The organism is Fictibacillus arsenicus, from assembly GCF_001999465.1.
Taxonomy (GTDB): Bacteria; Bacillota; Bacilli; order Bacillales; family Fictibacillaceae; genus Fictibacillus; species Fictibacillus arsenicus.
Genome location: NZ_MQMF01000001.1, coordinates 461,370 through 519,040, shown reverse-complemented (window position 1 = coordinate 519,040; position 57,671 = coordinate 461,370). Strand labels below are relative to the sequence as shown.

General features: G+C 36.1%; 49 protein-coding genes and 1 pseudogene (1 of these 50 only partly in view). 33 read left to right on the top strand and 17 right to left on the bottom strand.

Annotated elements, in window-relative coordinates:
* The 3 genes from UN64_RS02515 to yugI all read left to right on the top strand — a co-directional run.
* Positions 1 to 747: the 3' portion of a class II fumarate hydratase gene (locus tag UN64_RS02515; RefSeq protein WP_077359521.1), read on the top strand. Its footprint begins 636 nt before the window's first position; 747 of the gene's 1,383 nt are visible here — the last part of the coding sequence; its start codon lies off the left edge, out of view; the stop codon is at positions 745 to 747.
* A gap of 222 nt (positions 748 to 969) precedes the next feature.
* Positions 970 to 2,886: an asparagine synthase (glutamine-hydrolyzing) gene (gene asnB, locus UN64_RS02510; RefSeq protein ID WP_077359520.1), complete on the top strand. Its 1,917-nt coding sequence runs from the start codon at positions 970 to 972 to the stop codon at positions 2,884 to 2,886.
* A 78-nt stretch (positions 2,887 to 2,964) separates the two neighbouring features.
* The gene (gene yugI, locus UN64_RS02505) at positions 2,965 to 3,381 is read left to right on the top strand and encodes a S1 domain-containing post-transcriptional regulator GSP13 (protein WP_077359519.1); all 417 of its coding nucleotides are present in this window, start codon (positions 2,965 to 2,967) and stop codon (positions 3,379 to 3,381) included.
* 49 nt (positions 3,382 to 3,430) lie between these two features.
* Here yugI and UN64_RS02500 read toward each other — a convergent pair whose 3' ends face one another.
* Positions 3,431 to 3,667, bottom strand: coding sequence for a DUF378 domain-containing protein (locus UN64_RS02500; RefSeq protein ID WP_077359518.1), 237 nt, complete (start codon positions 3,665 to 3,667; stop codon positions 3,431 to 3,433).
* 196 nt (positions 3,668 to 3,863) lie between these two features.
* Between UN64_RS02500 and UN64_RS02495 the strand changes: the two genes are divergently transcribed.
* The 3 genes and pseudogenes from UN64_RS02495 to UN64_RS02485 all read left to right on the top strand — a co-directional run bounded on the left by UN64_RS02495 (position 3,864) and on the right by UN64_RS02485 (position 7,056).
* Positions 3,864 to 5,027, top strand: a complete 1,164-nt coding sequence (locus UN64_RS02495; RefSeq protein ID WP_077359517.1) for an iron-containing alcohol dehydrogenase — start codon at positions 3,864 to 3,866, stop codon at positions 5,025 to 5,027.
* Positions 5,028 to 5,174: 147 nt separating this feature from the next.
* Positions 5,175 to 6,525, top strand: a pseudogene (locus UN64_RS02490) (glucose-6-phosphate isomerase).
* Between the two features lie 126 nt (positions 6,526 to 6,651).
* On the top strand, positions 6,652 to 7,056 hold the full coding sequence (locus tag UN64_RS02485) for a YugN-like family protein (RefSeq protein ID WP_077359516.1): 405 nt from the start codon (positions 6,652 to 6,654) through the stop codon (positions 7,054 to 7,056).
* A gap of 26 nt (positions 7,057 to 7,082) precedes the next feature.
* Here UN64_RS02485 and UN64_RS02480 read toward each other — a convergent pair whose 3' ends face one another.
* From UN64_RS02480 to UN64_RS02470, 3 genes are all read right to left on the bottom strand, one after another.
* Entirely contained in the window at positions 7,083 to 7,856 is a 774-nt protein-coding gene (locus UN64_RS02480) for a potassium channel family protein (protein ID WP_077359515.1), read from the bottom strand.
* A gap of 105 nt (positions 7,857 to 7,961) precedes the next feature.
* Positions 7,962 to 9,482: an anti-sigma factor domain-containing protein gene (locus UN64_RS02475; RefSeq protein WP_077359514.1), complete on the bottom strand. Its 1,521-nt coding sequence runs from the start codon at positions 9,480 to 9,482 to the stop codon at positions 7,962 to 7,964.
* Complete coding sequence (locus UN64_RS02470; RefSeq protein WP_077359513.1) at positions 9,482 to 9,910, bottom strand: hypothetical protein; 429 nt, start codon at positions 9,908 to 9,910, stop codon at positions 9,482 to 9,484. The genes UN64_RS02475 and UN64_RS02470 overlap by 1 nt, the downstream gene beginning before the upstream one ends.
* 139 nt (positions 9,911 to 10,049) lie before the next feature.
* Between UN64_RS02470 and UN64_RS02465 the strand changes: the two genes are divergently transcribed.
* Complete coding sequence (locus UN64_RS02465) at positions 10,050 to 10,361, top strand: hypothetical protein (protein ID WP_245801942.1); 312 nt, start codon at positions 10,050 to 10,052, stop codon at positions 10,359 to 10,361.
* 150 nt (positions 10,362 to 10,511) lie between these two features.
* Here the strand turns inward: UN64_RS02465 and UN64_RS02460 are convergent, their stop codons facing one another.
* On the bottom strand, positions 10,512 to 10,862 hold the full coding sequence (locus tag UN64_RS02460) for a hypothetical protein (protein ID WP_077359511.1): 351 nt from the start codon (positions 10,860 to 10,862) through the stop codon (positions 10,512 to 10,514).
* A gap of 222 nt (positions 10,863 to 11,084) precedes the next feature.
* Between UN64_RS02460 and UN64_RS02455 the strand changes: the two genes are divergently transcribed.
* The 4 genes from UN64_RS02455 to UN64_RS02440 all read left to right on the top strand — a co-directional run bounded on the left by UN64_RS02455 (position 11,085) and on the right by UN64_RS02440 (position 15,412).
* The gene (locus UN64_RS02455) at positions 11,085 to 12,917 is read left to right on the top strand and encodes a PAS domain S-box protein (RefSeq protein ID WP_077359510.1); all 1,833 of its coding nucleotides are present in this window, start codon (positions 11,085 to 11,087) and stop codon (positions 12,915 to 12,917) included.
* Positions 12,918 to 13,138: 221 nt separating this feature from the next.
* Positions 13,139 to 13,924, top strand: a complete 786-nt coding sequence (locus UN64_RS02450; protein ID WP_077359509.1) for a transporter substrate-binding domain-containing protein — start codon at positions 13,139 to 13,141, stop codon at positions 13,922 to 13,924.
* Positions 13,925 to 14,006: 82 nt separating this feature from the next.
* Complete coding sequence (locus UN64_RS02445; RefSeq protein WP_066292088.1) at positions 14,007 to 14,666, top strand: amino acid ABC transporter permease; 660 nt, start codon at positions 14,007 to 14,009, stop codon at positions 14,664 to 14,666.
* A gap of 11 nt (positions 14,667 to 14,677) precedes the next feature.
* The gene (locus UN64_RS02440; protein ID WP_077359508.1) at positions 14,678 to 15,412 is read left to right on the top strand and encodes an amino acid ABC transporter ATP-binding protein; all 735 of its coding nucleotides are present in this window, start codon (positions 14,678 to 14,680) and stop codon (positions 15,410 to 15,412) included.
* Positions 15,413 to 15,616: 204 nt separating this feature from the next.
* Here UN64_RS02440 and UN64_RS02435 read toward each other — a convergent pair whose 3' ends face one another.
* The 3 genes from UN64_RS02435 to UN64_RS02420 all read right to left on the bottom strand — a co-directional run bounded on the left by UN64_RS02435 (position 15,617) and on the right by UN64_RS02420 (position 18,277).
* Positions 15,617 to 16,522: a DMT family transporter gene (locus tag UN64_RS02435; protein ID WP_077359507.1), complete on the bottom strand. Its 906-nt coding sequence runs from the start codon at positions 16,520 to 16,522 to the stop codon at positions 15,617 to 15,619.
* 99 nt (positions 16,523 to 16,621) lie between these two features.
* Positions 16,622 to 17,506, bottom strand: coding sequence for a formate/nitrite transporter family protein (locus tag UN64_RS02430; protein WP_077359506.1), 885 nt, complete (start codon positions 17,504 to 17,506; stop codon positions 16,622 to 16,624).
* A gap of 411 nt (positions 17,507 to 17,917) precedes the next feature.
* Complete coding sequence (locus tag UN64_RS02420; RefSeq protein ID WP_077359504.1) at positions 17,918 to 18,277, bottom strand: DUF4383 domain-containing protein; 360 nt, start codon at positions 18,275 to 18,277, stop codon at positions 17,918 to 17,920.
* A gap of 230 nt (positions 18,278 to 18,507) precedes the next feature.
* On the opposite strand from UN64_RS02420, the gene UN64_RS02415 reads away from it, so the two are divergent.
* The 5 genes from UN64_RS02415 to UN64_RS02395 all read left to right on the top strand — a co-directional run bounded on the left by UN64_RS02415 (position 18,508) and on the right by UN64_RS02395 (position 24,573).
* Positions 18,508 to 19,551 carry a CapA family protein gene (locus UN64_RS02415; RefSeq protein WP_077359503.1) on the top strand — a complete coding sequence of 348 codons (1,044 nt, stop codon included), beginning with the start codon at positions 18,508 to 18,510 and terminating at the stop codon, positions 19,549 to 19,551.
* A 426-nt stretch (positions 19,552 to 19,977) separates the two neighbouring features.
* The gene (locus UN64_RS02410) at positions 19,978 to 21,168 is read left to right on the top strand and encodes a M14 family zinc carboxypeptidase (RefSeq protein ID WP_077359502.1); all 1,191 of its coding nucleotides are present in this window, start codon (positions 19,978 to 19,980) and stop codon (positions 21,166 to 21,168) included.
* 418 nt (positions 21,169 to 21,586) lie between these two features.
* Positions 21,587 to 21,877, top strand: coding sequence for a hypothetical protein (locus UN64_RS02405; protein WP_077359501.1), 291 nt, complete (start codon positions 21,587 to 21,589; stop codon positions 21,875 to 21,877).
* Between the two features lie 15 nt (positions 21,878 to 21,892).
* Positions 21,893 to 22,228: a spore coat protein gene (locus tag UN64_RS02400; protein ID WP_077359500.1), complete on the top strand. Its 336-nt coding sequence runs from the start codon at positions 21,893 to 21,895 to the stop codon at positions 22,226 to 22,228.
* Positions 22,229 to 22,452: 224 nt separating this feature from the next.
* Complete coding sequence (locus UN64_RS02395; RefSeq protein WP_077359499.1) at positions 22,453 to 24,573, top strand: YhgE/Pip domain-containing protein; 2,121 nt, start codon at positions 22,453 to 22,455, stop codon at positions 24,571 to 24,573.
* 60 nt (positions 24,574 to 24,633) lie between these two features.
* Here UN64_RS02395 and UN64_RS02390 read toward each other — a convergent pair whose 3' ends face one another.
* Both UN64_RS02390 and UN64_RS02385 read right to left on the bottom strand, forming a co-directional pair.
* Positions 24,634 to 25,905, bottom strand: coding sequence for an MFS transporter (locus tag UN64_RS02390; RefSeq protein ID WP_077359498.1), 1,272 nt, complete (start codon positions 25,903 to 25,905; stop codon positions 24,634 to 24,636).
* Between the two features lie 49 nt (positions 25,906 to 25,954).
* Positions 25,955 to 27,265 (bottom strand): alkaline phosphatase family protein, encoded by a 1,311-nt coding sequence (locus UN64_RS02385; protein ID WP_077359497.1) that lies wholly within the window; start codon positions 27,263 to 27,265, stop codon positions 25,955 to 25,957.
* 164 nt (positions 27,266 to 27,429) lie between these two features.
* On the opposite strand from UN64_RS02385, the gene UN64_RS02380 reads away from it, so the two are divergent.
* The gene (locus UN64_RS02380; protein ID WP_077359496.1) at positions 27,430 to 27,846 is read left to right on the top strand and encodes a hypothetical protein; all 417 of its coding nucleotides are present in this window, start codon (positions 27,430 to 27,432) and stop codon (positions 27,844 to 27,846) included.
* A 32-nt stretch (positions 27,847 to 27,878) separates the two neighbouring features.
* On the opposite strand, the gene UN64_RS02375 is transcribed toward UN64_RS02380, so the two are convergent.
* Positions 27,879 to 28,592, bottom strand: coding sequence for a hypothetical protein (locus UN64_RS02375; protein ID WP_077359495.1), 714 nt, complete (start codon positions 28,590 to 28,592; stop codon positions 27,879 to 27,881).
* A 270-nt stretch (positions 28,593 to 28,862) separates the two neighbouring features.
* Here UN64_RS02375 and UN64_RS21460 point away from each other — a divergent pair, with 270 nt between their 5' ends.
* The 9 genes from UN64_RS21460 (at position 28,863) to UN64_RS02335 (ending at position 40,622) form a co-directional block, all read left to right on the top strand.
* On the top strand, positions 28,863 to 28,982 hold the full coding sequence (locus UN64_RS21460; RefSeq protein ID WP_347400180.1) for a symporter small accessory protein: 120 nt from the start codon (positions 28,863 to 28,865) through the stop codon (positions 28,980 to 28,982).
* The gene (locus UN64_RS02370; RefSeq protein ID WP_077359494.1) at positions 28,979 to 30,577 is read left to right on the top strand and encodes a sodium:solute symporter family protein; all 1,599 of its coding nucleotides are present in this window, start codon (positions 28,979 to 28,981) and stop codon (positions 30,575 to 30,577) included. The genes UN64_RS21460 and UN64_RS02370 overlap by 4 nt, the downstream gene beginning before the upstream one ends.
* A gap of 86 nt (positions 30,578 to 30,663) precedes the next feature.
* The gene (locus UN64_RS02365) at positions 30,664 to 31,113 is read left to right on the top strand and encodes a YndM family protein (RefSeq protein WP_077359493.1); all 450 of its coding nucleotides are present in this window, start codon (positions 30,664 to 30,666) and stop codon (positions 31,111 to 31,113) included.
* Positions 31,114 to 31,822: 709 nt separating this feature from the next.
* A complete protein-coding gene (locus UN64_RS02360) occupies positions 31,823 to 33,043 on the top strand; it encodes an ROK family transcriptional regulator (protein WP_077359492.1) in 1,221 nt (406 codons plus the stop codon).
* A gap of 12 nt (positions 33,044 to 33,055) precedes the next feature.
* Positions 33,056 to 33,940: a carbohydrate ABC transporter permease gene (locus tag UN64_RS02355; protein WP_077359491.1), complete on the top strand. Its 885-nt coding sequence runs from the start codon at positions 33,056 to 33,058 to the stop codon at positions 33,938 to 33,940.
* On the top strand, positions 33,930 to 34,811 hold the full coding sequence (locus UN64_RS02350) for a carbohydrate ABC transporter permease (protein ID WP_077359490.1): 882 nt from the start codon (positions 33,930 to 33,932) through the stop codon (positions 34,809 to 34,811). Before UN64_RS02355 ends, UN64_RS02350 begins: the two co-directional genes overlap by 11 nt.
* A gap of 22 nt (positions 34,812 to 34,833) precedes the next feature.
* Positions 34,834 to 36,102 (top strand): ABC transporter substrate-binding protein, encoded by a 1,269-nt coding sequence (locus tag UN64_RS02345; protein WP_077359489.1) that lies wholly within the window; start codon positions 34,834 to 34,836, stop codon positions 36,100 to 36,102.
* Positions 36,103 to 36,160: 58 nt separating this feature from the next.
* Positions 36,161 to 39,622, top strand: a complete 3,462-nt coding sequence (locus UN64_RS02340) for a glycoside hydrolase family 31 protein (protein ID WP_077359488.1) — start codon at positions 36,161 to 36,163, stop codon at positions 39,620 to 39,622.
* 19 nt (positions 39,623 to 39,641) lie between these two features.
* Entirely contained in the window at positions 39,642 to 40,622 is a 981-nt protein-coding gene (locus UN64_RS02335) for a LacI family DNA-binding transcriptional regulator (RefSeq protein WP_077359487.1), read from the top strand.
* A 193-nt stretch (positions 40,623 to 40,815) separates the two neighbouring features.
* Here the strand turns inward: UN64_RS02335 and UN64_RS02330 are convergent, their stop codons facing one another.
* From UN64_RS02330 to UN64_RS02315, 4 genes are read right to left on the bottom strand one after another with little or no spacing between them, the layout of a single operon-like run.
* Positions 40,816 to 41,823, bottom strand: coding sequence for an ABC transporter permease (locus UN64_RS02330; protein ID WP_077359486.1), 1,008 nt, complete (start codon positions 41,821 to 41,823; stop codon positions 40,816 to 40,818).
* A 1-nt stretch (position 41,824) separates the two neighbouring features.
* Entirely contained in the window at positions 41,825 to 42,694 is an 870-nt protein-coding gene (locus UN64_RS02325) for an ABC transporter permease subunit (protein WP_077359485.1), read from the bottom strand.
* 2 nt (positions 42,695 to 42,696) lie between these two features.
* Positions 42,697 to 43,314 (bottom strand): hypothetical protein, encoded by a 618-nt coding sequence (locus tag UN64_RS02320; RefSeq protein WP_077359484.1) that lies wholly within the window; start codon positions 43,312 to 43,314, stop codon positions 42,697 to 42,699.
* Entirely contained in the window at positions 43,304 to 43,864 is a 561-nt protein-coding gene (locus UN64_RS02315; protein ID WP_077359483.1) for a sigma-70 family RNA polymerase sigma factor, read from the bottom strand. Before UN64_RS02315 ends, UN64_RS02320 begins: the two co-directional genes overlap by 11 nt.
* A gap of 592 nt (positions 43,865 to 44,456) precedes the next feature.
* Here UN64_RS02315 and UN64_RS02310 point away from each other — a divergent pair.
* Together UN64_RS02310 and UN64_RS02305 are read left to right on the top strand one after the other, a co-directional pair.
* Complete coding sequence (locus tag UN64_RS02310; RefSeq protein WP_077359482.1) at positions 44,457 to 45,152, top strand: ABC transporter ATP-binding protein; 696 nt, start codon at positions 44,457 to 44,459, stop codon at positions 45,150 to 45,152.
* A complete protein-coding gene (locus UN64_RS02305; protein ID WP_171978775.1) occupies positions 45,145 to 48,372 on the top strand; it encodes an ABC transporter permease in 3,228 nt (1,075 codons plus the stop codon). Before UN64_RS02310 ends, UN64_RS02305 begins: the two co-directional genes overlap by 8 nt.
* 638 nt (positions 48,373 to 49,010) lie before the next feature.
* Here the strand turns inward: UN64_RS02305 and UN64_RS02300 are convergent.
* Complete coding sequence (locus tag UN64_RS02300) at positions 49,011 to 49,358, bottom strand: hypothetical protein (RefSeq protein ID WP_077359480.1); 348 nt, start codon at positions 49,356 to 49,358, stop codon at positions 49,011 to 49,013.
* Between the two features lie 860 nt (positions 49,359 to 50,218).
* Between UN64_RS02300 and UN64_RS02295 the strand changes: the two genes are divergently transcribed.
* The 3 genes from UN64_RS02295 to UN64_RS02285 all read left to right on the top strand — a co-directional run bounded on the left by UN64_RS02295 (position 50,219) and on the right by UN64_RS02285 (position 53,597).
* Positions 50,219 to 52,843 carry a lipase/acyltransferase domain-containing protein gene (locus UN64_RS02295; protein WP_077359479.1) on the top strand — a complete coding sequence of 875 codons (2,625 nt, stop codon included), beginning with the start codon at positions 50,219 to 50,221 and terminating at the stop codon, positions 52,841 to 52,843.
* Positions 52,844 to 52,855: 12 nt separating this feature from the next.
* On the top strand, positions 52,856 to 53,395 hold the full coding sequence (locus UN64_RS02290; RefSeq protein WP_077359478.1) for a hypothetical protein: 540 nt from the start codon (positions 52,856 to 52,858) through the stop codon (positions 53,393 to 53,395).
* Positions 53,396 to 53,486: 91 nt separating this feature from the next.
* Positions 53,487 to 53,597, top strand: a complete 111-nt coding sequence (locus UN64_RS02285; RefSeq protein WP_245801941.1) for an SHOCT domain-containing protein — start codon at positions 53,487 to 53,489, stop codon at positions 53,595 to 53,597.
* Between the two features lie 724 nt (positions 53,598 to 54,321).
* Here the strand turns inward: UN64_RS02285 and UN64_RS02280 are convergent.
* Positions 54,322 to 55,326: a type I restriction enzyme HsdR N-terminal domain-containing protein gene (locus tag UN64_RS02280; RefSeq protein ID WP_171978774.1), complete on the bottom strand. Its 1,005-nt coding sequence runs from the start codon at positions 55,324 to 55,326 to the stop codon at positions 54,322 to 54,324.
* 205 nt (positions 55,327 to 55,531) lie between these two features.
* On the opposite strand from UN64_RS02280, the gene UN64_RS02275 reads away from it, so the two are divergent.
* Positions 55,532 to 55,780: a hypothetical protein gene (locus UN64_RS02275; protein ID WP_077359476.1), complete on the top strand. Its 249-nt coding sequence runs from the start codon at positions 55,532 to 55,534 to the stop codon at positions 55,778 to 55,780.
* 353 nt (positions 55,781 to 56,133) lie between these two features.
* Complete coding sequence (locus tag UN64_RS02270) at positions 56,134 to 57,423, top strand: replication-relaxation family protein (protein ID WP_077359475.1); 1,290 nt, start codon at positions 56,134 to 56,136, stop codon at positions 57,421 to 57,423.
* Positions 57,424 to 57,671 lie beyond the last annotated feature (248 nt).

Here is a 57,671-nt window from a genome sequence, read left to right as displayed (position 1 = left end):
AACGCTTTAAAAGGGGCTGAAAAGTATTTATTTGAACTTGGATTAGGAGGGAATGCAGTAGGAACGGGAATTAATGCCCATGAAGATTATGCAGTTTTAGCAATTAAAGAGATTGCGAAACGGACGAACCTTCCATTCGCACAAAGTGAAAACACGTATATGTTTATGCAAAATACAAATGCTGCGATCCGTATCAGCGGCCACCTGAGAGAACTAGCGATTCATCTTATAAAGATCTCAAGCGACCTGCGGCTGTTGAGCAGCGGACCAAGAACCGGACTAGCAGAAATAACCCTGCCGGCGGTCCAGCCAGGTTCTTCTATCATGCCAGGAAAGATCAATCCGGTTATTCTAGAGAATTTATATATGATTTGTTCACAAGTTGTTGGTAATGATTCCTGTGTGACTACTGCAGCGATTGGAAGCCAGCTTGAAATCAATCCAATGATGCCTGTAATAGGTTATAACGTTTTGCAATCCATTACGATAATAAGCAATGGAATGAATGTATTTACGGATAAATGCTTGAAAGGGATAGGCGCGAATAAAGAGAGAATTAAAGAGTGGCTGGATCAAAGCCTATCTCTTGTAACAGCATTAAATCCTCATATTGGATATGAAAAGGCAGCTGCACTGGCAAAAGAAAGCTTTGAAACAGGGAAAACGTTAAAAGATCTTTTAATTGAAAAAGAATTATTCACACCAGAAGAAGCAGACCGTATTTTAGATCCAAACTCAATGATTTAATAAAATGTTGTAACTTTTTTTTGTTTTTCTCGACAAATATAGTACAGATTCCTTGTTTTTCATTTTTTTAACAAAAATGTAGTGAATAGTTAAAATTAGGCGTTATAATTAAGAGGTATTTCACAAATAAAGGTATTGATTTAATATATCGGAAAACCTTTAAGTGGTGGAATACGTGAAAAACTTGTTATTTGAACTGCTTTTTTTGGGAGGAACTTTAAAATGTGCGGCTTTATTGGATATATGTTAAATACACCTGAAACTGCTGAGCAGCAGGAAACTGAAAAATTAATTGAGATGACAAACATCATTACACACAGAGGTCCGGACGATAGCGGACACTTTGTTGATCAATATGTCCGCTTTGGATTTCGCCGTTTAAGCATCATAGACCTAGAAAGCGGGAAACAGCCTTTATCTTATGAAGACGATCGTTATTGGATCATTTTTAATGGAGAAATCTATAATTATGTTGAAATAAGAAAAGACCTTGAAGAAAAAGGCTTTGAATTCAAAACTCACTCTGATACTGAAGTCATACTCGCTCTTTTTAGTGAAAGACGCGAAGAGGCAATGAAAGAACTTCGAGGGATGTTCGGGTTTTTAATCTGGGATAAAGAAACAAAGGAGCTTTTTGGTGCTCGCGATCCATTTGGAATCAAGCCGTTCTTTTATTTAGAGGATGAAGAGGGCTTGTATTGTGCATCTGAAAAGAAAAGCATCACTCTTGCGAAACAAGAGCAGCAAATTGATGCTGAAGCACTGCATCACTATTTAACTTATCAATTTGTTCCTGAACCGATGACTTTAACTAAGGGAATTAAGAAACTCGAACCAGGGCATTATTTTGTTAAAAAAGCAGGCAGACCTTTAAAGATAAAATCATATTGGAAACCAAATTTCACTCCAAAAGATATGACACTTGAAGAAGCTAAAGATGAAATTCGTTCTGTTATGCGTGACTCCGTAAAAGTGCACATGCGTTCAGATGTGCCTGTAGGAGCTTTCTTATCTGGCGGTATAGATTCCAGTGCAATTGTAGCACTGGCTAGCGAACTTCATCCATCGCTGAAAACTTTTACTGTAGGTTTTGAAAGAGAAGGTTTCAGTGAGATCGATGTGGCAGTGCAAACAGCAGCCGCACTAAACGTCGAAAACATTCATTACTTAGTAAAACCTGATGAGTTTATAAGGGAGCTTCCAAAGATAATCTGGCATATGGATGACCCTGTTGCAGATCCAGCAGCGGTTCCATTGTATTTTGTGGCTCGTGAAGCTGCAAAGCATGTAACAGTCGTATTATCAGGTGAGGGAGCAGATGAGCTTTTTGGGGGATATAACATCTACCATGAACCACACTCTTTACGTCACTTATCTTCCATGCCAAAAGGAATTACAAAGGGTCTTGCTGCTATTGCAAGCGTATTGCCTGAGGGAATTAAAGGCAAAAGCTTCTTGGAGCGGGGAAGCATGACGATTGAAGAGCGCTATATTGGAAACGCCAAGATGTTTTCAGAATATGAAAAGAGTAAACTGCTGAAAGATTATCGGTCAGCCTATAACTATAAAAATGTAACGAAACCTTTATATGATCAAGCTGCAGCGTTTCATGATGTACACAAAATGCAATATATCGACCTTCACACATGGATGAGAGGGGATATACTCGTTAAAGCAGATAAAATGACCATGGCTCATTCCTTGGAGCTGCGAGTACCATTTTTAGATAAAGAAGTATTTAAAATTGCTTCAAGTCTGCATCCTAATCTGACCGTCACAAACGAAACTACTAAATATGCTTTAAGAGAGGCTATGCAAGGTATTGTACCTGAGTCAGTTCTTCACCGCAGAAAGTTAGGATTTCCTGTTCCAATCCGGCACTGGCTAAAAAATGAAATATATGACTGGGCTAAACAACTGATTCTATCGAGCGATACGGATCAATATCTTAATAAAGATGCGGTACTTAATCTTCTTGAAGGACACCGGGCTGCAAGAGGAGATTACAGCAGGAAAATATGGACTGTACTGATGTTTATGCTATGGCATCAGATAAATATCGAGAAAAGATACAATTTCGGAAAGAACGAAATGTACAATCCAAATATAGAGCAGGAATTAACATTGACTGGACGCTAACACTCCATTTATTAATTTTGCTTGTACTGTTTAGTTATGTTATACTTAACAGGTTAAAAAATAGTTAGGAGTGTTTTCATGAATTTTGAAGTAGGTAGCATTGTTGAAGGTAAAGTTACAGGCATTAAGCCTTTTGGTGCGTTTGTTGCATTAAATGATAATGTACAAGGTCTTGTGCATATTTCTGAAGTTTCCCATGGCTTCGTTAAAGATATTAATGACGCTTTAAGTGTTGGCGACGTTGTGTCAGTAAAGATTCTTTCTGTTGACGAAGACAGCAAGAAAATTTCACTTTCCATCCGACAAACACAAGAAGCACCAGCCCCAGCACCGAAAAAAGAGCGCCGTCCTGGTGGTTTCAACAACAAGAAAAGCACAAGCAACAACAATCAAGACGCTAACAAAGGTTTCAACACTCTTGAAGCAAAGCTTAAAGACTGGTTGAAAGAGTCTACAGATCGTCAGGCTCAACTTAATAAGCGCCTTAAAAAATAATAAAAAAACCTCTCATTTCGAGAGGTTTTTTTTAATGAAAATCTGATGATTAAACACGATTATGTTCAGGAGTTCTTTCCCCGCTTAATTCTTCAGATGGCTTAAATAACAATGTTAAACAATACAAACCAGATAGACCAACAAGTCCGTAAACAATGCGAGCTAAAGCAGCGTCCTGTCCACCGAAAATGGCTGCAACAAGGTCAAACTGAAAAAATCCGATTAAGCCCCAATTTATTGCTCCAACAATCACTAATGCTAACGCAAATCTCTGTAATCCACTCATTTAAGATCCTCCAGTTTTATTTATAAAATACTCCTTTATCGTTCCAAATTTTAACTTTATTTATACATACCCGACTTCTGCAGGATGAAACAACAATTACTGACACATCCTAAGTTTCGGTAAGCTTAATTACTTTACTTTTTAGGGATGAGTCCCACATAATACGATTTAAATGATGTAAGGAGGATTAATTGCAATGAATGAATTTATATATTACAACCCTACCCGATTAGTATTCGGTAAAAATCAGATTAAAGCATTGAAAGATGAACTTGGCCGTTACGGTAAAAAAGTACTTGTTGTTTATGGCGGGGGAAGTATTAAACGAAACGGATTATACGATGAAGTTATGAATGAGTTAAACGAGATGGGGATGGAAGTAAGCGAACTTTCTGGAGTAGAGCCTAACCCGCGCCTTTCGACTGTAAAAAGAGGAGTAGAGCTTTGTAAAGAAAAAAAAATTGATTGCTTATTAGCTGTAGGCGGCGGAAGTGTAATTGATTGTACAAAAGCGATTGCAGCAGGAGCAAAATATGATGGAGATGTTTGGGATCTCATCACTCTTAAAGCTCAGCCGCAAGAAGCCCTTCCTTTTGGTACAGTTCTTACATTAGCTGCTACAGGATCAGAAATGAATTCAGGATCAGTTATCACGAACTGGGAAACACAAGAGAAATATGGCTGGGGAAGTCCGTTAGTATTCCCGAAATTCTCAATATTAGATCCAACGTATACGTTTTCTGTTCCAAAAGATCAAACGATTTACGGAATTGTAGATATGATGTCCCACGTATTAGAACAATACTTCCATAATGCAGAGAATACACCTTTGCAAGACCGTTTTGCCGAATCGATTCTATTAACGGTCATGGAAAAGGCACCTAAGCTGCTGGAGGACCTGGAAAATTATGAACTGCGAGAAACCATTCTTTACAATGGAACGATGGCACTTAATGGAACCCTACAAATGGGTCTTCGCGGTGACTGGGGAAGTCATAATATAGAGCATGCTGTTTCTGCTGTATATGACATTCCTCACGCTGGTGGTTTAGCCATCCTTTTCCCAAATTGGATGAGACATAACGTAGATACTAATGTGCAAAGGTTTAAACAGCTGGCTGTCCGAGTATTTAACGTAGAAACAGAAGGAAAATCAGATAAAGAAACAGCTTTGGAAGGTATTGACCGTTTATCAGCATTCTGGACATCGCTGGGTGCTCCAAACGCATTAGCCGATTATGATATCGATAGTTCAAAACTTGATCTAATAGCTGATAAAGCAATGGCCAGAGGTGAGTTTGGCAACTTCAGCAAGCAAAATAAAGAAGACGTATTAAACATCTTAAAAATGTCATTATAAAAGAAGGGGATGTCCCCTTCTTTTTTATGAGATAAGAAAGAATATTTCGTCTATTAGCACGAAACCGTTTACATGGATGAGGTTTCTTGATTTGCTGGGTTCCATTGTATAAAGTGAAAGAATAAATGATTGTTAGGAGGCTTACATATGACAAAGAAGCTGAGTTTTGATTATAGCAAAGCCCTTTCTTTTATTGGGCAGCATGAAGTAGATTATCTTACGGGAGCTGTTAAAACAGCACATGAGGCAATCCACGAAAAAACAGGTGCAGGCAATGATTTTTTAGGCTGGGTCGATCTGCCTGAGAACTATGACCGCGAAGAGTTCAGCCGAATCGTTAAAAGTGCTGAAAAGATTAAAAGTGATTCTGATGTTTTGATTGTTGTGGGAATCGGAGGCTCGTATTTAGGAGCACGAGCAGCAATTGAAATGTTAAATCACTCTTTCTACAACCTATTATCCAAAGTAGACCGTAAGACTCCGCAAGTTTTCTTTGCTGGACAAAACATTTCATCAACATATGTAAAAGAGCTTTTTGATGTATTAAAGGATAAGGATGTTTCTGTTAATGTTATCTCTAAATCTGGTACTACAACAGAACCGGCGATCGCGTTCCGTATCTTTAGAAAGTTTTTAGAAGAAAAATACGGAAAAGAAGAAGCACGCAAGCGTATTTATGCAACAACAGATAAAGCACAAGGTGCATTAAAAACACTAGCTAATGAAGAAGGTTATGAGTCATTCGTTATCCCTGACGATGTTGGCGGACGTTATTCTGTTCTAACAGCAGTGGGACTATTACCGATCGCTGTAAGCGGGGTTAACATTGAGGAAATGATGAGTGGTGCTAAAGATGCATCCGTTGATTTCAACAATCCAAACCTTGCAGAAAACATGGCCTACCAGTATGCTGCTGTTCGAAATGCATTGTATAACAAAGGCAAGACAATTGAGCTTATGGTGAACTATGAGCCGGGTCTCCACTATGTTTCTGAATGGTGGAAACAGCTTTATGGAGAAAGTGAAGGGAAGGACTATAAAGGAATTTATCCTGCATCTGTGGACTTCACAACAGACTTGCACTCAATGGGACAATACGTTCAAGAAGGGCGCCGTGATCTTTTCGAAACAGTTCTTTATGTGGATTCAGCACGTGAAGAGTTAACGATTGAAGAAGATGATAAAAACTTGGACAAACTGAACTTCCTTGCGGGCGAAACAATGGATTTTGTTAATAAGAAAGCTTTCCAAGGCACACTGGCTTGCACATACAGACGGTGGAGTTCCTAACTTAATCGTAAATATTCCAGAAATGTCTCCATACCATTTTGGCTACATGGTTTATTTCTTTGAAAAAGCATGTGCGGTCAGCGGATATCTTTTAGGAGTAAATCCATTTGATCAGCCAGGTGTAGAAGCATATAAGAAGAATATGTTTGCTCTTTTAGGCAAACCTGGATTTGAAAAAGAAAAAGAAGAGCTTGAGAAGCGTTTATAAGAAAAAAAGTCTGGTCAAACGGCCAGGCTTTTTTGTTTGGGCTGAACAAGCTGAATTAACGAAGGATCTAATAATCTATCTATAATTTGGAAAGGATAAACAATAGAAAAAGAAGGAGGGTGAAACATGAAACCGATTAAAAGCAAACTTGAAAACGAATTGATTGCATTGAACGAAGCGGAAGATGTTCTCAAAGGCATGGGTTTTTCATACGGAGGCAACTGGGATTATGACCATGGCTATTTTGATTACAAACTGGATGATGAAGAAGGATATACATTTTTAAGAATTCCATTTAAGGCTGTTGAAGGGGAACTTGATAAAAGAGATACGACTGTTCAAATGGGTGAGCCATTCTTATTGGCACATAAATATCAGATTGGACTTGATGATCATGCAGGAGCGGGAAACTTATCCGGGAGTGTAAATCAATTCTCAGAGCCCCAGGACCCGGATGCCACAATTGATAAAAAGTGGATCGGTATAGCAAAAGAACTCGTACAAAAAGCCGAAGCACAATTATTAAAATAAAAAATAGATGGGCAATGTTTGCCTATCTATTTTTGCATGAGTTTGTTATATAAGCTATTAACCATCTCATTAGCAGCCAGGTTTGAAGTTTGTATAATATAATCCGCTCCAGCGCGTTTTGCATTAGTTGATTGTTCAGAAGTAAGTATTTCAGCGTGAATCAGAACTTGTTCATTAAGCCCTCTAGCAGTTAGTATTGAAATAATAGTATTCATATCAGCATTCGATTCTTTTAAATTGTCATCAGCTGTTATCAGTACAATTTGTGCTTTTTGAATATTCGCTTTAATCCATATTTGATCTTCACTTGCATTTCCTTGAACAAAATGGACGCCTTCTTGATATAATGGATTGGATTTTAGTGAATCATCAATTAGAACAATTTCAGAGGCATCTTTACTGTCCATGATGGCATAGATCGTGTTGCGTGCACGTTCGTTCCATCCAACAACGATAAAATGATTTTTACTATTATACATATTTTTCCCCTCAAAAAAACGATTTTCTTTCTTTATTACAGCACTTGCAAAGTGAACGGTTGAGAAAGCTAAAAAAGACCCGCCTGAAAATACAAGGATAATAGCAAGTACTCTAACCTCAAATGTATACGGAGCATAATCACCATAACCTACAGTCCCAGCAGTCATAACCGCCCAATAAAAGGCTACAAAAATAGTAGGAAAAGTCTCTTTTTCTAAGAAGTGTGCTAAAATAGCGCTCAAATATAAGATAAGCATAAGAATGATGCCTAATCTAATCAGCATAGGCAGTCTTAAATAGGTATGATAAATTCTGAGCATATGCACTCCTCCTATTATCACTATTGCCAATATAGATAGAGGTTTATACGGATAATTGCAAGGGAAACAAAAGAAAACTCCGGATAATCTCCGGAGTTTTAAGCATTATGAAGCTTTTTGTGTGCCGATATCAACATGGTTTTCAGCAGCTGATTCAACATCTTTTTCACAAGAGGTGTTCTTATTAATTGTTTCGTCTTTAACCGATGCACCTTTTAATTCTTCAGTAGAAGCAACCAAAGGGTGGTTTTGGAGTAATAAATGATTTTGATTTATAAGTGCTAATGTTTGTTTCTTTAAATCTTCTTTTAATAGGTTAGAATCACCTTTGATTTTTACTGTAATAATCAAGTTATCAATGATGATTTCAATGTAAATCCATTCTTTTGATTCAGGTTCTTCAGATGGTTCAGGCTCTTGCGGAACAGAATTCCCAGAATCATCAGAAGGGGGGAGATCGACTTTAGGCTTCTCCTCTTTCGGCTTTTCCTCTTTAGGTTTTTCTTCCTTTGGTTTTTCCTCTTTCGGATGTGCAACGGCTGATACATCTTTAGGAGGTAACTGTACGTTTTCCTTTTCAGGTACAACTGCAGTTAAAGGCGGATTTTTTTGTTTTTCCGTCTCTTTTTTTACGGTATCTTTAGCTTTATCTTCCTTTTTAGGTTCTGCGGCAATGACAGTATGAGTATTCTTAGGTTTTGCTGCTTTTTCTTTACGAGCTTTATTTACTTTTTCTTGCACCGGCAAAACGGGTTTTTCTTTTTCTACTTTTTCTTCTTCTCCCTTATCATCCAAGATTGGTAGAGGAGGCTCGTATACTTGGTTTATTTCTTCTGTATTAGTTGAAGCAGAAATTTTTTCATCATTTTCTTCTAAAAGTTCTTTAATCGGTCCGACTTTTTCAGAAATTTCTTCAAGAGTATGACCAGCAACCTCTTTTGGACTGATTTTTATTCCGGATTTTTTTGCAGCTGTATAAATAGCATAATGGCCTGGTGATATCTTCATTTTTTTAGCTTTTTCACGCTCTTTTGAACTCATCACGATTGTTGTCATTTCAACTGATTTCTTTTTTGCAGTTTCGGTCATGACCTCATTGACCTTTTTCTTTATTGCTTTTTCCTTATTCTCCGGGATCTCTTCCGAAAGAGTTGTTGTAATAAGTACTTCCTCTTGGGCTTTTAAATATCCGAGATCTTCACAAGTTTCAAATATTTGATTGGTTACATATCTAATTTCTTTTTCTTTCCATTCTCCCATATGTTCAAGAACAGTATGGCCTTGCTCATTGAAAGATAAAATATCAAGGACCTGCATATCTTCGTTGATTTTTAATTCCAGACTTGGATCCATATCCATCCCAACGTATGCATATGCTCCTTCTCCTGACATTGGAGATAATACTTGAAAGAACAACAGAAAAATGGCCAATGCTACAGCGGTTCCAGTTTTCCAGTTAATAAATACAGAGAATATGGAATTTTTCTTTTCTTTAAGAACAGGAATCGAGATTTCTTGTCCAACCGTATAAGCAGGATTCGTATTCTTAATCTTTTTAAATTCTCCGCCTTCAGCCAGAACGATGAGGTGGCGGCTGTTGACTTCTACAATAATTGCTTTGTTCATTAGTGTTTTCCTCCCGTGCCCGGCACATATTGCATCAACACTTGATAATTTTCAATGAAAATCAATGTCAGTGCGGTTATGTATTCACGCTGCCTTTTCATGGTGAGTTTTTGAACCTGTGATTTTTCATCATGAAGAAGGGGCAAACGTTTCCATGTTAAAAAGTAGTTTCTCATCTCAGGATCAGCCGCGATTTCTTCCGCAACTTGAATCGCTTGAAGTCTATTTTCATGTTCTTTTGGTGTACTTGCTGCTATTTGGCTAAATTCGATTCCGAAATCTTTTAGTCTGCTTTTAAAATGAGATATCTCTCTTACAGGGTCTGGATCTGCAGCTTTCTTACACAGACCTGCCGCTGTTTCTGCGGACTGAGCTTTAAGCCCAGGCTGCAGGGATTTATGCTTTCTGTGAAACCACCGGCGAATCAACTTTACCCCTCCTTCCTTCACATTTCACTTATGTAAAATAATATATTTCAAGATAATATTAACCAAATTATTATAGTATACTTTTGTGTGAAAAAATAGTGAAAAAAGTCACGCCTCTCGAATGTTAGGAAGTTTGATAGTGAAAAGAGATGGAGAAACTGATGAGTGGGTGATAAACGTGAAATATAATAAAGAAGACCGTGAAAAATACAGTGATGCCATCGATCGTATGCAAGAAGGTCTGGACACCATGATTGATTTATATAACGAAGCAGAAGATGATGAAGATCTTATTCATTATGAAGAAGAGGTTATCGCTGCTATTAAGGAAGCGAAAGAAATCTTTGGGAGCGACTTCATCGATCAAAAGATCAATACCATCGTCAAAGAAGTTCTCTCGCTGATGCAGGGGGGACAGACCCGGGGACAGACCCCAGACAAAGACAAGTAGCCCCGTTTTGTTTTTATGGAGCGCACATTTACAGAGATAACATGGCAGCAGAAACAACAAAAAAACGTCTTATGGCTTCCCATAAGGCGTTTTTTTTGCTGATTTTAAACATACAGATGTAAACTAACACAACAGTAAAAAAACAGAGAATCAAAAAATATACATCACAATCGGAAACATGTTCCAGCAAATCCAAAGGGTTAGAACAAAAAGTAAAGATACAGGAATCGAAACAGAGTATTGTACCCATGCCGGCATGTTTTTACTAATCTGCCAAAGCTTCCTGATTACAAGAATCAAGACAGGCAATGCAAGAAGAAGGAAGAAGAACTGCACCCAGAAGATATAAGTTGCAGTGTCTGGTTTTAACGAAAAAAATCCTATTATAAATGTTAGGGCTATGACACCATAAGCTGTCCAGGTTATTTGTTTAAACCGCAACGAATCTTCTTTTGTTAATAGATAAAAAGCTGCTAAACAAACAATTGTATAAAGGAACATTCTAAAACCTCCGTTAAATGCTGTTTTTATTAAACTATTAATTCCTTATGTATTTCATGCTCTATCCTTTGAAAATTACTATACTTTCTTTTACCTCTAATTCGATAAAACAAATCCCATCAAAAAAAATAACACTTGTAATTTTTTGTATTTAATAGAAAAATAGAGAAAAGACAATTCTTGTAAAATAACTTCAAAATAAATCAACAGGGATGTAGCCTAATGAAAATAACTCCAGCAAAATTACAGGACAATAATCAAATTATGTATACGTTATACGAGGCAGTTTCCAGTGGTATAATCGTGTTGGAGCGATCAAATCGTATTCTGCTTGCAAACAAGAAAGCTTGTGAAATACTTGGGCTTTCCAAATCAGAAATGGAAGGTTCTTTTTTATATAACATGCCATTCGAAGTAATGGATCAGCTAAAGAATAAGGTTTCTTTCGAAGAACTGCCATCACAGACTACTATTCAGACGGGGAAAGAAGTTAATAATTGTGAAATAGGCATAACGGGAAAAGGGCTTAATGGTATTCGCTGGATTCTAGTAAGTACAAAATCTATTCTCCTAACAGAGAGTGAAGCAGACCACGTAGTTATTACGTTAGTAGATATTACAGCTAGAAAACAAACCGAACAAGCCTTAAGTCATAGTCAAGAAAGATTTCTTTCACTTGTTGATTCTATGGAAGATACCGTTTTTACTTTAGATAAAAATTTAATACATACAGGGATCTACGGAAAATGGATGGAAAAACATAATATTACACCTGAATATTTTTTAGGCAAATCGCTAAAAGAAGTCTTTGGAGAAACGATCGCCGAAGGCCAAGAGAAAGTATGCCAGCTTGTTTTAAAAGGGAAGTCTCAAGTATATGAATGGAGCAATGTACGAGACGGAGAGCGGCTATATTATCAAGCTATACTCTCTCCTATTAACAATGAACAAGGGCAAGTAGAAGGCATTGTTGGTGTTTCAAGGGATATTTCAGAAAATAAAAGGATGGAGATCGGCCTTCTTGAAAGTGAAGAGAGATTTCGGCAATTTGCGGAAAATGCTAAAGATGTTTTTTGGATGGAAGATTATAAGACCCGAAACCTTATATATGTATCAAAAGCATACCAAAAAATATGGGATATAGAATATACAGAGACTTTTTCATCTGTATTTACTAATATTTATCCTGATGACCAGTCAGAAGTACAAGGATTTATTAATTCAATTGCAGGCGGCGAGTCACAGATTGAGTACCGGATTCAAAGTAAAAATAGAAAAGTTCGCTGGATAAGAACGAGAGCATTTCCAATAACAAATGATATAGGAGAAGTTTATAGAATTGCGGGTATTTCTGAGGATATTACTGAACTGAAAGAAAAAGAAGAGCTGCTCAGAAAATCTGACAAACTTACTGTCGTTGGTGAACTGGCAGCAGGTATAGCTCATGAAATCAGAAATCCGCTCACGAGTATAAAAGGGTTTGTCCAATTGATGAAACAGGATATGGATGACTTGCACAGTGAAATTATTCTCTCAGAAATGGATAGGATTGAATCGATCATAACTGAATTTTTAGTTTTAGCTAAACCTCATCAAGATACGGTATTTCAGCATCGAAACGTAAATGATTTTATTAGACAGACGATCACTCTTTTAGATTCAGAAGCTAATCTTAACAATGTACAATTTAAAACAATGCTTAAGGATGTCCCTCAAATTCTTTGCGAAGGGAATCAAATAAAACAAGTTATTATCAATGTCATAAAAAATGCGATAGAATCGATGCTGTGCGGGGGAACGATCACTGTTGAAACCGGTACTTTTGATGAGAGCTACGTGTTTATTAAAGTGACAGACGAAGGTTCTGGAATCAGTGAAGAACGTCTTGCAAGATTAGGAGAACCATTTTATTCAAACAAAGAAAAAGGAATTGGCTTAGGTCTGATGGTAAGCTTGAAAATTATTGAAAACCACCATGGAAATATTACATTTGAAAGTATGTTAGACGTTGGGACGACAGTCACAGTCTTGCTGCCTACTAAACTTTTACCATAGATATAAAATATTAAACGCTTTTTAGCTCTTGCTGAAGAGCGTTTTTTGCTTGCTTACTAGGTGTTTAAATCTTTTTTTAAACGGGTAAATAACGCATAGGAGCGTGGGGGAATCACCTTTTTTATCGCTGTAAATTTGCGGAAAATTGAGAAAGATTACATTTCATGCTACCATTGTCATGTGGGGGTAACCTGCTAAATGGGATTTCAAGGAGGATAAGAATGAAGGATTTCAAAAAGAAGATTAGTATTTTAGCAGTCATTTTTTCAATGATGGTACTGGCTGCATGTGGCAGCAGTGAATCAAGTGACGGTGGACCAGAGTTGAAAAAAGAAGGGGAATTTAATTTTATAGTGTCTGGGGAGTTTCCTCCATTCAGTTCTGTTGATAAGGATGGTGAATTAACAGGATATGATGTAGCAGTAGGTAAAGCAATTGCAGACGAACTTGGCCTAAAGGCTGTTCCAGAAAAGTTTAAGTTTCATGGTGCAGTTTCTGCAATAAAGGCAGATCGTTTTGACGCAGCAGTGGCGAGCCATACAATCACTGAAGATCGTAAACAAGCAGTGAATTTCAGCGAGCCATATTATTATTCAGGTCCAGTCATTTTTACGAGACCGGACAGTGATATTAAGACTAAAGAAGATTTAAAAGGAAAAGAAGTTGCTGTTTCAAAAGGTTCTACCTATGAAAAATCTGCTCAGGATTTCACGGATCAGATTAAAAACTATGACAGTGATGCAACAGCATTGCGTGCTTTAAGTGAAGGAAAACATGATGCTGTTATTACAGATGCAATCACTGGTAAACAAGCGATCGAAAAAGGATTCAAAATTGTAGAGAAAGAGCAATTAGGTACGAGTGAACAAGCGATTGCTGTTAAAAAAGAAGATAAAGAACTGCTAAAAGCAATTAATAAAGCTTTAAAGAAGCTCAAGGACAGTGGAGAGCTTAAAAAGCTTAGTGAAGAATACGTCGGTGCTGATATCATACAAAAGCCTGAATAACCTATGTGAGCCGTCCGCATGACAACAGTGCAGGGCGGCTTTTTTTTACAGAGAATAGAGAGGAAAAGGGGAGAAAAACTGCATGTTTGATATAGCACATATTCTAGATGTATTAATAGAAAGTTACCCGCTCTTCATGAAGGGCCTATGGATTACTTTAAAACTAACCGTAGTTTCCATTCTGATCGGAACCGGAATCGGACTTATTTTTGCCCTGTTTAAAATATCAGGAATTAAAATCCTTAATTGGATCGCTAATATTTATATTGCACTAATTCGTGGTACACCACTAATCGTTCAGATTTTTATCTTTTATTTTGGTCTTGCTGAATTAGGAATTTCAGCATTCTGGTCTGCAGCTTTTGGTCTCGCTATGCATAATGGTGCTTATATAGCAGAGATATTCAGAGGATCCATACAATCTGTAGATAAAGGACAGATGGAAGCAGGCCGTTCTTTAGGAATGCCATACGGCTTAACGATGCGCAGGATTATTTTGCCGCAAGCGTTCAAACGTGCACTTCCTCCACTTGGAAATCAATTCATCATCGGTCTTAAAGATTCTTCATTAGCATCTTTTATCGCGTTATCAGAGCTATTCAGTATTGCGACCACTCAAGGGTCGAGAACGTTTGATGAGATGACCTATTTAATCATTGTTGGTTTATACTATCTGATCCTAGTCCTTCTTTTCACTCTTCTCGTTAATATGTTGGAAAAGAAACTTTCAGCTGGGGAATAGGAGGAGATTATATGAAAAGAGAAATGATTCGAATCGAAAACCTGAAAAAGAGCTTCGGTGATTTAGAGGTATTAAAAGAAGTAAATCTCAATGTTAATGAAAGTGATGTTGTCGTATTAATCGGTGCAAGCGGATCAGGGAAGAGTACGCTGCTGCGCTGTATTAATTTTCTGGAGATAAAGAATGGCGGGAAAATTGTGATTGAAGGAGAAGAAGTTAATCCAAAGTCACATAATTTAAATGAAGTACGCCAAAAAGTAGGAATGGTATTTCAGCACTTTAATCTATTTCCTCATAAAACCGTTCTTGAAAACGTAATGGAAGCACCTGTTATGGTGAAGAATGAAGATAAAAAAGAAGCTGAAAAAGATGCGAGGATCTTACTTGATAAGGTTGGTTTATCGGATAAAGCAGATGTATATCCAGCCAAGCTGTCTGGTGGACAGAAGCAGCGTGTTGCTATTGCAAGAGCACTTGCTATGAAACCCGATATCATGTTATTTGATGAACCCACTTCAGCACTAGATCCTGAACTTGTTGGTGAAGTATTGGCTACAATGAAAGAGCTTGCCCAAGAAGGAATGACAATGGTTGTTGTTACGCATGAGATGGGCTTTGCTAAAGAAGTAGCAGATGAAGTGGTATATATGCATGATGGACAGATTTGGGAAAGAGGAACACCATCTGAATTGTTTGATAACCCAAAAGAAGATCGAACAAAGGATTTCTTAAGTTCCATTCTTTAATCATAAAGGGTGCAGCATCATGCTGCACCCTTTTATTGTGCTTTTTTTAAGGCTCTTGGATGTGGTTGATTTCCGCTCCAGGATGCTCGCTTTCCGCGGGGCGTGCGGTGAGCCTCCTCGGCCTATAACGCCTGCGGGGTCTCACCTGTCCCGCTAGTCCCGCAGGAGTCTCGCCTTGCGCTCCAATCAACTTGTCAACGAAGCTTATAATGAAGCATCCAGAACGGACTTTGTTTTACGTTCTTGTACAAGCAGTACTGCACCAAGCACCAGCAGAATACCAGTAATCTGAATGAAAGATACGGACTCCTTATATAATATTAGTCCCATAATAGTTGCGACAACTGGCTCCACGGTCGAAACGATAGACGCTTTACTCGCTTCTACCTGTTTTAATCCCTGCGTATAGAACCAATAAGCTAATACAGTAGGAAACAGTCCTAGTCCTGCTGTATGCATGAGTGCATTGGCATCAAAATCTGCCGTTTCAGAAGAATATATACCGCTTATTGGAAATAACACGATCATAGCAAACAAAAATGTGTAAAAGCTGATCGTCAGTGTTTCGTATTTTTTTGATGCCAATTTACCAAAAATGCTATAAAGGGAATAACCGAAACCGGCTCCGAGTCCAGTAATTAATCCTGTCCAAGACAGCTCGGAGAAATTTCCGGAAAAAATACCCGAAACAAACATACAGCCTAAAAAAGTGATGAATAATGCCGTAAGCTTCTGCCACGTTAATTTTTCCTTAAAAACAAAGATAGAGATCAACAAAACAAAAACAGGTGCAGTATATAACAGGATAGCAGCGATAGCCAGTGATGAGTGCTGAATCGTTGTAAAGTAACACCAGTTAAAGAAAGAAACACTCAGCACGCCTGTACCGAAAAAATACCAGCTGTCTTTTAATTTTATTTTTAAGAGACCGGGACGGTAAATAATGATCCATATGAAAAAGAAGATAAATGCGCTAATCGCTCTTAAGAATACAATCTGTAAAGGCGTGAATCCGATCGAAGCCAGCTCTTTAACGAAATAACCAATTATTCCCCATAGAGATGCACCGATCGATACAAATAGAAATGCGATTTTCGTTTGATATGACATAGTAATACATCCTTTGTTTTGATGAAAATCTGTTCCTATTTGAACTCTAACAAAAAACACCTTCACTGTATATGACAATGAAGGTGATGATTTTGTATTCTACTTATGAACTTTATCAGAAATTTTATCAGTTTCATCATCATCTTTTACGATGTCTTCATCAATATCATCTTTGAAAGCAAATGATAGCAGAAGTGATACAAGGATTCCGCCGCCGATTAAGTTTCCTATAGATGCGGGAATCAGATTAAGAAGTATGAATTCATACCAGCTGTATTCAAATCCTTCTAAAACGGTAATACTGAAATATCCCATATTTGCAACAGCGTGCTGAAAGTTTCCGGCTTCAAATATAATTACCGGCAATAAAATACCAAAGATTTTACCCATTACATCACGTGCTGCTGTAGCAAGAACTGCAGCTATCCCAATCAGCCAGTTTGCAAGAATTCCTGAAAAAAGGACTTGAAACCATCCCCATGTTCCTCGCTCTGTAAATTCCATCTTCTTTTCCATGAATTTAAGCAGTCCTTCATAAAACTCTTTATCAAGAGAGCCTGATAAATTCAGTAATAATCCAACAAAAAGGGCACCTAAGAAATTTCCGATATAACAAATTCCCCAGAAACGCAAAACATTTTTGCTGATCCAAAACTTGCTCTGTAAAATATAAGTAGGGAGCAGTACATTAATCTCTGTAAATAGTATGGAACCAGATAAGAATATCATGGCATATCCAATAGCAAATCCTACACCTGCCAGCAAATTATATGGTCCTGGTGTATGGACTTCCATTGATAAAAGGACAGAACCAAGCGCTCCAAATGCAATAAATGCACCGGCCATAAAAGATAGTATAAATTGTGCTAAGTTCGTAATCTTTAAGGATTCTTTTCCTTCTTCGATAAAGTATTCAATAATTTGTGCTGGAAAGAAATACTGACGATCAGGTACATCTGGTGTCTTTTTTTGGTTTTTTTTCATTCATTTTCCCTCAAATTTCATCATTCTTGTTTTATTACTCTTCCCAAAACAAGAAACCTAAAAACTAAATAAAGAAGAAAGTATTTTAAATGTAATCTAATGCCCATTCTAGATATGTGGTAAAATAGAGAGGAAGGGAAGTGCTCACTTGAAAGGATCAGGGAACATTTTTAATCAAGGTGATACAGTAACGGTTTTAAAAACGGGTGAATGCGTCACCATCTCAAAATTTCAGTATGTTAAACATATGAAGAAATATTGTTACAAAGTTAGTGAACATCCTAGTACTTTTTTCTTTGAAGAGGAATTTGAAAATGGTAAAAAGAAGCGCTGAATTTACTATTTGACATATAAAGATAAAAAAAGAGCATTCCGCAAAAGCGGAGTGCTCTTTTTTCATAAACAATGTACTTATCTAGATGCAGTATGTCCAGCTGCTGCAGATGCATTAGATCTAAAACCGACATATAAAGATGAAAAGGCAATTCCAAAATGAAGAATGTTTGTTGCAACCATAAACATGATTCCTGCAAATTCGTGGGTGAACAAACCTAGTATAGCTACAAGTAGATACACAGCTCCAAAGATCTTTGCATAAAGAACGCTTTTTGCTTCACTTGAACTCATAAGCAGAGCCACAAGACCAGAAACAATGTGAATCACGTTATGAATCGGTGTCAGATGAAATAATCCTTCCATTGGAAACACGAAACCTATAACACCTAGAATAAGAAAAACAATACCTAGAACCTTTACAAACTTACTTGCCATCCTAATCCCTCCCAATTTTTAAATATGATTACAAACATTTTATTCCACATATTCAAACTTTGTAAACCTATTGTATAACATTTGTTAAATAAATTTATGAAGGTATATCTCTTATTATTCCAATTAAATGTTTTCTACAAGATTTGAGTTCTTTTTCATCGTATTGTGACAGATTTTTCAGACGGGACTATGTATAATCTTCATGCAAACCTAGGGCAGGGGGATTACAAATGAACGTACTGCAAAATTTAGTGCTTTCTACAACGATCTTATTTTCGAGTACGTCTGTTTTAGATGCAAATCATATTAAACGTTTTTGGCAACAATCGATATATGATTATGTAAACCCTGAAATATCGATTGTGTTTGCCGGTGATACAATGATGGACTGGTCAATAAAGGACACCGTTAAGACAAAGGGACCGGATTATCCTTTTCGTTATGTGAAAGAAGAAATTGAAGCAAGTGACTATGCTGTTGTAAACCTTGAAACAGCTGTTACCAACCATACTGGAGTTTTCACGAAAGAATATAACTTCAAGTCAGATCCTATAGCTTTACAGGGTCTTAGAAATGCTGGGTTTGACCTTATTTCTCTAGCTAACAACCATTCAATGGATTACGAAACAAAAGGGCTGCTTGATACCATGCAGCACATACATACATATGAGATGTCTTATATAGGAGCAGGAGGTAATGAGAAAGAAGCATACAGTTCAAAAGAGGTTGTGATTAAAGGAAAGAAATTCAGGTTTCTAGCATTTTCTAGAGTACTGCCAAGTACATCATGGGTAGCAGGGGAAAGCAGTCCGGGGCTAGCTAACGGTTACAGCCTAGATCTCCTAGAAGATATCGTCAGCCGCGAGAGCAAAATGTGCGATTATTTGATGGTTTACATGCATTGGGGGAAAGAAAGAAGCAAGCACCCAGAACCGTATCAAGTGAACTATGCACAAACCATGATAGAAGCTGGAGCAGACGCTATTATTGGTTCTCACCCCCATGTTCTTCAAGGTTTCCAGTATTACAAAGGGAAACCTATTGCTTATTCCTTAGGGAACTTTATATTTCCTGACTATGTAAAAGGTGATAGTGCAGAAACGGGATTATTAAAAATTAATATTGTAAATGGAAAAATAGGTATGCAGTTTAAACCATATTACATTAAAAATAACATGGTTATAAAACTAGATTCAAAAGAGGAAGAACGCATACTAGCTAAATTAGAGGATCTTTCCTACCAAATAAACTTAACGGGGTATGATTTTAAATAAAGACTATTTTAGTATGCTTTATTGCTTTTGAAGGATGTTAATTTCCGCTTCAGGACTCCCTTTCCGCAGGGTGTGCGGTGAGCCCATTCGCCGCTCCGCGTTATTGAATGGTCTCACCTGTCCCACTCATCCTGCTGGAGTCTCGTCCTTCCGCTCAAATTAACTATTCAATTGAAGAATTTTTCAAGGATCTTTCTGCAGCAACAATCTCTAAAAAAAGAGCTTAAATAAAATGTTGATGTATAATGAGAGACTTTAGGTTTCTCATTTTTTGTTGATGATTACCAATTAATCATGAGAATTGTCTTAGATTAAGTAAACAAAATGAAATATTAAAGACTACTATACTCATGCGCAGAAATCTCATCTCCTCTATATAATTTTAATATATTCAAATAATTAAAGTTTTTGGAAGGAGATGAAATGGTGAAAAAGGGACTTATATTAATTTTTGCATTAATGTTAGTTGGGATGTCAGCTATAAGCGATAAAGCCCAAGCAGCAAGCTATGTAAACCCGAATCAAACGTATACATATGAAACGATGACGAGTAATATTAAAACTCTTGCACAAAAATATCCGGGGCTAGTTCAATACCGTTCCCTCGGAAAAACACCCTATGGAAGAGACATATGGGCAGTAAAGCTTGGCAGAGGTGATGCGACAGTGCTGTATAACGCCTCACATCATGCCAGAGAATGGATCACGACGAATATCGTGATGGAGATGATCGATCAGTACAGTGAGAAGTATGTATTAAATGGAATGATGGACGGATACAATGTTGCACATGTCCTTAATAACACATCCATATGGTTTGTGCCAATGACAAATCCAGATGGGGTGACTCTACAGCAAAAGGGATTATCCGCTTTTCCATCTGCAGCACATGCCAACCTTATAAAAATGAACGGCGGAAGCAAAGACTTCAAAAGATGGAAATCCAATGCACAAGGAATAGACCTAAATAGGCAGTATCCTGCCCGCTGGGAAGAAATAGATAATAATGCAAAAGCACCTTATTACAAAGACTATAAAGGGAAAGCGCCACTTCAGACGACTGAAGCAAAAACAGTTGCCGCTCTTACATACTTAGTGGATCCGGAAATTACAAACTCCTATCATACTGCAGGGAGAATTCTTTATTACCACTTTAATTATGGCACCAATACATATGAAGGTGATAAGGCACTAGGAACTACTCTATCTGGTATGACAGGGTACAGACTAATTCCTCCTGATACGAATTTGTCCAGTGGAGGCGGATATAAAGACTGGTTCATTCAAACATTTAAACGTCCTGGATTTACTTTTGAGCTTGCACCTTACGCAGGAGAAACAAATCCTCCAATCTCCATTTTTTCAGAAGAATGGAACCGCAATAAAAAAGCAGGTCTATATATGGCGATTGAAGGAGATAAGAGGTGGGAAAAGAGAATAACACCTCTGACGAAAACCATTACCCTGACACAAAAAGTACCCCTGCATGATCGCCCAAATGCAAAACATAAAATGGCTGCAGCGAGTCTGTATGCTGGAACATATAAAGTGAATGGGGCATATGGGAACTTTTATCGTATACAAACCATACTTGGACCTAAATGGATCCTAAAGTAAAAAACAAAAAGCTAAAACAAGCAGTGGATTGCTGCTTGTTTTTTTATATACGTTCTTTTCTAAAGGATTGTTGCTTTAGGAATTTTTTATTCTCATCATTGCAAGTTGATTGGAGCGTACCTACCACATGAGAAGCATCTCGTTAGGCATGCGACAAGGAAGCTCGCATCGATAGCATATACTTGTAGACACAGGAGCAAGGATACTTCGTTGATGCGGTCAGGTGGAGACTCCTAATGGCGCAAAGCGGCAGGAGGCTCACCGCACGCCCCGTGGAAAGCGAGCAGCCTGGAGCGGAAATTAACTACTTTCAAAAGCAGCAATGTAAGGGAAAACAGCCTTTATATAAAAGAAAATGAATAATCCCTTAAGAGTTAGGAAAGATAATATGGAAAAAATATGAAGGAGGTTATTCTTTATGCAGCAACAGAATCAAAATCAGATGCAAAATCAGCAGCAGCCTGTATATCAAAACCCGCCGCAAGTAATAACAGGAAAAGATCTTAATTATGTCAGAGATATGCTCTCTTGGAATCTGCTTGGAATGAAAAAAGCACATTTTATGGCAACTCAGTGTCAAGATCCAGAAATTAAAGCAACACTTGAAAAGGCATGTCAAATGCATGAAAGCCACTATAAAAAAATTATAGGGCATATCTCATCTCAACAGTCAGCTATGAATCAGACACAAGCTAATTTACAAAACTAGAGAGGAGTAAAAAAAATGAATGAGCCTAATAAAATTCAAAATCCAGAGTCTGCAGTACCTAAAACGCCAGAGATGAATGACCGGGATTTCATTAATGATATTTTATCTTATGAAAAATATATGACAGATTCTTATTCTGTAGCTTTAAATGAAGCAAGCCATGAAGCTCTCTATCGAGACCTTCTTGCTGTTTTTAATGAAACTCAAAAAATGCAAAGAGAACTTTACAACATAATGTTTAAAAAGGGCTGGTATGCACTTGAAGCAGCGGATGCCCCAAAAATGCAGCAAACCTACCAGCAATTTTTGAACTATATGAATCAGTTTCCGCATCAGGGACCAGCACAATAAAATAGTTAACCAGTAGGATGATCTTAAAAGGTCATCCTTTTTTGTATACTTGGTCCTATTTTATCAATATTTTAAAGTACTACTTTCTGTGTAGGAGTAACTAGTAAAGAATATGTGTTTTTATAAATAGACTGGATTTCTACTTATTATTTGAATATTATGATAATTAAATGAATGGCGACTCATTCATTTTGAAGTCTTACATACATATGGAGGGATTCTAAATGAATACATTTAAGTTGCTTTCCGCAGAGTTCAGCAAACTCGCTGCAAATAAAGCCATTCTTTTTTCAGTTATTGCAGCTTTGCTTGTACCTGTTGTTTATGGCGGAATACTTTTATCAGCCACTTGGGGACCGTATGACAATCTTTCTAACTTGCCAGTTGCCGTAGTCAATAATGATAGAGGTGCTCTCTCCGGTGATCAGCCTATCAATGTGGGCAGTGATCTAGTAGCGAATATGAAAGAGGGAAAAGATCTAGGCTGGAAATTTGTTGATTCGGCAGAAGCAATTAAAGGAATTCAGAAAAACGATTACTATATGGCCATTATCATACCTGAAGATTTTTCGGAAAGGGTAACTACCGTAACAGATTCAAATCCCAAAAAGCTTGAATTAGAATACATCCAGAATCAAGGGCTAAATTTCCTGGCTTCAAAAGTAACAGAAACAGCTGCACAAAAAATGCGTGAAAAACTTGCAGATACCATTACTGAAAACTATGCAGCAAACATATTAGGAGAAGTCTCTGATGGATTTGGAAAAGCTGCAGACGGATCATCACAGCTTGCTGCTGGAACAGATCAGCTTCATAAGGGAACAAATGAACTTGTAAACTCTGTTACTTCCAAGCAGTCAGATATTACGAAGCTCGCAAATGGAACAAAGGAATTAAAAAGTGGAACAGGGCTTTTACTAAATAAACTTAATGAAAAATCTGGAGATATTAACAAATTGGCAAATGGATCAAAACAGCTGCACGAAGGGACCGTCAGCTTAAAGGATGGGTCTTCGCAAATTCTAGCGGGACTTCAAAAAGCTGAAAATGGCAGTGAGGAACTGAAGAATGGTGTAGCAGAACGGCTGGTGCCAGGAAGCAGAAAGGTCGCAGATGGTACAGGCAGACTTAAGGATGGTTCTGCTGAACTTGCAGCAGGTGCACAAAAATTAGTTGCTGGCCTTGAAGAATATAAGAAGGCTAATCCAACTGTAAATGTTGGACCCTATTATCAACAGATTATTGATGGTGCAAAGAAGATATCAAGCGGATTAAATAATCTTTCCACAAAATCAGTTGCCCTGAATGAAGGAGCGGTTTCGGTAGCGGATGGAATCGCTTATAAAGTTGCACCAGGTACAGAAGCCCTTAATGATGGACTTAATCAGCTAGTTGCCGGACAGACAAAACTTGATCAAGGAGCAGGAAAACTTGAATCTGGGGCCGCCCAGATCGCAGAAGGAAATGCAAAAGTAGATAAAGGCTGGAACGAATTAATATCAGGAGTCACTAAATTAGATTCTGGAGCGGGTAAAATTTCAGATGGAAACGCAAAAGTTGATGAAGGATGGAAGAAGCTGTCCCAAGGAGCAACTAAACTAAATGATGGTGCAGGCAAAATTAATGATGGAAGCGAAAAACTATCATCTGGCCTTAAATCAGGTGCTGATAAAACAGGTGGTATGAATGACAAAGATAATATCAATATGTTTGCCTCTCCTGTTCAGCTGAAAAGCAAAACAGTAAATGAATATGAGCACTATCGTGATTCAACTGCTCCATATGTAATTACACTTGCGTTGTTCGTAGGGATCTTAATTATGTCTTTGTTTATTGATTTTAAAAGGCCGCCGTTTATTTCAAGCTTTAACTGGTTTGCGGTAAAGTTTCTTAATCTAGCGTCTCTTGCTGTTGTTCAGGCGATCTTGTTATTATTTGTAGTATTGATTTTAAAAGTGAATGTGAGCAACTTTGGCGGACTGATCCTTTTTGCTCTGGTTGTTAGTATCACCTTTTCTGCCATTGTTCTTTTTTTAGCAGCTTTTGGTGGAAACTTAGGACGTTTTATCGCGTTAGGATTTGTCATCATGCAGCTTTCGATAACAGGTGCAAACCTTCCGATCGAGATGCTGCCAGAGCAATATAGAAGCCTTAGTCAATACTTGCCATTTACTTATTCAATCGCAGGGTTTAAATCAGTCATTTCGTTAAACGACTTTGGAGCTGCTATTTCGAACATGGCCATCCTGCTAACATTTCTCATTGTGTTTGCCCTGTTGGCTTTTGTCGTATTTAACTTCAAAAAGGACAGAACACAAAGTCAAGAGAGGGAAGTTACGGCATAGAAAGCAGAAAGAAGACTGACCAAAGGGAAACCTTTTAGCTCAGTCTTCTTTCTTGTATGGTTATGCACTGATTGAATGATTAGAATCAATTTTAGGTTCGGGAACAAAAAACAATATCGTAATGCCAATAATAAACAGAACGACAAGGCTGAACACAGCACTGGCTGAGTTGCCTGTAACTTGAGCGGTAACAGCAACTAACAATGGTCCCATAATGGAGGCAAACTTACCGAAAATATTATAGAATCCGAAAAACTCATTTGCGTTTTTCTTCGGTACCAGTTTTGCAAAATAAGCACGGCTTAATGCTTGAATGCCTCCCTGTGAAGTGGCGACTAGCATCGCTAATATCCAAAAGTCGAGCGTCGTTTTTAAAAAGTAAGCATAGATACAAACAATAATATAAACGCAAATTCCTACGTACAGCATCGTTTTTCCTGTGAATCTCTCTGCTAATCTGCCATAAAGAATAGCAAACGGCGCTGCTACAACCTGAGTGGCAAACAGGATAATTAACAAGTTAGTAGATGTGATCCCTAAATCTGAACCATATGCAGTGGACATCGTAATAATTGTCCCTACACCGTCAATGTAAAAGAAATAAGCAAGCAAGAATAAAAACAATGCACGGTATTTTCGAATTTCTTTTAACGTATTTCTTAAACGTTTAAAGCTGTTAACAATAGGTTTTGGTTCTCGCTCAATACCGTAGCGCTGATATACATTCTTCAACATTGGAATAGTAAAAATACCCCACCATACAGCCGTAATAAGAAATGCGATCTTACTTGCAATCGTGGTTGAAAACGGTAATACTTCATTTTGAGCCAAAATGATTATCGCGATGCTGATAATAAAGGGAATTGTACTTCCGATATAGCCTAAACCAAAACCTCTTGACGATACTCTGTTCATCCTGTCTTCAGTTGTTACATCCGTAATAAATGCATCGTAGAAGACGTTTGATCCGCTAGAACCTATTGCTGTCAGTGTATAAAAAATTAATAATAAGAGCCATTGATCACTTGGTATAAAAGCAAGCGATGCTGTAGAGACCAATCCAAGGATAAAAAAGAATGTAAAAAACCGTTTTTTAAGTCCCTTATAATCTGCGATCGTCCCTAGTATCGGGCTAAGCATGGCCAGAATAAAAGTCGCAACGGCAATCGTATAACCGAGAAAGGCAGTTGAATCAGAAGCACTCACTCCGGCTTTCATGGCCGCAGCCTTATAGAATAGAGGAAATACGGCTGTTGTAATGATGATGGAGTATGCGGAATTAGCCCAATCATAGAACATCCAGCTATTCTCTTCTTTCGTAAACCGTTTCATTTGGTTTATCCTCTCTTAAACGATTTTTTACTAGGTTCATAACAGCCTGTTAAGAATCATAAATGAAATCTTCAATCACTGAGCCATCTGTGCTTCTCAAATCAAGGCCAAGTAGTCTAGCAAAAGTTGGTCCTTCATCAACAAGGTGCATGGAAGGTATTGACACATTAGGACGGATTCCTTTTCCTGCTGCCATAAATACTGTAGTGTAATTTTCTTTTTCAGGTGAATAGCCATGTGACGCTAAAGTATAGCGTTTTGCTTCTACATCTCTTTCGGTAATAGAATCGATAAATTCTCCATCAATTTGTTCCTTGATGTAAAAGCCTCGTCTTGCCTCTACCATATAAGAACAGTTTTCATCTGCTCCCATAGCTGCTGCTTCATGCTGGCTGATGACTTTTTCAATACCGCTTGCATGATCTACTACTAGATTCTTCAAAAGCTTCTCTACTACCTCCTTTGTATGATGATCTGATGGATCATTTAAGTAAATATATGCGGATCCATCACAACTCTTGCAGTATGCTTTCCAGCTTTTCACTTTTCCACTTTCATCAACATCTATCAAACCTTTTTCTTTAAACAATACGTTGAGTTTAATCGCTTTTGATTCATCGAGAGCACTATGATCTCCTAGAGCCACGACCGTAGTATTTTCATATATACCGCTTTCTTTGAGCGCTTGAATGATCCGTCCTAAACGAACATCATGTCTCTTGATTGCTGCCATCGCCTCTTTTGATGAAAAGCCATGGTAGTGACGCTGTGAATCCAAATCAACAAAATGAACGAGAAGCAGTTCTGGTTTTTTTGTCATGATCGTATGTACCGTGGATTCTAATACGAAATCATCTAGTTCAGGCTGATTAAGTCCGTTCCGAAGATGACCAAAACGTCTGTTCATATCTAATTGGTAGCGGACACTTCCATTTGATAGAGAGACAGGAACCTGATGATGCCAAGAACGGTTAGCGAATATTTCAGGCATGTTATAATCGATGTTTGCTCTCGCAGTAACTGGCCATAATAATGCTGCGGTCGTCATACCGGCTTTTTTTGCTTCATCATATAAAGTCGTTCCCTTTATATGTTTGCGATGCCAATACCAATCTGGAGATAATCTCCCTGGCTGAAGAAACGTATTATTAACGATCCCATGACGTTTCGGATAATTTCCCGTCACAATAGTAGTGTGACAAGGATAAGTAACAGAAGGATATATCGTTTGAACTTGATTGCAGTATGATCCTCTTTGTAAAAGATCTTTAAAATTCGGAAGTTCCTGTAGCATAGGAAAATCTAGTGAGGATAAACAATCAAAAGAGATTACGATTAAATGATCAGTAAGACGCGGCATAATGACCTCCAGCTTAAATAGTCTGCTCTTATGGTAAATAATAGCATAATAGAAACGAACGGGATGTAAGACTAAAAGAAATCTTTTAAAAATCTCAATCGTCACTTTCCAAAAATTTGAAGGTGTGTTATGAATAAACTATCTAAATATGAGATGGTGATTAGATGGTTAAGTGGTGGCTTGGTGTTGTATTCATGTTTTTTATAGCAACAGGTGTAATCAGCTATTTATACGTAATGGACTATGCGTCTGAAAAAGCAATGAGCGAGATTTCTAGAGAATTATCTTCTAATGAAGAAGAGATAAACAAGCTTCTTGAGGATCCAGAGATTAGAAAATACATAGAAACAGGGGAAACGAACCCGAAAGATCTTCCATTTACCACGAGAAAAGAAGCAGTAAATCTGATTTCTGAGAAGTATACAGTAACTGAATTAGCCAGAACGAGAGAGCAGGTTAGCGGGGGTTTGAGTGAAGAAGAAAAAGTAGCAGTTTATGAAAAGTTATTAGAAAAATTTACAGAAAAAGAATTGATTGCTTTAAAAGTTGTAGCCCTAAAAGAAATAAATAAGAAAAAATAAAAAGCCCTCTGAATGGAGGACTTTTTTATTGATTAAAATGAAAGATAAATTCTTCCGTCTGCTTTAGAAATGTAGTAGCTCTCGAATTCACCAAGTTCAACGACTGTTTCCTTTCCAGTATCGATTACAGATTTTATTTGCTCTTTAATTGAAGGGTGCATGTCGTAAAGGATGGATGCATGCTCAACAGGAACAGACCTTGAACCTGTGCTGAACATGATAAGAGGTTCACCTGTTTCATTGGAATACATCGCAAAAGAATCACTATATTCAATCGCGTATAACGCACCATTATGCTTTTTTGCTATTTCTACTAAATCCGCTAAATTTTCTTCTGCAGAATCCGTGATATTTACATAAGTATAACCATCTACCACTCTTGTTTCAGGGTTAACTGTGGTTTCTTTTTCAATAGTTGTTGTTTTCTTATCGCTTTTTACAAGCTTATTATCTTCAATTTGGCCTTGTCCATCATTAGACTGTGAGATCTTGAGTGATGGTTGTTTATTAACATCGTCAATTAGTGAAGTTTTTTCTTCCCCAAACTTTTTTTGTTCACTTTGATCTTTAACATTCACAGCTGGGATAGTTTCCGCTGAATGATCAGGTGTATGTATTTTATTTATATCACTTCTGGATAGTTCTGAAGTTGCCTTAGCTTGGCTATCAAAGTTATTAAAAGTTAAGACACCAACTATAAGCAGTGCTGAAACTGTAAAAATTACCGTACGACTTCTTTTCTTCAATTTAAATCCCCCTTAAAAGCTTGTTCACTTATTAGACGAAAGTAAACCTAATTTGGTTTCAATTATTACAAAAATATTTCATAAATGTTACATAAACAGAATGAATAAATAAAATTAAAGGTATATTTTGCGCGAAGAAGAAATCTAAAAATTATGACATTTTATGATAAAAATTGTAAAGGAGGATAAAAACGAAACCGTAAAATGAAAGCGCTAACAAAGTTGTTTGTATACCAAGTTTACAAATTGAAGTTCTAGGAGGAGATTGGTTTGCTTGGAATGGAAGACGGAGTAATAACTTTTGTTTGGATTGCAACGGTGGTTTCTGCTGTAGGATGTGCTGTTTTTGGAGCAGTGATGTGGAATAAAGGAGGAGAAGATTCAAAATGAATTTTGCGATCTTAATTCCAGTCCTAATCGTTTATATGGGTATCATGTCCTGGCTGGCTTATTATGGATACAAAAAAACAGTAACTGAATCTGATTATTTAGTTGGCGGGCGAAATATACATCCTTCCATTATGGCACTTTCTTATGGTGCTACATTTATTAGTACTTCCGCTATTGTTGGATTTGGGGGAGTTTCAGCCGCACACGGATTCAGCTTACTATGGCTTGCCTTTTTAAATATCGTTTTAGGAATTTTTGTAGCCTTTGCGATCTTCGGAACGAGAATTAGAAAGCTTTCTTTAAACTTAGATGCAACGACTTTTCCTACACTTTTAGGTAAAAGATACGATTCAAAATTCATTACCGTTTTTTCAGGAATCATGATTTTTGTGCTAATGCCAGCCTATACAAGTATCGTCCTAATCGGCGGAGGAAGGTTCCTGCAAGAATCAATGTCCATGAACTTTAACCTTGCACTGATTATTCTTGCTGCTATCATTGCTATTTATGTTATCACTGGAGGCACTAAAGCGGTTATGTATACCGATGCTTTTGGTGCTGTCATCATGCTTATTGGAATGGCCATTTTCTTGTTTGTTACATATAAAGCGGTTGGCGGAATAGTAGATGGACATAGCGGTTTAAGTGCATTGAAAGATCTTGTACCACAGGCACTTGTTGACCAAGGCCATCAAGGCTGGACAAGCATGCCGGAATTTGGATCTCCGCTTTGGTGGACAATTGTCAGTACAATCATAATGGGAGTCGGTGTCGGAGTTTTGGCCCAGCCGCAGCTGGCAATGAGATGTATGACGGTAAAGGACGACCGGGCGTTATATCGATCTGTTCTTGTAGGGGGTATTTTTATCTTCTTCATGACTGGTGCGGCATTCGTCATTGGTCCTTTAAGCAACCTATATTTTTATAATAATACAGGTGAAATATCATTAAGTGTTGCGAAAGGAAATGTTGATTTAATTATTCCGATTTTTATTAATCAGCTTATGCCGGATTGGTTTATCTATTTATTTACGTTAACTCTTCTTTCAGCGACGATCTCTACAATCAGTTCATTAATACATGTACAAGCTACGGCTTTTGGACAGGATATTTTGAAGACATTAGGCGTTAACACTTTATTCGGCTCAAGACTGAGTCCTTCAAGAATTGGAGTATTAATTGGGGTAGTTGCAGCAGTAATTCTTGCCTATCTTCTTCCTGCAGGGATTATTGCTCAAGCGACTGCGTTTTGGTTTGGAATTTGTGCTGCTGGATTTTTACCTGCTCTTATCGGAGCACTTTATTGGAAAAGAGCAACAAAAGCTGCCGCTACTGCTAGCATGATCACTGGGTTTACCGTAAGTATTATTGGGTTTTTATTCTTCCATCTAAAAGAAGCAGCAGCCATTGGTCTTTCACAAGCTCTCTTTGGAAAAGCCACACTATTGCCATTCCCATGGACCCATGTTGATCCATTAATTTATGCTCTGCCTCTTTCAACAGGTGTATTTATTGCTGTAACGTTAATGGACAAAAGCGCAAACGTAAAAAAACAAAGAGATAAAACAGAAATAATTCCTGCTGTTTCTGAATAAAAATTTCTGACAAAATGATTCAAATTGCTTAAGTATGAACCTTCTTATTTTGTTGCAAACTAATAACAGAATAAGGAGGTCTTTCATTGGAACAAGTTAAAGGTATTTTAATCAAATTTATCGTTTCTTTGATCGCGTTTTGGATTGCACTGGATTTATTTTTTGATGCATCAATCAGTGATATCATTTCATTCGCAGTAACGGCTACAGCGGTATCTTATATTCTTGCTGATCGAATTCTTTTACCGCGACTTGGTAAAAAGAACACTCTAATGGCGGAATTTATTTTAATTTATATGATTGTATGGGTTTTTGGTTCTATTCTTTTAAACGGGTACCTTCAAATTGCGTGGGGAAGTATTATTTCTGCGGGTATTATAACCGCAGGGGAAGTTTTCGTGCATCAATACTTATTAAAACATATGCCAGCAAGAAAAAAAGTAAAGCGTCAGCATAGAAGATTTAGACAGCCAAGCCTAAGGTATGCGACTGAGTTTGCTGAAGAGCAAGATCCCAGAGACAAAAAGAAAAAATAATACGTCTGATTTGATAACTTGTACAAAAAATACCATGGAATTCTCATGGTATTTTTAAATTGTTTTATAATTTTCTATTGTTTCTAAGAGCACCAGGTGAGGATAGTTTCTTATCCAGACACTATTTGTGCTGAATCAATGTTGCTGCCACCTATAGTATGTTTTACTACTATTTTTGGAAGAATCAATAGAATATCAAATAAAAAAACCCCTTTGAATTGAAGGATTCAAAGGGATTTACTGATTAATTTATGGTGGAGACTAGCGGGATCGAACCGCTGACCTTTTGGCTGCCAGAGGAAATTCAGAAATAAAACTGAGTTAATTCAGATTCAATAAGATTAAATAAGTCTTATATTATAAGGGTTTTTAGAAATTCTGAATAAACTTAAAACAATTTAAACCAATTGAATAAAATACGTCTGTGCACTAATTTGTGCACTGATTTTTATTAAAATTCATTTTGGAAATTAGAAAGAGTCTAAAAAGAGTTTTAGAAAAGGGCTCTTTAATCACCTCAACTACCAATGTAATAACTAAATAGGTATCCTAACTATCTATTTTTTCTTTAACATGAAAAGCTAATCTTAATCAACGAGGATTAGCTTTCTCTTTTAAAAATAAATGTCAGAAAAATTAAAATATATACTTGCTTCACTGAATAAAGGAAGTTATAATCATAATTAGAAAATAAAGGAAAGGTATGATTATGGATAAATTACGTATAGGGAATCGGAATCTGATCAAAGATATCAACCGTGCACTCGTGATCGAAAACATTCGGGTTAACGGCCCGATTAGTCGAACAGATGTATCAAAGAAAGTAAAACTTAGCTTATCGACTGTAACCAATATTGTGGAAGACTTGATTACGCACAACTTGGTTTATGAGGTTGGAACCGCTACTTCAACAGGCGGCAGACGTCCCATCCTTTTAGAGCTGAATGACAATTTCGGCTACACGTTCGGCATTAAGATCGAAGAAAGACAAGTCATCATCGCCCTCACAAACTTAAAAGCTACCATCCTCTTAAAAAAACATTATTCTTTCATCAAAGGAAGTTCACCTGAAGTCGTTCTTAACATGATACAGCAAGGCATTGAAGAAATATTATTCCAGTTCGAAATCACAAATGAATACATCTTAGGAATCGGACTCGCTTCATCTGGACTCATTAGCCGTAAGAATGGAAAGGTCTTACGATCAACGCTTCTCAATTGGGAGGATATCAACCTTTGTGCACAACTTAGAGAACGCTTTAATGTTCCTATTTTTATTGATAACGATGTAAACGCTTACACGTTGGCAGAGTATTGTCTAGGTATCGGTCGTCTGCACAAAAACTTTATCTGTCTATCCGTCGGAGCGGGAATCGGTACTGGGATTGTAATCAACAATCAACTTTATTACGGGGAACATGGAGGGGCAGGAGAATTTGGGCATATCATCGTCAACATCGACGGTTATAAATGCCATTGCGGTCAGAACGGGTGCCTTGAGATGTATGCATCTGAACCCTTCTTAGCCATAGAAGGAAACTATCTAAAAGCTCAATATGCAACCACTCTATTAGATGAAGACTTCTCGTTTTCTAAAGTATATGAAGCAGCAACGAAAAGAGATGATTTAGCTATTGAACTCTTAAAGAGACTTGGTAAGAACATTGGCGTTGGCATGGTAAGTGCGATCAACAGCTTCAACCCTTCGATGGTCGTATTAGTCGGAGAGGGCATGATCGCAAAAGATTTCTTCCTTCCTTATGCACTTAAACTCGCTGATCAAAACTTTTTCTCAAACGCGAACTGTAAGACCCAGATCAAGTTATCTAAACTCGGTGACGATGCATGGGTGCAAGGTGCAGCTCTCCTTGCGATCAATCAACTGTTCCAAGTTCCGTTATATGAGGAATCAGAACTCTTAATTAAGTAAAGGAGGATAAAGATGGTAGGGGATAAAGGTTGGAAAAAATGGCTAGTCATCAGTTTTTTCCTGTTACCTAACTTTATCGGATTTCTCGTCTTTATTGGTATACCTATACTCACATCCCTCGGACTTAGTTTTACGAAGTGGGATTTATTATCAACTCCTGAGTTTATCGGATTTGATAATTATAAAGGAATCATTGAAGACACAGAATTTTGGTCTGCACTAAAGAACACACTTCTGTTTATAATTGCATACTTACCAACAGTATTGATTATAGCTCTTGGTATCGCGATGCTTTTAAATAAGAACATGAAAGGAAGAGCTTTCTTCCGAGCAGCTTATTTCATCCCTGTTGTTTCATCTTGGGTCGCCGTGTCCCTCATTTGGAAATGGCTCTTCAACCCAACCTATGGTCTGGTTAACTACTTTTTATCTTGGTTTGGGTTTGTCGGTCCTGACTGGTTACAAGATCCACAATGGGCGATGATAGCTATTGTACTAACGAGTGTTTGGAAAGATACAGGCTTTGTTATGGTCTTATTTTTAGCAGGATTACAAAACATATCGGAAACGTACTATGAAGCTGCTGAAATTGATGGGGCTTCGCCGATAAAAAAGTTTCTTCACATCACGATTCCACTTCTTACACCTACGACTTTTTTCATCCTTATTATCTCATTGATCAATTCGTTTCAAGTGTTTGATCAGGTCATGATCATGACTGAAGGTGGACCTGCCGGTTCGACAACGGTCCTTGTTCAGAAGATTTACAACCATGCTTTTCGCTATTTTGAAATGGGCTATGCTTCAGCGGTCTCATGGGTACTCTTCCTTATCATATTTATTGTTACCCTGATCCAAAACAGACTTCAAAAGAGGTGGGTTGATTATGAACAGTGATGTAACGATCGTCACGAAAAAACAAACAACACAACCCGTCATCTCCCTCAACAAGAGAAAATGGCTGAAAAGAATCGCCTTCTACTCGACGATCAGTCTAGGGGCACTCATCATGATCATCCCTTTTTTATGGATGTTATCAACATCAATCAAAGATCAAGGAGCAACGATGACGCTTCCACCACAGTTCATACCGGAGACAATTACACTCACCAACTACGCACAAGTAGCCGAATCGTTCCCGATCTGGAAGTTCTTGTTTAACAGCTTTTTTGTAGCTGTCACTTCAACGCTTGGACAATTGCTACTTTGTTCAATGGCGGCTTACGCCTTCTCGCGACTTCATTTTAAGGGAAGGGACACGTTATTTCTTATCTATCTTGCGACACTGATGGTCCCGATGCAGGTCACGATGACACCTCAATTCATTCTGATGAAGTATCTCGGCTGGCTGGATACATATCAAGGTTTGATTCTTCCGGGTTTATTTAACGCATTCGGGACATTTTTGTTGCGACAGTTCTTTTTAGGAATACCAAAATCTTTAGAAGAAGCGGCATTTATTGATGGAGCCAGTCATTTTAGGGTGTTCTTTCAGATCATCTTGCCATTATCAAAACCGGCTCTTGCTACTTTAGCCATCTTTTCATTTATGCAATCGTGGAACAATTTTCTATGGCCGTTGATCATCGTGAGTAACCAAGATCTGATGACACTGCCACTTGGACTTTCAATTCTTCAAGGGAGGTGGGCAACAGATTGGAATCTATTAATGGCTGGTGTCGTGATTAGTGTCATTCCGATCTTAGCTGTCTATTTATTCGCTCAGAAGTACTTCATCAAAGGTATTACATTAAGTGGGATTAAATAAAAAAAAGATGAGGGGTATAAACATGAAAAAATCGGGTATCTGGGCTTTTATTTTCGTTCTGTTGATAGGGATTATCGCAGGGTGTAGTTCTGAACAATCCACGGGTACAAGTAAAGACGGCACCGTAACACTAAAGTACTTTGCGTTTTCACCGGGTGAAGATCATGAAGATGAACTAAAAGCGATGATTGCTGCGTTTGAGAAGAAGAATCCAAAAATTAAAGTAGATTATGAATTGGCATCTTTTGATGATTATTTTACAAAACTTCAAACCCAGATCGCTGGGAACAACGCACCGGATGTGTTTGAACTAAACTATGAAAACTTTGTGAGTTACGCTTCTAAAGGAGCGCTCTTAGAACTCGATCCACTTATCGAAAAAGATACGAACTTTAATCCAGATAGTATCAACAAAAAAGCGTATGAAGCTTTTCAGTATGATGGCAAACAGTACGGAATGGTAGAAAGTTTCTCAAATGTTGTCCTTTTCTATAACAAAGACCTTTTTGATAAAGCGGGTGTTGAGTATCCGAACGACAGCTGGACGTGGAAAGAAGAGTTAGCGGCAGCTGAGAAACTAACGGATAAAAAGAATGGTGTTTGGGGTACGTACTCACCTGTTCAGTTTTGGGAATTCTATAAGACGATCGCACAAAATGGCGGTTCGATTCTAAACGAAGACAAGACAGAAGTAACCGTAAATAGCCCTGAAAACGTGGAGACTTTAACATGGATGATGGATAAGATGAACAAATACCATGTGACTCCAACAGAAAAAGAGATGTCAGGTCAGGCAAATGAAGATTTGTTTAAAGCAGGCAAAATCGCAATGCTTCGTACAGGAATCTGGATGTTTGATGGTTTTAAAGATGTACCGTTTAAATGGGACATAGCATTAGAGCCAGGAAACACACAAAAAGCCCATCACTTCTTCGCGAACGGACTCGCGGTTTCAAAGAAAACAAAGAACGCCGAAGCGGCTTGGAAATGGGCACAGTTCATGAGTAGCTCTGAGGAAGCTGCGAAGATCAGAATCGATAGTGCGTGGGAACTTCCTGCTGTATCGAACGACGCTCTTGTAAAGGGTTATTTAGAAAAATCACCACCAGAGAGCAGAGATGTTGTCTTTAAAGCACTTGATACGTTAGTAGTTCCACCAGTGATCGAAGAATGGAGCAAGATGACGGATATGTTTGGTAAAGAGCTAGATAAAGTAAAGCTCGGTCAGGCTACACCAGAAGAAGCTTTAAAGAATGTGGAGAAAGAATTAAACACTTTGATCAAAAAATAAAACTCAAAGATACAGCCAAGATTTTTCTTGGCTGTATCTTTGTAACAGGAGAGATAAGATGATTCTACAAGACACTGATAAACCATTTGTCGCTTTTTCTTCTATTATAAAAGCACATGCTCTTCAGTTAAAAAACAATTTTGATGTATCTGAAAAACTTTTAAACAACTATCAACCGAGCGAGGCAGAGGAGACGATCTACTATTTGGCTAGTTGGGTCTGGTCTGTTGTTCAGCATGACAAAAGAAGAGGCAGACCTGATCTTACACTTATACATCAAGAAAAAATTGAGGCTATCGTCGAGATGTTAAGAAACACGTGGCAACTTCCGCAATATAACTTTTTCATGAATAGTCAGGAGAAGGATGTTTATTTCTCTAATTTAGGAATTACGTACGCTGCGTTATTAGCCGTTAAACAACAACTAGGTAAGAACTACCTGCAGGCAGACCTTACAGAGATACGAGATTACTTTTTTGATCAAGGCTTAAACGGTGGGATGTTAATCAGTTCGTTAAACAAACAAACGGTCTCAACAGACCTTCTCGCGACAGTAATGCCTTTTGGTCTATTCTCACCAGAAGACTTGATCATGGTCGAAGCTGTGAAAGAAATTGAATCTAGACTCGTATCCGATCAAGGAGTGTTTACGGCACCAGGAGATAACGTACATTCCTCTGCGAGCTGTGCTTGGCTGGCCCTTTATTTTACGGAAAAAGGCGATACGAAAAAAGCGAGACACTATTTTGAAGAGACGAATAGTAGAACGAAAAACGATAAAGAAAATATACTAACTGAGAGTTTGCTCGAAATCGTTAAATACTATCTTGATGAGAGTCTGAAACTTAGTACGTCGTACCAGATAATCCATAATCCATACGGACATGGAAACCATTATGAGCCGCAACCCTTTGAACGGTTCCCTAAACAGCCTCACGTAGAGCAAGATGTAACCGTGTGTGCTGAGATCTGGCCGAATGATATTGATAAACTTTATGTATCGGTAAGAAGTGGAGAAGACGTAAAAGTGGTTCCATGCATCAAGGAGAAGGGAACGACGTGGAAGGCAAATATAGGGAGTTTTACGAAAGACGTTTCGTATGAAATTAAAGCCTTAAAAGACGGTGTGGAGGTAGCGACTAGTGAAACACATCACTTCTCTCCATTACAAACGAACGCCATAAAGTTGGTTCACTATATCGGACATTTAGAGAAAACAGTTTGGTTTAAAGGGGAAGATCTTTTAGGTTACTCATCTTTGTATGTAGGTTTTCAGTTAGAACATAATCATTCTTCACTCTCTCTTCAGTTTGAGGAACCAAAGGGATTAGAAATCACTAATTCTTCTCTCGTTATTGATTGTGGTGATAGGTATGTCATGACGCAACCGAAGTATCAGTATGAACTACATAAGAATCCTTTCTCTATCGAACTTAAAGATTCAATTGGCAAGACGTTGATACAGAGTTATGATAAAAATTTATATCCTATCTCCTGGCTGATGGACGAACATGATTCATTCAAACTGATGTTTAACTTTAAACTCAAAGACGAAGAGAAACTGTATGGGTTTGGTGAGAGATATAACTCATTGAATCAAAGAGGAAACGTACTCGATTGTTTCGTCTACAACCAATACCGAGATCAAGGAACACGAACTTACATGCCTGTTCCTTACTTCGTCAGTTCTAAGGGTTATGGTATGTGGATCGATACCTTGAGTTGGAGTGCGTTTGATCTTGGATATAACCTTCATGACCTTCTACAGATCGAGTGTGATCTCGGAGACACACCGTTAAAGATGTACTTGTTTATGGGAGAAATCGGTGAGGTCACACAACAGTTTACGTTGGAGACGGGTAAACCTATCCTTCCACCAGTCTGGGCATTCGGGCCATGGATGTCTAGTAACAACTGGGACCGAGATAAAGTCGTGCGAGAACAGGTGAAGTTAACGAACGAGCTTAAAATTCCTTCTACGGTGCTAGTGTTAGAGCAGTGGAGCGATGAAGCGACGTATTATATTTTTAACGATGCGGAGTATACCGTAAAAGAAGAAAGCGACTATCATCGGTATGAAGATTTTCATTTTCCTGAATGGGGAAGATGGCCAGATCCTAAAGGACTCACGGACTACCTACATGAAAACGGATTGAAACTGATTCTTTGGCAGATTCCAATCATGAAATACTTAAACAGACAGCATCATCCTCAAAAAGATAGTGATGAAGCTTATATGATTCAAAAAGGATTCATGGTAAAAAACAATGACGGGACACCTTATCGTATGCCAGAAGGGTGGTTCAAAGAGAGTATGTTGATGGATTTTTCATCTTCTGAAGGAAAAGAATGGTGGTTTAATAAACGACAATATCTTCTTGATATAGGAGTAGATGGTTTTAAGACTGATGGTGGTGAGTTCGTGTTTGGTAAGGACCTGATATTCTCTGATGGACGTAAGGGAGATGTGATGCGAAACCAATATCCGAACGACTACGTGGAAGCGTACTATGATTTCGCGAATTCAGAACATAAAGGAGACGCGATGACGTTCAGTAGAGCGGGTTATACCGGCGCTCAAAACTTTCCTGCCCATTGGGCGGGTGATGAGCGTTCCACGTTCGAGGCATTTCAGCGTTCATTGATTGCTGGGTTATCATCTGGTCTTTCTGGGATTCCTTTTTGGGGATGGGATTTAGGTGGTTTTAACGGAGATATCCCTACAGCGGAACTTTTCATTCGTTCTGTACAGATGGCTGTTTTCTGTCCAATCATGCAATATCATGCGGAGAGTAAGGGAGAATTTAACCAGGACCGAACACCGTGGAACATTGCTGAGAGAACGGGGAATCTGTATACGATTGAAGGATATCGATTCTTTGCGAACGTTAGGATGAATCTCTTACCTTATATTTATGATCAAGCAAGGCTCTCAAATATTTCAGGAATTCCATTGATGCGGGCTCTTTGTTTACAATATCCAGAGGATTCTAGTGTTAAGACGATGTTTGATCAATACATGTTCGGTGAAAATCTGCTTATTGCACCTGTCATTGAAGAGGGAAGTACGGAGCGAAACGTCTATTTTCCTGATGGCAAGTGGTATTGTCTATGGTCAGGTGAGGCGATTGTAGGTCCACAATTCAAACGAGTGAATGCACCTCTTGATACGATACCTGTTTACGTAAAACAAGGATCTGTTCTCTTAACGAATACAGACGAGACTCTTCGATTAGGTTCTTATGTCGGCAACCAAATCGATGGGTATACAAAACCTTTAGCGAGAATTTACCTAGAGGACGGGATGGACATCTTTATCACCGATCACTTGAATCAAAAACTCGGCGTAAGAGCAAACCTTGTAAATACGGAGTGGGAGGTAACGTTTGATAGTGAGATTACAGAACTGAAACTATTGTTTATTGAACCGCAATTTCCACAAGACGGTCATATCACCATCAACGATAAGCGTTGTAAATTCAAAGATCTTCAAAAAAGTGATTTAGGTTATCTCTATTAAGAAGGGATGGATGTTCTAGATGGCTACGATTCATGATGTAGCAAAGCTTGCCGGAATATCTCGAACGACCGTTTCAAGGGTCTTGAATTGCCACCCTTACGTTACAGAAGAAAAGAAGCGTAAGATATTAAACGCAATGAAACAATTAAACTATGTGCCTAATAGTTCAGCGCAACGATTACGTAAAACCAAAACGGATACGATTGCTGTTTTCGTACCAAGAATCACGAACCCTTTCTTTAGTCACCTGGTAGAAGTGATGGAGAACGAGGCAGCAAAGTTTGGGTATAAACTTATTCTCTGTCAGACCCATTACAACAAAGAACAAGAAAAAAAGTTTCTTGAGCTGTTAAAAACAAAACAAGTTGATGGCGTAATTCTGACTTCGATAGAAAACGAATGGAGACATTTTAAACCGTATATGAACGATGGTCCTATCGTGATTTGTAACGAATACGATGATGAAGCTTACGTTCCGTCGGTCTATTTAAACCAAGTGAAGGGTGGATACCTTGGGACGAAACATCTCATTGACCGCGGATACAAAAAAATAGCGTATTGTGCTGGAAGTGAAAGAAGGTCCAGGTTAACAAGAGACCGTAGAAAAGGGTACGAACAGGCTATGAAAGAAGCAAGTTTAGTAATTGATGAAGACTGGTACTTGTACAATGCGATCAGTATAGAAGATGGAAAGAATGTGTTTCTACGATTAAAACAGTTAAAAAATAGACCAGAAGCGATTTTTACGGGGAGTGATGAAGTGGCTGCGGGGCTCTTAAAAGCAGCAAAAGATAGTGGTTGGCGGGTTCCTCAAGATCTAGCCATCATTGGTTTTGATAACCAGCCTCTCGCGCAGCTGCTGGGTTTATCTACAGTCTCACAACCAGTTGAGAAAATGGGGAGTCAGACAATGAAAGTAATGATTCAAGCAATCACTGGTGAAGAAAGTAAGAGCCTAACAAATTTATCATTCCAATTGATTCATAGAACAACAACATAATTAAACGATGAAAGGACAAAAATATATATGTTGTTTTCTATTTTTTTATATAAGCTAAAAGGTTCTGATCTTTAATAAAAACAGAATAAAGGAATTCGTACAGCTAGCTAAAATTATATGTAAATTAGCTAGCTATTTTTTGTTAATCTCCCAAATTTAAAGAATTCAACTATAATAAAATGATTATTTAGTTTTATCTATATTTACTTAAATTCATTTTAATAGGTTGAAAAGAAAACTCCTTGTTTTGTCGTTTTATATTGCTTGTGTATAGATTCTTCTTAAAGGGTTTAATCTTTGATTGTTCATAAGACTTTTTAATACCTGACAATATCAAATTACTACTAACTATTGTTAAGGTGAAAAATATAATAGGAACTAAAGGTATCCATGGGTGAGTTGTAAATGAAAGATAATACATACCTAATAATCCTGTCCATTCATGTGTAACAGAATCAATATCACCATCGAAAAATACAATAGTACCTCCAAAAAACACTTTTAAAACGCCTAGATGAACAAGAATAAAAAGTACCTGAATAAATTGTTGCATAAATAGGATTAAAATTATCGGAAAAAGATGTGGTGCAATATGTTTTTTGAATATATGACTCTTTTGTCCACCTAAAACACGTGCTGCACCAACAAATTCATTCTTGAACAAAAGTTTTATTTCGTTCGTCAAATAAAAAGAAATGGTGGGTACTGCAAATAAAGTAAGAATAATGATTTCAAATCCTACTCTTTCATGAAATGGATCAGGGGTGGAACCGTTCGCGAAGACTAAAACATGTTGCAGTACAAAATAAGCAATCATCGTTAAGGGAACAACCGAAAAGCTATCGAAAAATGCTTCAATTACTTTAAAGAGCTTACTTGGGGTTCTCTCAAGAATAATAGAAAATATAAGTCCTAAAACTATTCTTAGTACAGTAATTAACACTCCTACTCCAATGGTCCATTTGGCACCCTCTATAACTAAATGCATTAAGTCATAACCTTTTCGATCAGAACCTAGCAAAAACTCTGTAGAAGGAGGAAATGGAGCACCCATTAATTGTCCTTTGTCATCATATAAAAAACTCACTCTCTTTATTTCACCATCATTCACAACGGTATTCCCAATACTTAACGTTACTAATGTAATTAAGAATAATAAACCAACCCATACTTTTTTTTGCTTGAAAAATAACCCCCACATATTAAGAAACCTCTTTAATTAATTTTGACGTAAATAGATTAAATATTTGGATGTACAGAAATATAGGTATATAAATTAACAGCAAGGAAACTGTAAATATTTCAATGGTGTTATAATCCTTTAAAAAAATGAAAATTCCTATGGAGTTGAAAAAATATTCAATAATATAAAGGTTTGAAAGCATAAACCAGATATTTGTCTTCGTGAAAAAGAAGAAGCTTAATAATACGTTCCGTAATATATGTTTAAAAAAAACGCCGATTCTATTAATTCCTTTAGCATTTGCAAATAAAGCATACTCCTTAAGAATTTCCTCTTCGACACGTAGAGATAAGAGTTTTATAAACATAATAGTAGTTGGAATACTTAAACAAATAATAGGAAGAGCTCTTACCTTTTGATCACCCGCAGCAGCAATATTAACCAGAAGGATATTCGTTTTTTTTAAAAACCAAACTACAAGTAGCTGAACAATCATAATAATTAAAACATCAGGAAGTGATTCTAAAATGATAAAGCTTTTTTTGACGACCACATTAACTTTTTGGTAAAGAAACATTAAATATACTATTACTAAAGCAATAATTAGAGATAGTAGTAATGCTCCTATAAAAATCATCAAAGATTCTTTATATCTGATTAAGATTTCTGGAAATAATGGACGGGACACTTGGTGATTAACTGAGTAGGTTAAAGATAAAGGGCTAGTAAGTTTAATAGTTAATTCTTTTATCGTTTGTAGATAACCATTAAGATCGATTGATAGACCATTAAACAACCCTGGTAATGCTCCTAAACAAATAATTCCTACAATTGCGGTTAAGAACTGTATAGTAAGCATGGAAACTTTAAGAGAGGCTGTTTTGATCATTATTATTTTTTTACCTCATTTTCATGAAAGTTTGTTACCCATTCAATTTGATTTGAATGAACTGACTTATGTGCAACCAATATAACATTGTTAGGGTCAAAAAAAGGAGGTGGGTTAGGTGTATATCTTGAAAGATAGACAGTAATATTTTTTTGTTCCCATAATTCTTTTTGATTAGGATGTAATCTCTTATAAAGTGTGGAGTAAACCTTCAACACTTCCTCTACCTTCCTTTTATAAAAACCAATATCTTCATTGTCTTTTATCATCATTTCAAAGGTTAATGTATTGTGATTTTGTTGAATACGAAGGATCTCACTCGTTAGCTTCTTCTGTTTTGCTATCTGCTCACCTTTGTTTAAAAAGGGAATAGATAAATAGTTATTTTCGTCGTTGTTCCCTGATTGTGTAGTCAAATTACTGAATGTTAATATCATCAATAAAGCTAATGTAATAATGCTTAAAGTTTCTTTGAATTTAAATGATTTACTGGTTTTTGGCTTAATTACACTGAGAGTTAAAGAATCAAGGATTTTTTCTTCCCTGGATTTCGTTAAAGTGATAGTCCTATAAGTCCTCTGATCTAATATGTGCTTTAATTGATTTAATTTATCTTCCATAGTGTTTACCAACACTTCCTTCAAGTGCATTTCTTAATAATTGTCTCCCGTAATGCAATCTGGATTTAACGGTACCAGGTTTGATGCCAAGTATAGTACCTATTTCCTCTAATGTAAGCTGTTCATAGTAATGAAGGATAATAACTTCACGGTATTTTGATTTAAGTCTAAAAAGTTCAGTAGCGAGGATTTCGTTTTCATCTTTAATGACCAGTTTTAATTCCACTGACTTTTCTGGTGAAGCTATATTTAAATGAAGGATCTTAGATAGTTTAAATTGTCTATACTGCCTACTTTTTAGGTAGTCTTTACATTTATTGATTGCGATACGATAAATCCAGCTCTTTAATGCAGCTCCTTCTCTCAGGGTGTTTAATTGTAAGTAAACAGTCAACATAGTTTCTTGTAAAATATCTTCTGCTTTAGTTTGATCTTTAACATAGGAGTACGCCAATCGAAGAATATTTTCACCATAGTCTCTTAGGTAGTCCTTAATAATTTTCTCTTTACCTGCTATTCCTACTGAGTTTTTTATATTTTTAAGTTCCATTTTAATACCTCACAAAAAGGTTGTTTATTAATTAGACGATTAATAAAGAATTTGGTTGTAAATTTGTAATACTATTCCATTTTTATAGTTAAAAACCCTGTTTTTGTAAATTTATTTAATCGTCTAGATTTAAAATAAAGAGTGATGACTCAGAAATGTTAAGGAGAAGGTATTAAACAATCGGGGAGGTTGATATAAGAAGGATTACCGCCTTTTTTATGGAACTTATTGAATAATCGTGCAGGATTGAGGAATATGAAAAGAGTTTACTTAGGGACACACCTTTAGGTTAAACTAAAGTAAATTTATACAGGATGTGGAATAGGTGAAAATTAAACCATCACTTAGAATTAGACCAGTGTTTTTCAACAATCGGGTGCATTTCTGTAATAAGAAATGTGCCTTTTTTATGTTAAGGGCCAGATTGTTGAATGACACTCAGAAAGAAAATTAATTATCATTTTGACTCTTTTGCGTACTTTTTTATTGTGTTTAAATTTTTCAAAGTTCTAATAAAGCTACCTCATATTTGGATATATTTGTTAAAATATTAATATACAGAATAGACAGATAAATTATAGGGGGTTGTTTTGTGAATCAATCAATTGAATGTAAAGGCGTAAACAAAATTTTTAAAGGAGACGGTATTGAAACTTATGCATTAAAGAACATTAACATAAAGTTCAATCAAGGTGAGTTTGTATCAATTGTAGGTTCGTCAGGTTCAGGGAAGTCAACTTTACTCAGTTTACTTGGCACATTAGATGTACCTACCCAAGGAGATATCTTTTTTGGAGATAAAAAGGTCAGCAGATTCAAAAGCAAAGAATTAGCTGATTTTCGTTTTGAACACATCGGGTTTATCTTTCAACAATTTCACCTCTTACCTACACTTACCGCATTAGAAAACGTAATGTCACCACTTATGGCAAGAACAGTTCCTTATAACAAAAAAGAAAGAGCAGGATCTCTACTTGAACAAATGGGATTAAAAGATAAATGTAATGCCCTGCCTTCACAATTATCAGGTGGACAGCAACAACGTGTAGCCATTGCGAGAGCACTTGTACACGAACCAAGTTGGTTGCTTGCGGATGAACCAACAGGAAACCTTGATACCGAAACAGGAGAAACAATCTTTCAACTGCTTCAAACATTGAATAAAGAAAAGGGATGCGGCGTAATTATTGTTACCCATGATCCTCAACTAGCTGAACGAACGGATATCCTAATCGAAATGAAGGATGGAGAGATTATCAGGGAGCGTAGAGGTGCTCACTATGCTTAGATTTATTTGGAACTCCTGGTGGAGGAACAAAGAAAAATTCATTCTAATGCTAGTTGGCGTCTTAATCTTCAGTATTGGTCTTAGTTATTTAGTAGGGATTACACAAGCTAATAACGGAACAATCGTCGATGAACTACAAAAAAGATGGAAATCTTCTTATGATATCGTTGTCCGACCACAAGGAAGCCGAAGCGTAACAGAAGAACTGAACCTCCTTGAACCCAATTATCTAAGTGGGCTATCAGGCGGAATTACTATGGAACAATATAAAAGGATTAAACAAATGGACGATATCGAAATCGCCGCACCGATTGCAATGGTTGGATATTTATTTAACGATGTGAAACTCGATCAGATAAGTGTTACAAAACCTGGAGTCTATCGGTTAAAAACGATTGAAACAAATAATGATGGAATCGGAGACGCTAAAGACGAAGGAGCTTTTTATTTCACGGTTGGTGGTTGGGAACCAGAAGGTACTGGAAAGGAGTACGGTACAGGAAGGTTTGATGGTGATCTTAAATATGGAAGCAATATATTACTCGCTGGTATTGATCCCGATGCAGAAGCTAAACTTGTAGGGCTAGATCAAGCGATTATAGATAATTCAAATAGCCGTTATTTTTTAAAAGAGGATGTCGCAGAAGAGATTGTCCTAGATGAAGATTTAGATATAAAAGATACTACCATACCCGTAATTATAAGCAACAAGGAATATTCAGACAGCAAGATTTCATTTGTTGTAGAAAAATTAGATATCCCATTTCAAAAACTAGATGAACAAAAGGAGTCTATGGAGAACGTTAAGAAAAATGGAGGAGAAACTTATTTAAGTAAACAGAAAGGAACGGTAATCGAGAAACACACTTTCACTACTATTCAAGCTCAGAAGGAAATTGTAAAAACAATAATGAATAACCAAAGCACCCTATCAAACAGTTCAAATTTTGTAGCACTTAAACCTTCCCCTGTTGAATATAGACCGATAGACAGCCCGTTTAAAGATCGATGGTCCTTTTCTTATGAAATTACTCCTTACACACTCCCAGAGGATTCGTTGATAAAAGTGGACCAAGCATATCGAGAAGTTAATATGTTTGGTGATAATTTTAAAGACTGGCTTCGTGTAAGACTGAATCCAGTTGGAGTTTTTGATCCAACCAAAATTAATATTTCAAAGGATCCTTTAACCGAGCTTCCAATGGAAACGTATTTTCCCGCAAAAGCTCAGTTGGTAATGGATACAGATGAGAAACCAGTTAATCCACCAAGAACAATGAAACCCGCAAATAATCCTTATGGTTTTTTAACTAAACCACCCACCATGTTAACTACACTTGATACAGCTGCTAATTTACTTGGGGATAAGCCCATTGCATCTATTCGTATCAAAGTAAAAGGTGTGAAAAACTTAAACAAAGATAGTGAAAAATTATTAAAACAAGTCGCAGACCAGATCGAAAAAGAAACAGGTCTCATGACAGATATAACGTTGGGTTCCTCCCCTCAGCCTGCTTTAACGCATGTTCCAGGAATTGAAGGAAAAAAGGGTATTGGTTGGCTTGAACAACCGTGGATTAAACTCGGGTCTTCGATTTCGATCTTTAAAGAAACAAAAGTCGGAGCGTCATCTTTTATTGTGACCGTGATTCTTGTCGCAATCGTTTATGTGTTTTCTTCTAATTTGATTATGATGTATGCTCGTAAAAAAGAATTTGCAGTGTTATTGTCACTGGGATGGAGACCGAATCAATTATCAAAGCTCTTATTTATAGAGTCAGTCATTTTAGGCAGCATCGTATCGTTAATCAGTTGGATCATTCTAGGGTATATTTATCTTACAAATGACATTGATACCTCCACGGGACGAATCGTATTAATTGGTATATTCGGATTGTTAATCTATTTGCTAGGAACGCTAATACCAGCGATACTCGTTCGAAAAATCAAACCATATGAAAGTATGAAAGCGGGAGAAATTTCAAAAGGAAAACGATATTTTAAGTCTCAAACCCCAATCGGGATAAGTGTTAACTATATGATAACTAGATGGAAGAGAAGTATATTATCAATCGTTTCGATCGCACTTCCTTCTGCGATGCTCATCTTTTTTATCTTTGTTACCTTCCGTTTAAAGGGCGTTATGTATGCGACATGGCTTGGACAATACGTCGCATTAGAAATTGGACCGATGCATTACCTTGCTATGGGCATTGCGATGGCAATCGCAATTTTAACGACAATTGAAATCATCTGGCAAAATGTTGTGGAAAGACAACCTGAATTTGCAGTCCTTAAAGCTCTCGGATGGCGAGATGGGACCATTCGTAAAGTCATCTTGTTTGAAGGTGGAATTAACGGATTAATAGCAGGTATTATCGGTTTTGGATCCGCACTGCTGGGGATTATTAAAGTGTACGGTCAGTTTCCAATAAAGGAATTATTTGTATTGATAGCCACTATTGCGATCCCTATTCTTGCTGGGGTACTTGGTGCTGTTTTGCCTTCAACGAAGGCGGTTAAAATTCAGCCTTACCAAGGGCTGAGCGGAAGTTACAGTAATTCTAAAAAATCTGAGAAACGTTTTAAGTATGTATTTGCCGTAGGTGGAACTTGTTTGTTTGCTGGTATAATGTTTTTACTTGGAACTGCTATTCCAAATACGAAAGACAGTGCGGAATCCAAACAAAATATCTCAAACGTTGAAGGTACAAAGGGAAAAGCAGTTGAAGTCTACAAACCATCAAATTCAAAAAATAAACCAGATAAAAAGGTTGTCAGTGGTACGGGATTCTTATCTTTTTATAGTGTGGCTTACCAAACAATAAGTGCTGGCGAACAATTTTCATTAAAAAATCAATTTACAGAAGAAGTATATTTTACGATTGAAGTCGGAAAAGATGTCTCTGGTGCGAGAAAAGATAAACCAAAAGAAGGGCACAAATTGATATCCATACCATTCAGCTTTACGAATTATGAAGAAGTTTCGTGGTTAATGAAACCATACACTTACCAGATAATTGATGAAAATGGTAAAAAATACAATCCTAAAGATTGGGAGGTTGTCAAACGTAAGAATTGGAGAGGATTATCGCAAATAGTTGGCGAAGGGGAAGCGAGTGTAATAAACACTTATGAAGTTCCTAAGGCAACTGACAAACTAATCATGGTTATATCTAATACTAATTTGCCAGGAGATATAATAGTAGAAATTGAATAAGGGAAAGTAATCGGAATTATCAGACATATAGGATGTGTTAGCTTCTCAACAATCCGGTGGCGTTAATCTAAAAAGGATTAACGCCCTTTTTTATGGAACTTGAATTACTTTAATAATACCTTGCTGAAAGAAAAGGTAATTTTCTTATAATAATCATCCTATTTTCCCTTTAGTTAACTAAAGGTGAACCAAATGTGAACCTAAACGATTAAACAATTTTATTTGATAAAAATTTGCCCTTTTAAAAAAACAAAACCCTTGATTCCTCAAGGGTTTTTGACTGTATGTATGGTGGAGACTAGCGGGATCGAACCGCTGACCTTTTGGCTGCCAGCGTGGAGAATTAAATTACCTATGGTTTTCAAAAGTGTTCTTAAATGCCTTTATATCAAGCTTTTCAGGAGATTATAGAAATTAAAATAGTCTGCTGTTTCCGGTAGTTTTCTATAGTGTGTGACCAAAGCGTGACCAATATTTTGAAGGAACCCTAAAATGCAAAATAATAAGATGTGAGATGTGATAGTATGCCAATAATACAAAGGAATTTTTTTAAAAAACTCATTTCCACGTCAACACAATAATTATAACAATTGGAAAATTCTCCATGAATTGATTAGGGTTAAATTCCTTCAAATACGTTAAAACATTTTCTTAATTAGGGCGGAATATATCTTTTGATCTACTTCTAAGAGGCTCTTTTTACCATCTTTAAACTCGATAGCCACCATATGTGTACCTTTGGATTTTGCTGATAGTCCCGCTAACCAACCAACAGGACCCAAGACTAAGCCTCCAACAAAAGCGCGGCCAACTGCACTTGTAGCACTTTTTCTTTTTGTTTCATCTATGTTTTCATAATCTGCTACTGTTTTTTTACTGAGTTCGAGTGTACTTGCAAAACCAGTTGAGATACTTACAACCCCAAACATACTCGAAACTTTACAACTTTCATAATCACCAGCAACAACTTTATTCTTAGCACCCAAGAAAAAAACCTCCATAAACTTGTAATAAATTTATTATATAGCAGAATATGTAATAATGGAGTTTTTTTGGTAGCTATTATGCAATAGAAGAGAAGAAAAACAGACCACGTTATGGTACTGTATACGCCAAAATATTATGGAGGTTTACCAAGCCTTTTAATAATTCCCTTAAATGGCAGCAGTTCGATAACTTTAGTAAACAGCTTACTGAAAAAGGAAGGGTTCTTATAGAACAATTTAATATAAATACTGAGTAAAATTTTTCGTGTGTATGGTAAAGAAATTTATACAATTTCTAAATCTCTTTGCTCTTCGTGCTATACTTTGCAAACAAATGCAGAGATTATAAACGTTTTCATTAATAGATAATCACCAGCAGAATGTAAAGTACTCTATATCAAAAGTCAAAAAAAGATAAGGAGTACCGACCGTGATGTAAAAGGAATACAGTAATATAAGAAGCCTACTTCATAAGTGTAGGTTTTTTCTTATTATTAACTCAAAAGAGTGGTTATGTATTCCAATTGGGTACACTTTAATGGGTTACTTTCATTGAAACGGTAAGATAGAACTTTAAAATGTCCCATTTACATCTGAAAAAGTTTTGTACTATTATCCGAGTGTAAACTTTTTTGTAAGTTTACACTCGTTTTCGCTTATATGTCGGTGATTCTTCCAAACATGGATTCTATCAAAGAATGAAAAATGTGAAACACTTTTAATGCCGTGTCCCGTTATTGATACTGTTAATAGGTACCTTAACTAGTTTTAAAAAGCAATTTTAAAACATTACATAAATTTGTAAAAAAATGTAGTATATTGGAATAGTGGAATTATAAATATAATTATGGGAGGATTATATGATTTTATTTGTACCAGGAATAAAAGGTAGCGAATTATTCGAGGGTAATAACAAGAGATGGTTTCCTGCAACTAAGCAAGACGTCGAATTATTGGGAATAAATAATGATTTAGATGCTAATGATGTTTTAAAACAAGTAACCCCTTTTGGGTTAGGTATGTTTACTGAACAGATCTACCAAGGTATTCTAGATGAATTTGGGGAAGAAGTAGTTTTATTTCCTTATGATTGGAGAAAATCTTTATTTGATCATGTTGACAGATTAATAGAACAAATTGAACTTTTATCACGATCCGAAAGTCTAACGATTGTGGCGCATAGTATGGGTGGATTATTATCAAAATTAGCAATATTAAAAATCAATGAGTCAGAGAATGAAGTGAATATTAATAAATTTATAACTGTTGGAACACCATGGAAAGGTTCTCCCGACTCGTTTAAAGCTTTAGTTTATGGGGAACCAGGCGTGTTTGAGAATCTTGCTAATTTCTATCAGTTTTTAGATACCAAAAGCACTAGAAGTTTAGCCAGACAGTACCCAGCAGTTTATCAATTGCTGCCAAGTGAAGAATATTTTAACCTTTTAGATGGCAAGTTCATATTACCTGATAGTAACACTGATCTTACTTATGAAGATGTTCAAAGAAAAGTACAGATTATTTATAACAAAGAAAATGAAAAAAAAGATTCCGAAAGAGTTTTAGATGTATGGAGTAAATATATTACCCCTTTACATGATGAAATGAAAAAAGCTATTCCTGAAAAGATTGAACATATTAACATAGTTGGCTATTCTATTCCAACGCTTTACAAAATTCCTGAGAATAGTAAGGCAGGAATTGGTTTAACAAAAAAATACAAAAATGCCTCTGTTTTCATGAATGGTGATGGAGTTGTACCTCTTGACAGTGCTAAACCTTATCACAATGCTAAAATATTTTATGCAGTAGGAGAGCATAAAAATTTGTGTTCTGATGAAACTATTGTCCAATTTATAAGAAAATGCATTGAGGAAGCATCTTTAGAAGGCATAACAGGTGTTATTAGTGAAACAACTACAGGAAACCCTATAATAAACAACGATTTAAAAGCTGGTTATATGGCAAGAGTAATGTGCCCTGTAGAAACTACAATTCTTGATAATGAAGGTAGATATATAGCTGGGGTTTTTGATCCGAGCATTACTGAAATTAGTGATATAGCCAAAGAAAAATCCTTTAAATATTTTAGTATTGCTGATGCGAAGTATTTATATTTCGATAAGAAATATGAGAAAGATTTAACTTTTGAAATTAGTGCTTATGAAGAAGGAATTGCATCTGTTTCTCTTGAAGATTATGAAGATAATAAAGAGCTGAATTTTAGTACTATACCAGTCAATAGAGGAAAATCAGCTAAATTAATAATTCCTGCAGATGAAGAAATAAGCGGCTCCATTTTAAAGGTTGACGAACAAGAACTCTTACCAAAGGTAAAAGATAACACCGATCAAGATATTATTGATGAAATCCCGGTACCCAAAGTCAAAATTAAAATTGAACAACCGGAAAATGTAGAAAAAGTACCTTTTAGGCATACATATTCAGGACCGATAATACTTAATATTGAGGGAGATGTTCAGGATAATATTGAAGAACTATTCTATTCAATAGATGGGAATACGATCCATCGTTATAATGAAAAGTCAAGATTGGATTTAAACCAAGGTGAACATATTATTGAAGTATTTGGAAAAGATAAATTTAATCGAGATATTATTGGGAAAGAATTAAAGGTCTGGATTGAAACACAGTATCCAAAAACAAAAATGAATTTGTTAATTGATCCAGATGGGATTTTTATAAACTTTCTTGCTTTTACAAATAATTCTCCCTATGAAACGTTCTATCGAATAATAAAGGAAAATGATGATACCGATAAAGTCGAATTTGGAAAAGTTGAAAACGAACGTGTAAAGGTTCCTGCTGAGTCAATCAGAGTTAATCCTAAAGCATCTGTTAAAATTGAATTTTTTTCTAAACATATCCATTTGCCTTTTATAGAAAATACTAATATTTTTGAGCTTCATTTAGGTAATATACCGTTATTAATGTGGACAGAAAATACATCCGCATTAAATGCAGAAATGATTTTTAATAACATAACTCAAAACGAATTATTAACAATTAAAGACTTTTCTATTAAACAATTGATCCAAAACAAATATTATCCTATTGAAGCTGATGCAATAATTGGTGACAACGTAAAGAGTATTAAATTTGAATCAAAAATGTTGGATATAGAAGTTCTTTTTTCAGAAAAATATTCACTTTATTTTAGTGGACCACCAACTGAATTATTAAAATTGGGGCAAAAATATGAGTTTTCTTTTGAATTAAGAACTGAGAGAACGAATGAAAATATAACGACCACAGATCCTGTTGCAAAATTGCATCCAATAAAAGCTAAACACGTCCCAGATAAAAGAATAAGATTAACTGAAAAAAATGGAACTTTTTACGGGCATTTTACAGTGGATAAGAATTTTAAATTATTTAAGCATAAGCTAATTATTACAGATTCCAAGAATGTATCTCCTGCACTCAGAGAGATTACACTTTTATTAGATATGGACAATGACTAAAGGGTGAATATTATGCCAACCTGGTTAGCATTAAGCGGAGCTTTGTTAATCTTTTGGACTGTTTTTTGGTTTATAATATATAAATTTCAATTATGGACAATAAGTTTTCCTTTAAGTAAATCAACAGTTTTAAAAGCTATGGTGACAATTATTATTCCAGTAAGTTGGCTAACCACTACTTTAATTTTTGGTGTTTTTTTAGCAATTTTAAAAGAAGAAACGTTTTTTGAATTATTTACATTAGTTTTTTTTCCTCTAATTTTATTGATATTGATATTGCTTGTATTGTATTTAGAAAATATTAAATATCATAAAATCAGAAAAAACGAACAAAATGAGTTAAATGAAATAAAAAATAATATTATTTTATGGTTAAATCAGTTTTCATTTTTAACTCAAAAAAATTATGATTTACAAATATTCATTTCAAAAAATAAACCAGTTGGAAAAATAATTATTCACGATGTTTCAAATGAAGAGGCATCTAGGTTAAAAGAATCCAAAAATCAGTTACCAAGTACAGTATCTCTTTTAATATTTGAACGTAAATAATTAATAATTTAAAACCACAAACGGGTCACAAGGACAACCCGCTTCTATACCACCAGCATTAAAAATGTCATTTGACGAGCAGATAGAAACATTGAAAAAATTAAAAGAACTGGTCGATATGGGTGTTTTAACACAAGAAGAGTTTAGTGCTAAGAGAGAAAGAAATAACTGGGCTTTAACGAAGAGTCGCAAAGCAGAATAGGTAAACCGTACAGAAGCCGTTCAGATTAGTTGGACGGCTTTTCTGGCATACGAGAACACGATGAAGGTAATAAAGAAATTGATGCAATGTTCCAAAATCTATACATCATGAATGGCCTTACTCTTTTAAAAGAAGGCAACTAACCCAGTGGGCGTTGCCTTTTTTGCTTCCTGTATAGTTTTACATACATTTGCTTGAAGACAGGAGCAATGGCAGCAAAAATGCTATGCGGCTCGTTGATTATTACAACGATATAAAGGATGAACAAAAGGATATTATTGCAAGCAGACCATGATTCCGCAGGGTGGTACACTTGAAATACATTACTTCGAAAAGTTTTATGAAGTAAGAAAAGCAATACTCACGGAAAGGACACGTGAATTGTTAGGGTAATTAATTATTACAGCAAATCATGGAGAAAGTAATAAAAATAGAACTAATTACAATTATGAACTTAGAATAGAAAAAAAGTAAAAATCGTAAAATGTAGTTAATTTATCTTAAACATTTGTTATATTTATAAGGAGTTATTACTATATTTTCATTAGGAATAAAGACTCCTGATGCGAGAGTTATGGAGTCATATATTCTTGAATGGCAACGACGTGTGCATGGAGAGCACCTTCAATGTTTAGAGAAGTTTTTCCTAAATGTAGGATTAACTTCTCTTTAAAATTACTAAGGAATTGAATTGATCATAAATCTTAAAATAATATCCAACTTATTAATCCCAAGAATTATTCTTTAAATAATCAGCTTCATAATGCCAGAGAAAATTATGCACAAAAGATAAATTAAAATTAAAATCATTCTTAAATAAAGGAAAAAGATCCCGACAAATTTGATTAAAGTATAAAAAATCTTGAGAATTTTCCCCTTTTAAATCGATATCTGTAATTTGAAATCTAAGCATAGATTTAATAGCCTTGTGTTCAATTACTGTATATTCCATAGGATAAAGGGCTGCTAATAATTGCGTAATGAAAAAAATACCCCCTTTTTCTATACCATATTTAGAATGTTTGCCGACTGTATCATTTATTCTTACTTCAATAGGAACATCTGGGCGTTTAAGATAATTAATCAAATCTATAAATCTAGAATAGTTGAGAGTGATATTTTTAAGGAGTTCTGTTTTTCCACGTGAGTTCATTGTGTAGTCATTCAGACCATTTAATATTAAGGTTTTATTATATAGATTTTTATCTTCAAGTAGTTTATTTAGTTGATTGGTAGTATCATTATGCCATTTTGAATCATTATAAATTCTAGTATTTACTTTTACATTGGATTCAAAATTAGAGATCGCTTCAAATAAATATGGTGTAGCATAAAAACTTTTTGGCTTTTTTAAATACCTTTTGTCTGGTAAAGTTGGTGGACCTTTTAATGTTATTGATTCCCCTTGTGAAGATCCTGTAATAAACCATAAATAGACATTCCCATTTGTACAACAAAAATAAGGTGAATTTAGACGTTGTGCGTATGATTCGGCTTGAGGTATAGCAAATTCAATATCTTCGTCACTGCACTCTTTTACTTCAATTACACAAAATGCTTTTTTTTTGCTATGTTTGTCATAATAATTAACTACAAAATCTCCCCATATTACCTGACTACCAATTTGAATGGGCACTCTACCATATCCATCAATATTTTCTCTCGGAAAGTGATATTTTTTAATTAAAGTGGGTTTAACTTGATTTAAAGCTATTAATAATTCACTCAAATAAATCACCCTTAATAATTATTAGGAAATTTCTTTACTAAGTTTCATAGTTTGAATCTGGAATGTATTAAAATGAAAGATACAATATATACATTATAAGAAAAAAAATAGAAAATACAATAAACTTAGAAATTTGATTACCTCACCTATTTAAATAGATTTATGTTTTTTAATTTTGATTAGAGATAAGAAGGAGGTAATTTGTATGGGTAAACCTAAATATGGCAGAGGATTGGCATTTGAGGTATTCGAAGCAGTAAGAAAAAAGGAGTTGGAAGAACCGAAAGTACGTTCAGAAATTTTTCTGATGGCTGCCACCTTTTATCAAATACAAATTTTTTTACATCTTCAATTGAAACCTAATTCTTCGTCGGATAAACATAGTCTGACTTATAAAAAATATTTCAAATCAATTGGTAACAGTAAGTATATTTTAAACAAAGATTTAAAGTGAAATCGGTTAAATAAGGAAGGAGTTCTTAGACTGAAATGACTGAAGTTTTTTCCTAACTCAATCGTTTTAACCTTAAATAAGTGGTTAGTTTCTTGACTGTATTTTTCTAAATTGTTATTCTAAAGAAGAAATTTAATATTTAACGGGAAAGACCCGAGCTACGTCTTTGATTAAGGCGTTGTTCGGGTTTTTTTATTTTTTTCAAAAGGAGTAGTGAAAATATGGGGAAATAGATTACATGTTATTGGTTAATATTGAGTAGTTAATCCCAGATTAACCACTTGACCAAGTATGAATTGGCACTTTTAGTTACTTTTTGAAGCCAGACTATACCCCTATTTTGGAGGGAATTTATGCATCTTAAACATAATTCTATTGTTATTCAACAAGGTAATAACCGTAAAAAGTTAAGTGTTAAATATTCCGATATAAACATACTTAAGTATTTATTAACAGAAAGAATATTAACAGAAAAACAATTATTTCAATATTATTCTGTTATACATCATGTGAAAATATCTTATCCAGGTTTTTGGAAGAAGTTATCCAAGTTTGAAGAGTATGGGCTGATCAAAAGTTATAAATATAAAATTGGCCAAAATGGAACAACTATAAAATACTTCAGGTTAAAAGAAAAGGGATATAACTTAATCAAAAAAATAGATCATGTTCCAAAACATTATGAAAGTGAAGATATTACAGATATACCTAAAAATAATCTCGATCATCATTTCGGTACTAAAGAGGTTATACTCAAAAGTTTAATAGCTTTTAAAGAAAAGAATATTACTGGATTTAGAGTCTTTCCGTCTAAAAATACAAGAGTCTATCCAGAAGTAATTCCCGATGGAGTTATGCAATTGGAGGATAAAAATATATATATTGAATTTGACAGTGGTTCTGAATCATTAAAGGAATTAAAGAATAAAATAATTCGATATCTAACTAAAGCAGATCACCATTTGCAAATAAGAAAAGAAGCCGTTCTAATCGTACTCCTTGATAACTCTATACCAAATCGAAAAGGGGTAGATGATCGAACAAACCGGATAAGAAATCTTATGAAAGTTTTATCTTCTGTACCTGAAATTCTTTCAAAAAATGTTCCAATATATATACTTCCTTTATCATTAGTACAAAAAGCTGCATTATGCTTTTTAGGTGAAAAGACTGAGGTGATAACCAGAAGCATAATTTGTCTTTCTGATTTGCTTATAAAAAGCAAGCGGCATCAATGGTGGGATTGCGAAGATGGAATAGAAATTTTTAATAGTTATTGTTTAAATTATAGTATTGATCCTCATCTTATTGATGTTCATGAGGTAAATCAGGAACGAAGCTTTTTTACTTTGTTTCATTATAAAGAAATAGGAAACATCAGAGATTATGAACAAATTGTTCAACTCTCAAAAGTACCTTGTATGAAACCTGGGTATACAGCTGAATTTCTTTATGTCATTTATGATGACGAAGAGACAATGAATGAGGATATTAAGATTACAGGTGCATTAGATAAAGTTCGATATATAACAGCTGAAATTTCAGAGGACTATACAAATAAACCTTATATCTATGTAAAGAATTCAAAATACACTGTTAAAAAAGTTTACGATCATAAGATGTGGCCATCTTTATTATTTTAAAATGTAAGATTAGTTATAACGAATTAATGAAGGTGCACCAAAGATATACCATAAACAATGGTTGGTATACCCTTGGTGCACAATTGGTCTACGATTAATGTATACCAATCGTAAGATGAAAGTTACTTAATAAACCCTTTAAAATTGTAATTTATTGAAACTTGAATTTGAGAGGCTTTCTACAATGACTGCAGCCAATAACAGCAATTTTTACCGCAATAGTTGTTGCAGTTAGATAAGATACACCA

Excerpts from the sequence above, each read along its gene's own strand:
- asnB (WP_077359520.1), top strand. The coding sequence starts at position 970 with ATGTGCGGCTTTATTGGATATATGTTAAATACACCTGAAACTGCTGAG.
- yugI (WP_077359519.1), top strand. The coding sequence starts at position 2,965 with ATGAATTTTGAAGTAGGTAGCATTGTTGAAGGTAAAGTTACAGGCATT.
- UN64_RS02500 (WP_077359518.1), bottom strand. The coding sequence starts at position 3,667 with ATGAGTGGATTACAGAGATTTGCGTTAGCATTAGTGATTGTTGGAGCA.
- UN64_RS02495 (WP_077359517.1), top strand. The coding sequence starts at position 3,864 with ATGAATGAATTTATATATTACAACCCTACCCGATTAGTATTCGGTAAA.
- UN64_RS02485 (WP_077359516.1), top strand. The coding sequence starts at position 6,652 with ATGAAACCGATTAAAAGCAAACTTGAAAACGAATTGATTGCATTGAAC.
- UN64_RS02480 (WP_077359515.1), bottom strand. The coding sequence starts at position 7,856 with ATGCTCAGAATTTATCATACCTATTTAAGACTGCCTATGCTGATTAGA.
- UN64_RS02475 (WP_077359514.1), bottom strand. The coding sequence starts at position 9,482 with ATGAACAAAGCAATTATTGTAGAAGTCAACAGCCGCCACCTCATCGTT.
- UN64_RS02460 (WP_077359511.1), bottom strand. The coding sequence starts at position 10,862 with ATGTTCCTTTATACAATTGTTTGTTTAGCAGCTTTTTATCTATTAACA.
- UN64_RS02455 (WP_077359510.1), top strand. The coding sequence starts at position 11,085 with ATGAAAATAACTCCAGCAAAATTACAGGACAATAATCAAATTATGTAT.
- UN64_RS02450 (WP_077359509.1), top strand. The coding sequence starts at position 13,139 with ATGAAGGATTTCAAAAAGAAGATTAGTATTTTAGCAGTCATTTTTTCA.
- UN64_RS02445 (WP_066292088.1), top strand. The coding sequence starts at position 14,007 with ATGTTTGATATAGCACATATTCTAGATGTATTAATAGAAAGTTACCCG.
- UN64_RS02440 (WP_077359508.1), top strand. The coding sequence starts at position 14,678 with ATGAAAAGAGAAATGATTCGAATCGAAAACCTGAAAAAGAGCTTCGGT.
- UN64_RS02435 (WP_077359507.1), bottom strand. The coding sequence starts at position 16,522 with ATGTCATATCAAACGAAAATCGCATTTCTATTTGTATCGATCGGTGCA.
- UN64_RS02430 (WP_077359506.1), bottom strand. The coding sequence starts at position 17,506 with ATGAAAAAAAACCAAAAAAAGACACCAGATGTACCTGATCGTCAGTAT.
- UN64_RS02420 (WP_077359504.1), bottom strand. The coding sequence starts at position 18,277 with ATGGCAAGTAAGTTTGTAAAGGTTCTAGGTATTGTTTTTCTTATTCTA.
- UN64_RS02415 (WP_077359503.1), top strand. The coding sequence starts at position 18,508 with ATGAACGTACTGCAAAATTTAGTGCTTTCTACAACGATCTTATTTTCG.
- UN64_RS02405 (WP_077359501.1), top strand. The coding sequence starts at position 21,587 with ATGCAGCAACAGAATCAAAATCAGATGCAAAATCAGCAGCAGCCTGTA.
- UN64_RS02400 (WP_077359500.1), top strand. The coding sequence starts at position 21,893 with ATGAATGAGCCTAATAAAATTCAAAATCCAGAGTCTGCAGTACCTAAA.
- UN64_RS02395 (WP_077359499.1), top strand. The coding sequence starts at position 22,453 with ATGAATACATTTAAGTTGCTTTCCGCAGAGTTCAGCAAACTCGCTGCA.
- UN64_RS02390 (WP_077359498.1), bottom strand. The coding sequence starts at position 25,905 with ATGAAACGGTTTACGAAAGAAGAGAATAGCTGGATGTTCTATGATTGG.
- UN64_RS02385 (WP_077359497.1), bottom strand. The coding sequence starts at position 27,265 with ATGCCGCGTCTTACTGATCATTTAATCGTAATCTCTTTTGATTGTTTA.
- UN64_RS02380 (WP_077359496.1), top strand. The coding sequence starts at position 27,430 with ATGGTTAAGTGGTGGCTTGGTGTTGTATTCATGTTTTTTATAGCAACA.
- UN64_RS02370 (WP_077359494.1), top strand. The coding sequence starts at position 28,979 with ATGAATTTTGCGATCTTAATTCCAGTCCTAATCGTTTATATGGGTATC.
- UN64_RS02360 (WP_077359492.1), top strand. The coding sequence starts at position 31,823 with ATGGATAAATTACGTATAGGGAATCGGAATCTGATCAAAGATATCAAC.
- UN64_RS02355 (WP_077359491.1), top strand. The coding sequence starts at position 33,056 with ATGGTAGGGGATAAAGGTTGGAAAAAATGGCTAGTCATCAGTTTTTTC.
- UN64_RS02350 (WP_077359490.1), top strand. The coding sequence starts at position 33,930 with ATGAACAGTGATGTAACGATCGTCACGAAAAAACAAACAACACAACCC.
- UN64_RS02345 (WP_077359489.1), top strand. The coding sequence starts at position 34,834 with ATGAAAAAATCGGGTATCTGGGCTTTTATTTTCGTTCTGTTGATAGGG.
- UN64_RS02340 (WP_077359488.1), top strand. The coding sequence starts at position 36,161 with ATGATTCTACAAGACACTGATAAACCATTTGTCGCTTTTTCTTCTATT.
- UN64_RS02335 (WP_077359487.1), top strand. The coding sequence starts at position 39,642 with ATGGCTACGATTCATGATGTAGCAAAGCTTGCCGGAATATCTCGAACG.
- UN64_RS02330 (WP_077359486.1), bottom strand. The coding sequence starts at position 41,823 with ATGTGGGGGTTATTTTTCAAGCAAAAAAAAGTATGGGTTGGTTTATTA.
- UN64_RS02325 (WP_077359485.1), bottom strand. The coding sequence starts at position 42,694 with ATGATCAAAACAGCCTCTCTTAAAGTTTCCATGCTTACTATACAGTTC.
- UN64_RS02320 (WP_077359484.1), bottom strand. The coding sequence starts at position 43,314 with ATGGAAGATAAATTAAATCAATTAAAGCACATATTAGATCAGAGGACT.
- UN64_RS02315 (WP_077359483.1), bottom strand. The coding sequence starts at position 43,864 with ATGGAACTTAAAAATATAAAAAACTCAGTAGGAATAGCAGGTAAAGAG.
- UN64_RS02305 (WP_171978775.1), top strand. The coding sequence starts at position 45,145 with ATGCTTAGATTTATTTGGAACTCCTGGTGGAGGAACAAAGAAAAATTC.
- UN64_RS02295 (WP_077359479.1), top strand. The coding sequence starts at position 50,219 with ATGATTTTATTTGTACCAGGAATAAAAGGTAGCGAATTATTCGAGGGT.
- UN64_RS02290 (WP_077359478.1), top strand. The coding sequence starts at position 52,856 with ATGCCAACCTGGTTAGCATTAAGCGGAGCTTTGTTAATCTTTTGGACT.
- UN64_RS02275 (WP_077359476.1), top strand. The coding sequence starts at position 55,532 with ATGGGTAAACCTAAATATGGCAGAGGATTGGCATTTGAGGTATTCGAA.
- UN64_RS02270 (WP_077359475.1), top strand. The coding sequence starts at position 56,134 with ATGCATCTTAAACATAATTCTATTGTTATTCAACAAGGTAATAACCGT.